Origin of the sequence: Synechococcus lacustris Maggiore-St4-Slac (assembly GCF_024345595.1) — a bacterium.
Classification (GTDB): domain Bacteria; phylum Cyanobacteriota; class Cyanobacteriia; order PCC-6307; family Cyanobiaceae; genus Synechococcus_D; species Synechococcus_D lacustris.
Window position 1 is genome coordinate 166,885 of record NZ_JAGQBK010000001.1, and the last position, 54,147, is coordinate 221,031.

The 54,147-nt window shown below is 53.2% G+C and carries 63 protein-coding genes, 1 tRNA gene and 1 other RNA gene (2 of these 65 cut by a window edge); 24 read left to right on the forward strand and 41 right to left on the reverse strand.

The features are described 5' to 3' along the window. Window positions 1–1,769, reverse strand: the 5' portion of a protein-coding gene (gene carB, locus KBY68_RS00895) for a carbamoyl-phosphate synthase large subunit (protein ID WP_255095662.1). Its footprint begins 1,528 nt before the window's first position; 1,769 of the gene's 3,297 nt are visible here — the first part of the coding sequence; it begins with the start codon at window positions 1,767–1,769; its stop codon lies off the left edge, out of view. A 121-nt stretch (window positions 1,770–1,890) separates the two neighbouring features. On the opposite strand from carB, the gene KBY68_RS00900 reads away from it, so the two are divergent. The 5 genes from KBY68_RS00900 to KBY68_RS00920 all read left to right on the forward strand — a co-directional run bounded on the left by KBY68_RS00900 (window position 1,891) and on the right by KBY68_RS00920 (window position 4,465). Continuing rightward, window positions 1,891–2,526 carry a DUF3318 domain-containing protein gene (locus tag KBY68_RS00900; protein ID WP_106499431.1) on the forward strand — a complete coding sequence of 212 codons (636 nt, stop codon included), beginning with the start codon at window positions 1,891–1,893 and terminating at the stop codon, window positions 2,524–2,526. Continuing rightward, window positions 2,519–2,872, forward strand: coding sequence for a ribosome silencing factor (gene rsfS, locus KBY68_RS00905; RefSeq protein ID WP_106499432.1), 354 nt, complete (start codon window positions 2,519–2,521; stop codon window positions 2,870–2,872). The genes KBY68_RS00900 and rsfS overlap by 8 nt, the downstream gene beginning before the upstream one ends. A 3-nt stretch (window positions 2,873–2,875) precedes the next feature. Then, a complete protein-coding gene (locus KBY68_RS00910; RefSeq protein WP_255095553.1) occupies window positions 2,876–3,367 on the forward strand; it encodes a CGLD27 family protein in 492 nt (163 codons plus the stop codon). 24 nt (window positions 3,368–3,391) lie between these two features. Then, on the forward strand, window positions 3,392–4,357 hold the full coding sequence (locus KBY68_RS00915) for an asparaginase (protein WP_255095554.1): 966 nt from the start codon (window positions 3,392–3,394) through the stop codon (window positions 4,355–4,357). A gap of 31 nt (window positions 4,358–4,388) precedes the next feature. Next, window positions 4,389–4,465, forward strand: a tRNA-Met gene (locus KBY68_RS00920). A gap of 121 nt (window positions 4,466–4,586) precedes the next feature. Here KBY68_RS00920 and KBY68_RS00925 read toward each other — a convergent pair. From KBY68_RS00925 to KBY68_RS00995, 15 genes are all read right to left on the reverse strand, one after another. Further along, window positions 4,587–4,823, reverse strand: a complete 237-nt coding sequence (locus KBY68_RS00925; protein ID WP_241537031.1) for a DUF2811 domain-containing protein — start codon at window positions 4,821–4,823, stop codon at window positions 4,587–4,589. Window positions 4,824–5,267: 444 nt separating this feature from the next. After that, window positions 5,268–6,374, reverse strand: a complete 1,107-nt coding sequence (locus KBY68_RS00930) for a Gfo/Idh/MocA family protein (protein ID WP_255095555.1) — start codon at window positions 6,372–6,374, stop codon at window positions 5,268–5,270. After that, on the reverse strand, window positions 6,371–6,796 hold the full coding sequence (locus KBY68_RS00935; RefSeq protein WP_255095556.1) for a hypothetical protein: 426 nt from the start codon (window positions 6,794–6,796) through the stop codon (window positions 6,371–6,373). The genes KBY68_RS00930 and KBY68_RS00935 overlap by 4 nt, the downstream gene beginning before the upstream one ends. Continuing rightward, window positions 6,793–7,671: an acetyl-CoA carboxylase, carboxyltransferase subunit beta gene (gene accD / locus KBY68_RS00940; protein ID WP_255095557.1), complete on the reverse strand. Its 879-nt coding sequence runs from the start codon at window positions 7,669–7,671 to the stop codon at window positions 6,793–6,795. The genes KBY68_RS00935 and accD overlap by 4 nt, the downstream gene beginning before the upstream one ends. A gap of 24 nt (window positions 7,672–7,695) precedes the next feature. Next, entirely contained in the window at window positions 7,696–8,505 is an 810-nt protein-coding gene (locus tag KBY68_RS00945) for a prepilin peptidase (RefSeq protein ID WP_255095558.1), read from the reverse strand. Next, complete coding sequence (locus KBY68_RS00950) at window positions 8,502–8,717, reverse strand: hypothetical protein (RefSeq protein WP_106499451.1); 216 nt, start codon at window positions 8,715–8,717, stop codon at window positions 8,502–8,504. Before KBY68_RS00950 ends, KBY68_RS00945 begins: the two co-directional genes overlap by 4 nt. An 80-nt stretch (window positions 8,718–8,797) precedes the next feature. Next, a complete protein-coding gene (locus tag KBY68_RS00955) occupies window positions 8,798–9,700 on the reverse strand; it encodes a phosphoribulokinase (RefSeq protein WP_255095559.1) in 903 nt (300 codons plus the stop codon). A gap of 61 nt (window positions 9,701–9,761) precedes the next feature. Then, window positions 9,762–10,841: a 3-isopropylmalate dehydrogenase gene (gene leuB / locus KBY68_RS00960; RefSeq protein ID WP_255095560.1), complete on the reverse strand. Its 1,080-nt coding sequence runs from the start codon at window positions 10,839–10,841 to the stop codon at window positions 9,762–9,764. A 39-nt stretch (window positions 10,842–10,880) separates the two neighbouring features. After that, complete coding sequence (gene lpxD, locus KBY68_RS00965; protein ID WP_255095561.1) at window positions 10,881–11,912, reverse strand: UDP-3-O-(3-hydroxymyristoyl)glucosamine N-acyltransferase; 1,032 nt, start codon at window positions 11,910–11,912, stop codon at window positions 10,881–10,883. Window positions 11,913–11,959: 47 nt separating this feature from the next. Further along, entirely contained in the window at window positions 11,960–13,066 is a 1,107-nt protein-coding gene (gene proB, locus KBY68_RS00970; RefSeq protein ID WP_255095562.1) for a glutamate 5-kinase, read from the reverse strand. A 10-nt stretch (window positions 13,067–13,076) separates the two neighbouring features. Continuing rightward, window positions 13,077–13,607 carry a YqeG family HAD IIIA-type phosphatase gene (locus KBY68_RS00975; protein ID WP_255095563.1) on the reverse strand — a complete coding sequence of 177 codons (531 nt, stop codon included), beginning with the start codon at window positions 13,605–13,607 and terminating at the stop codon, window positions 13,077–13,079. Further along, window positions 13,604–14,164, reverse strand: a complete 561-nt coding sequence (locus KBY68_RS00980) for a DUF3727 domain-containing protein (RefSeq protein ID WP_106499453.1) — start codon at window positions 14,162–14,164, stop codon at window positions 13,604–13,606. Before KBY68_RS00980 ends, KBY68_RS00975 begins: the two co-directional genes overlap by 4 nt. A 19-nt stretch (window positions 14,165–14,183) precedes the next feature. Continuing rightward, complete coding sequence (gene ruvX, locus KBY68_RS00985) at window positions 14,184–14,666, reverse strand: Holliday junction resolvase RuvX (RefSeq protein ID WP_255095564.1); 483 nt, start codon at window positions 14,664–14,666, stop codon at window positions 14,184–14,186. Beyond that, window positions 14,657–15,685: a hypothetical protein gene (locus KBY68_RS00990; RefSeq protein WP_255095565.1), complete on the reverse strand. Its 1,029-nt coding sequence runs from the start codon at window positions 15,683–15,685 to the stop codon at window positions 14,657–14,659. The genes ruvX and KBY68_RS00990 overlap by 10 nt, the downstream gene beginning before the upstream one ends. Before the next feature lie 47 nt (window positions 15,686–15,732). After that, window positions 15,733–16,905 carry a coenzyme F420-0:L-glutamate ligase gene (locus KBY68_RS00995; RefSeq protein WP_255095566.1) on the reverse strand — a complete coding sequence of 391 codons (1,173 nt, stop codon included), beginning with the start codon at window positions 16,903–16,905 and terminating at the stop codon, window positions 15,733–15,735. A 133-nt stretch (window positions 16,906–17,038) separates the two neighbouring features. Between KBY68_RS00995 and KBY68_RS01000 the strand changes: the two genes are divergently transcribed. Both KBY68_RS01000 and KBY68_RS01005 read left to right on the forward strand, forming a co-directional pair. Further along, a complete protein-coding gene (locus KBY68_RS01000; RefSeq protein ID WP_255095567.1) occupies window positions 17,039–17,428 on the forward strand; it encodes a Nif11-like leader peptide family natural product precursor in 390 nt (129 codons plus the stop codon). A 30-nt stretch (window positions 17,429–17,458) separates the two neighbouring features. Next, window positions 17,459–17,716 carry a Nif11-like leader peptide family natural product precursor gene (locus KBY68_RS01005; RefSeq protein WP_255095568.1) on the forward strand — a complete coding sequence of 86 codons (258 nt, stop codon included), beginning with the start codon at window positions 17,459–17,461 and terminating at the stop codon, window positions 17,714–17,716. Between the two features lie 24 nt (window positions 17,717–17,740). Here KBY68_RS01005 and KBY68_RS01010 read toward each other — a convergent pair whose 3' ends face one another. From KBY68_RS01010 to hisA, 4 genes are read right to left on the reverse strand one after another with little or no spacing between them, the layout of a single operon-like run. Next, a complete protein-coding gene (locus KBY68_RS01010; protein ID WP_255095569.1) occupies window positions 17,741–18,301 on the reverse strand; it encodes a thylakoid membrane photosystem I accumulation factor in 561 nt (186 codons plus the stop codon). After that, window positions 18,298–19,980, reverse strand: coding sequence for a DUF3685 domain-containing protein (locus KBY68_RS01015; RefSeq protein ID WP_255095570.1), 1,683 nt, complete (start codon window positions 19,978–19,980; stop codon window positions 18,298–18,300). The genes KBY68_RS01010 and KBY68_RS01015 overlap by 4 nt, the downstream gene beginning before the upstream one ends. Further along, entirely contained in the window at window positions 19,977–20,405 is a 429-nt protein-coding gene (locus tag KBY68_RS01020) for a Fur family transcriptional regulator (RefSeq protein ID WP_106500753.1), read from the reverse strand. Before KBY68_RS01020 ends, KBY68_RS01015 begins: the two co-directional genes overlap by 4 nt. Before the next feature lie 17 nt (window positions 20,406–20,422). After that, window positions 20,423–21,196 (reverse strand): 1-(5-phosphoribosyl)-5-[(5-phosphoribosylamino)methylideneamino]imidazole-4-carboxamide isomerase, encoded by a 774-nt coding sequence (hisA, locus tag KBY68_RS01025; protein ID WP_255095663.1) that lies wholly within the window; start codon window positions 21,194–21,196, stop codon window positions 20,423–20,425. A 64-nt stretch (window positions 21,197–21,260) separates the two neighbouring features. On the opposite strand from hisA, the gene KBY68_RS01030 reads away from it, so the two are divergent. After that, entirely contained in the window at window positions 21,261–22,181 is a 921-nt protein-coding gene (locus KBY68_RS01030) for an NAD-dependent epimerase/dehydratase family protein (protein WP_255095571.1), read from the forward strand. Here the strand turns inward: KBY68_RS01030 and KBY68_RS01035 are convergent. Next, complete coding sequence (locus tag KBY68_RS01035) at window positions 22,167–22,706, reverse strand: CDP-alcohol phosphatidyltransferase family protein (protein WP_255095572.1); 540 nt, start codon at window positions 22,704–22,706, stop codon at window positions 22,167–22,169. The genes KBY68_RS01030 and KBY68_RS01035 overlap by 15 nt on opposite strands. Window positions 22,707–22,741: 35 nt before the next feature. On the opposite strand from KBY68_RS01035, the gene KBY68_RS01040 reads away from it, so the two are divergent. After that, window positions 22,742–23,209, forward strand: coding sequence for a CBS domain-containing protein (locus KBY68_RS01040; RefSeq protein ID WP_106500751.1), 468 nt, complete (start codon window positions 22,742–22,744; stop codon window positions 23,207–23,209). Between the two features lie 8 nt (window positions 23,210–23,217). Here the strand turns inward: KBY68_RS01040 and KBY68_RS01045 are convergent, their stop codons facing one another. Both KBY68_RS01045 and nadA read right to left on the reverse strand, forming a co-directional pair. Continuing rightward, entirely contained in the window at window positions 23,218–24,750 is a 1,533-nt protein-coding gene (locus tag KBY68_RS01045) for a hypothetical protein (protein WP_255095573.1), read from the reverse strand. Window positions 24,751–24,819: 69 nt separating this feature from the next. Next, on the reverse strand, window positions 24,820–25,764 hold the full coding sequence (gene nadA, locus KBY68_RS01050; RefSeq protein ID WP_255095574.1) for a quinolinate synthase NadA: 945 nt from the start codon (window positions 25,762–25,764) through the stop codon (window positions 24,820–24,822). Window positions 25,765–25,787: 23 nt separating this feature from the next. On the opposite strand from nadA, the gene KBY68_RS01055 reads away from it, so the two are divergent. From KBY68_RS01055 to KBY68_RS01065, 3 genes are all read left to right on the forward strand, one after another. Further along, the gene (locus KBY68_RS01055) at window positions 25,788–26,675 is read left to right on the forward strand and encodes a TIGR04168 family protein (protein WP_255095575.1); all 888 of its coding nucleotides are present in this window, start codon (window positions 25,788–25,790) and stop codon (window positions 26,673–26,675) included. Further along, on the forward strand, window positions 26,669–27,739 hold the full coding sequence (locus KBY68_RS01060; protein WP_255095576.1) for a hypothetical protein: 1,071 nt from the start codon (window positions 26,669–26,671) through the stop codon (window positions 27,737–27,739). Before KBY68_RS01055 ends, KBY68_RS01060 begins: the two co-directional genes overlap by 7 nt. Window positions 27,740–27,989: 250 nt before the next feature. Further along, a complete protein-coding gene (locus tag KBY68_RS01065; RefSeq protein WP_390634967.1) occupies window positions 27,990–28,715 on the forward strand; it encodes an endolysin in 726 nt (241 codons plus the stop codon). On the opposite strand, the gene KBY68_RS01070 is transcribed toward KBY68_RS01065, so the two are convergent. Next, window positions 28,712–29,464 carry a TPM domain-containing protein gene (locus KBY68_RS01070; protein ID WP_241536969.1) on the reverse strand — a complete coding sequence of 251 codons (753 nt, stop codon included), beginning with the start codon at window positions 29,462–29,464 and terminating at the stop codon, window positions 28,712–28,714. The two genes, KBY68_RS01065 and KBY68_RS01070, sit on opposite strands and share 4 nt — an antisense overlap. Window positions 29,465–29,554: 90 nt before the next feature. On the opposite strand from KBY68_RS01070, the gene KBY68_RS01075 reads away from it, so the two are divergent. Next, window positions 29,555–30,706 carry an SAM-dependent methyltransferase gene (locus KBY68_RS01075; protein ID WP_255095578.1) on the forward strand — a complete coding sequence of 384 codons (1,152 nt, stop codon included), beginning with the start codon at window positions 29,555–29,557 and terminating at the stop codon, window positions 30,704–30,706. Here KBY68_RS01075 and aroB read toward each other — a convergent pair. Then, window positions 30,696–31,811, reverse strand: a complete 1,116-nt coding sequence (gene aroB / locus KBY68_RS01080; RefSeq protein WP_255095664.1) for a 3-dehydroquinate synthase — start codon at window positions 31,809–31,811, stop codon at window positions 30,696–30,698. The genes KBY68_RS01075 and aroB overlap by 11 nt on opposite strands. Window positions 31,812–31,883: 72 nt before the next feature. Between aroB and KBY68_RS01085 the strand changes: the two genes are divergently transcribed. From KBY68_RS01085 to ssrS, 3 genes are all read left to right on the forward strand, one after another. Then, a complete protein-coding gene (locus tag KBY68_RS01085) occupies window positions 31,884–32,768 on the forward strand; it encodes a carbohydrate ABC transporter permease (protein ID WP_255095579.1) in 885 nt (294 codons plus the stop codon). Between the two features lie 12 nt (window positions 32,769–32,780). After that, complete coding sequence (locus KBY68_RS01090; protein ID WP_255095580.1) at window positions 32,781–33,932, forward strand: 5-(carboxyamino)imidazole ribonucleotide synthase; 1,152 nt, start codon at window positions 32,781–32,783, stop codon at window positions 33,930–33,932. A 16-nt stretch (window positions 33,933–33,948) separates the two neighbouring features. Further along, window positions 33,949–34,132: non-coding RNA, 6S RNA (ssrS, locus tag KBY68_RS01095), on the forward strand. 34 nt (window positions 34,133–34,166) lie between these two features. On the opposite strand, the gene KBY68_RS01100 is transcribed toward ssrS, so the two are convergent. Beyond that, complete coding sequence (locus tag KBY68_RS01100; protein ID WP_106498990.1) at window positions 34,167–34,442, reverse strand: DUF2103 domain-containing protein; 276 nt, start codon at window positions 34,440–34,442, stop codon at window positions 34,167–34,169. A 9-nt stretch (window positions 34,443–34,451) separates the two neighbouring features. Further along, window positions 34,452–34,736 (reverse strand): ATP-dependent Clp protease adapter ClpS, encoded by a 285-nt coding sequence (gene clpS / locus KBY68_RS01105; RefSeq protein WP_255095665.1) that lies wholly within the window; start codon window positions 34,734–34,736, stop codon window positions 34,452–34,454. 77 nt (window positions 34,737–34,813) lie between these two features. Between clpS and petN the strand changes: the two genes are divergently transcribed. After that, window positions 34,814–34,915, forward strand: coding sequence for a cytochrome b6-f complex subunit PetN (gene petN / locus KBY68_RS01110; RefSeq protein WP_106499011.1), 102 nt, complete (start codon window positions 34,814–34,816; stop codon window positions 34,913–34,915). 124 nt (window positions 34,916–35,039) lie between these two features. Further along, the gene (locus KBY68_RS01115; RefSeq protein WP_255095671.1) at window positions 35,040–36,311 is read left to right on the forward strand and encodes a hypothetical protein; all 1,272 of its coding nucleotides are present in this window, start codon (window positions 35,040–35,042) and stop codon (window positions 36,309–36,311) included. On the opposite strand, the gene psb29 is transcribed toward KBY68_RS01115, so the two are convergent. Beyond that, window positions 36,278–36,943 carry a photosystem II biogenesis protein Psp29 gene (psb29, locus tag KBY68_RS01120; protein ID WP_255095581.1) on the reverse strand — a complete coding sequence of 222 codons (666 nt, stop codon included), beginning with the start codon at window positions 36,941–36,943 and terminating at the stop codon, window positions 36,278–36,280. The genes KBY68_RS01115 and psb29 overlap by 34 nt on opposite strands. A gap of 103 nt (window positions 36,944–37,046) precedes the next feature. Between psb29 and clpP the strand changes: the two genes are divergently transcribed. Next, window positions 37,047–37,637: an ATP-dependent Clp endopeptidase proteolytic subunit ClpP gene (gene clpP, locus KBY68_RS01125; protein WP_255095582.1), complete on the forward strand. Its 591-nt coding sequence runs from the start codon at window positions 37,047–37,049 to the stop codon at window positions 37,635–37,637. A 48-nt stretch (window positions 37,638–37,685) separates the two neighbouring features. Here clpP and KBY68_RS01130 read toward each other — a convergent pair whose 3' ends face one another. The 5 genes from KBY68_RS01130 to pyk form a co-directional block, all read right to left on the reverse strand. Beyond that, window positions 37,686–37,946: a DUF7219 family protein gene (locus tag KBY68_RS01130; RefSeq protein WP_255095583.1), complete on the reverse strand. Its 261-nt coding sequence runs from the start codon at window positions 37,944–37,946 to the stop codon at window positions 37,686–37,688. A gap of 43 nt (window positions 37,947–37,989) precedes the next feature. After that, on the reverse strand, window positions 37,990–39,909 hold the full coding sequence (gene ftsH / locus KBY68_RS01135) for an ATP-dependent zinc metalloprotease FtsH (RefSeq protein WP_255095584.1): 1,920 nt from the start codon (window positions 39,907–39,909) through the stop codon (window positions 37,990–37,992). 79 nt (window positions 39,910–39,988) lie between these two features. Next, on the reverse strand, window positions 39,989–40,408 hold the full coding sequence (locus tag KBY68_RS01140) for an NUDIX hydrolase (protein ID WP_255095585.1): 420 nt from the start codon (window positions 40,406–40,408) through the stop codon (window positions 39,989–39,991). After that, window positions 40,405–41,634, reverse strand: a complete 1,230-nt coding sequence (locus tag KBY68_RS01145; protein WP_255095586.1) for an ABC transporter permease — start codon at window positions 41,632–41,634, stop codon at window positions 40,405–40,407. The genes KBY68_RS01140 and KBY68_RS01145 overlap by 4 nt, the downstream gene beginning before the upstream one ends. A gap of 6 nt (window positions 41,635–41,640) precedes the next feature. Beyond that, window positions 41,641–43,425, reverse strand: a complete 1,785-nt coding sequence (gene pyk, locus KBY68_RS01150) for a pyruvate kinase (RefSeq protein WP_255095587.1) — start codon at window positions 43,423–43,425, stop codon at window positions 41,641–41,643. Window positions 43,426–43,470: 45 nt separating this feature from the next. Here pyk and KBY68_RS01155 point away from each other — a divergent pair, with 45 nt between their 5' ends. Both KBY68_RS01155 and KBY68_RS01160 read left to right on the forward strand, forming a co-directional pair. Continuing rightward, window positions 43,471–43,800 carry a nucleoside triphosphate pyrophosphohydrolase family protein gene (locus KBY68_RS01155; RefSeq protein WP_255095588.1) on the forward strand — a complete coding sequence of 110 codons (330 nt, stop codon included), beginning with the start codon at window positions 43,471–43,473 and terminating at the stop codon, window positions 43,798–43,800. Then, window positions 43,800–44,264 carry a hypothetical protein gene (locus tag KBY68_RS01160; protein WP_106498979.1) on the forward strand — a complete coding sequence of 155 codons (465 nt, stop codon included), beginning with the start codon at window positions 43,800–43,802 and terminating at the stop codon, window positions 44,262–44,264. Before KBY68_RS01155 ends, KBY68_RS01160 begins: the two co-directional genes overlap by 1 nt. Window positions 44,265–44,269: 5 nt before the next feature. Here KBY68_RS01160 and KBY68_RS01165 read toward each other — a convergent pair whose 3' ends face one another. The 3 genes from KBY68_RS01165 to ilvA all read right to left on the reverse strand — a co-directional run bounded on the left by KBY68_RS01165 (window position 44,270) and on the right by ilvA (window position 46,731). Next, window positions 44,270–44,575: a YggT family protein gene (locus KBY68_RS01165; RefSeq protein ID WP_106498978.1), complete on the reverse strand. Its 306-nt coding sequence runs from the start codon at window positions 44,573–44,575 to the stop codon at window positions 44,270–44,272. 23 nt (window positions 44,576–44,598) lie between these two features. Then, window positions 44,599–45,090: an SMC-Scp complex subunit ScpB gene (gene scpB, locus KBY68_RS01170; RefSeq protein ID WP_106498977.1), complete on the reverse strand. Its 492-nt coding sequence runs from the start codon at window positions 45,088–45,090 to the stop codon at window positions 44,599–44,601. Between the two features lie 120 nt (window positions 45,091–45,210). Next, window positions 45,211–46,731, reverse strand: coding sequence for a threonine ammonia-lyase, biosynthetic (gene ilvA / locus KBY68_RS01175; RefSeq protein ID WP_255095589.1), 1,521 nt, complete (start codon window positions 46,729–46,731; stop codon window positions 45,211–45,213). Window positions 46,732–46,807: 76 nt separating this feature from the next. On the opposite strand from ilvA, the gene dxs reads away from it, so the two are divergent. Then, a complete protein-coding gene (gene dxs / locus KBY68_RS01180; RefSeq protein ID WP_255095590.1) occupies window positions 46,808–48,727 on the forward strand; it encodes a 1-deoxy-D-xylulose-5-phosphate synthase in 1,920 nt (639 codons plus the stop codon). Further along, complete coding sequence (locus tag KBY68_RS01185; protein ID WP_255095591.1) at window positions 48,728–49,945, forward strand: NAD(P)/FAD-dependent oxidoreductase; 1,218 nt, start codon at window positions 48,728–48,730, stop codon at window positions 49,943–49,945. It abuts the gene before it with no gap. A gap of 10 nt (window positions 49,946–49,955) precedes the next feature. Here KBY68_RS01185 and psaK read toward each other — a convergent pair whose 3' ends face one another. Genes psaK through KBY68_RS01200 form a run of 3 tightly spaced genes read right to left on the reverse strand, consistent with a single transcriptional unit; the run spans window position 49,956 to window position 50,877 of the window. Continuing rightward, window positions 49,956–50,231, reverse strand: coding sequence for a photosystem I reaction center subunit PsaK (gene psaK, locus KBY68_RS01190; protein ID WP_106498973.1), 276 nt, complete (start codon window positions 50,229–50,231; stop codon window positions 49,956–49,958). Then, window positions 50,228–50,575, reverse strand: coding sequence for a DUF3593 domain-containing protein (locus KBY68_RS01195; RefSeq protein ID WP_106498972.1), 348 nt, complete (start codon window positions 50,573–50,575; stop codon window positions 50,228–50,230). Before KBY68_RS01195 ends, psaK begins: the two co-directional genes overlap by 4 nt. Further along, window positions 50,572–50,877 carry a DUF2499 domain-containing protein gene (locus KBY68_RS01200; RefSeq protein WP_106498971.1) on the reverse strand — a complete coding sequence of 102 codons (306 nt, stop codon included), beginning with the start codon at window positions 50,875–50,877 and terminating at the stop codon, window positions 50,572–50,574. Before KBY68_RS01200 ends, KBY68_RS01195 begins: the two co-directional genes overlap by 4 nt. Before the next feature lie 16 nt (window positions 50,878–50,893). Here KBY68_RS01200 and csaB point away from each other — a divergent pair, with 16 nt between their 5' ends. Next, the gene (gene csaB, locus KBY68_RS01205) at window positions 50,894–52,006 is read left to right on the forward strand and encodes a polysaccharide pyruvyl transferase CsaB (RefSeq protein ID WP_255095592.1); all 1,113 of its coding nucleotides are present in this window, start codon (window positions 50,894–50,896) and stop codon (window positions 52,004–52,006) included. 77 nt (window positions 52,007–52,083) lie between these two features. Here csaB and rpmB read toward each other — a convergent pair whose 3' ends face one another. Continuing rightward, window positions 52,084–52,320: a 50S ribosomal protein L28 gene (gene rpmB, locus KBY68_RS01210; protein WP_106498970.1), complete on the reverse strand. Its 237-nt coding sequence runs from the start codon at window positions 52,318–52,320 to the stop codon at window positions 52,084–52,086. A 58-nt stretch (window positions 52,321–52,378) separates the two neighbouring features. Next, on the reverse strand, window positions 52,379–54,147 hold the 3' portion of the coding sequence (gene htpG / locus KBY68_RS01215; protein ID WP_255095666.1) for a molecular chaperone HtpG. The gene runs 157 nt beyond the window's last position; only the last 1,769 of its 1,926 coding nucleotides appear in the window; the start codon falls outside the window, past its right edge; it ends in the stop codon at window positions 52,379–52,381.

A 54,147-nucleotide genomic window follows, 5' to 3' on the forward strand; every position in this document is an offset into this window, starting at 1 on the left:
CCCTGGCCGATTCGATTTGGGCCACCGCCCAGTATTAAAACCTTGCTGCGGTTTTCAGGTTTCACCTCACTAGTGGGGCTTAAATACTCAAGGTTGCCACTACTATTTAGCTTTTCTAAGCGTCTTTCGTAGGTGGAGTAGTGATAGGGGGTGCTGGATGCAAATTCAGCGGCGCAGGTGTCAACTGTTTTGAACAACACATCAACCCCAAGGGATTGGCGGTAATCGCGAACGGCTAGCTCGTTGCTGGCTGTGGCATGGGCTATTTGATGGTCGCTGTAGCCCAGTTGTTTAAGTTCAAGCAATGCTTCTGCATCAAGAGCTTCCAGGCTTTTGCCCCACAACAAGCGCTTTTCACTAACTAAAAGAGCTTCAAGTTTGGCAAGAAACCAGGGATCTATGCCGCTCAGTTGATGTAATTCGGCCACGCTGCGGCCTTGGCTTAAACCTGTGCGCAGGTGGAAAATACGCTCTGGGGTTGGGGTGCGCAGGTTGCGATCCAGTTCAGCGGCGCTTTGCTCTGCTTCTGGTTGATCACAGCCCCAGCCGCTGTGGCCGGTTTCAAGGGAGCGCAGGGCCTTTTGGAAGGATTCCTCAAAACAACGGCCAATCGCCATGGCCTCCCCCACCGATTTCATTGAAGTGGTGAGCACTGGGGAACTACCGCTAAATTTTTCAAAGGCAAAACGCGGCACCTTTGTTACCACGTAGTCGATGGTGGGCTCAAAACAGGCCGGTGTTTTTTCTGTGATGTCGTTAATAATTTCGTCTAGCCGGTAACCCACGGCGAGGCGTGCGGCGATTTTGGCAATCGGAAAGCCCGTTGCCTTGCTGGCAAGGGCCGAGCTTCGGCTAACCCTGGGATTCATTTCAATAACAACAACATCACCATTGATTGGATTTATGGCGAATTGGATGTTGCTGCCGCCAGTATCAACTCCAATTTCGCGAATAATCGCAATTGATTGATCCCTAAGCCTTTGATATTCCCTATCCGTGAGGGTTTGTGCCGGGGCCACGGTAATCGAATCGCCCGTGTGTACCCCCATCGGGTCGAGGTTTTCAATGCTGCAAACAATCACCACGTTGTCGGCGCTATCGCGCATTACCTCAAGTTCAAATTCCTTCCAGCCCAAAAGCGATTGCTCAATCAAGATTTGCGATACGGGGCTCGCTTCTAAACCGCTTTTGCAGATGGCTAAAAATTCCTCTGGGTTGTAGGCAATGCCGCCGCCGGCTCCCCCCAAAGTGAATCCGGGCCTAATGATCCGTGGATAGCCGCCGATGCTCTCGCCAACGGCCTCCGCTTCCTTGAGGTTTGTTGCAATGCCTGAGGGACAAACGGCCACACCGATGCGCTGCATCGCCTGTTTGAACAAATTGCGGTCTTCGGCCTTGTGGATCGCCTCCAGATTTGCGCCGATTAACTCCACTCCAAATTTGGCCAAGGTGCCGTTTTCGGCCAGGGCCACGGCCAGGTTCAAGGCCGTTTGGCCGCCCATGGTGGGCAAAAGCGCATCGGGCCGTTCCCTCTCGATTACCTGGCTCACAACCTCAGGGGTGAGCGGTTCGATGTAAGTGCGATCCGCCATGTCGGGATCGGTCATGATCGAAGCGGGGTTGGAATTCACCAGCACCACTTCAAAACCCTCTGCCCGCAGCGCTTTACAGGCTTGGGTGCCCGAATAATCAAATTCGCAGGCTTGGCCGATCACGATCGGCCCGGAGCCCAGTAGCAGGATGCGACGCAAATCCGTGCGACGGGGCATGGGCGGTGATTTCAGCCAAACCTTCACAGCTTCTCACCTCCTGGGCAAACCGCACCAGCAATGGGTGCGCAAGGGTGGCTACCCTGGGGGTTGTATCCGACGTTGACCAACGTCCGTGTCCATGAGTGAGCTCCAGCGCCTGAAAGGGCTGCTGCCGCCAGAAATGCAGAGTTGGGTGTTTGTGGAAGCAGCTGCTTCTGCCGATCCGCCCCTCATCAGCCTGGAAGAAATTGGAAGGGATGAGGTGGAAATCCAGCTGCATTTAGATAAATGGGATGAATTAGCCCTCGACCATCGCAACCTGCTTTTTTGGCACGAGGTGGGTCGCATCCAAAACGATGCAATCCCCCGCGATGGTTGGGAGATGGCTGCCCTTGCCATTGGCCTGGGCGGCGCCATTGGTGAGCTTTGGGTGCAAGACGGTTTGTTGCTCGTTCTTGCCGTTGGTTTGTCGGGATTTGCCGGCTATCGGCTTTATCTAAAAAATAATTCTGAAAAGCGCCTGCAAGATGCCATCGCAGCCGACGAAAGGGCCATAGGCCTCGCCACCCGTTTTGGCTACACCCTGCCCAATGCCTACAAAAGTTTGGGTGGAGCCCTAAAAGAGCGCATTGAGCAAACCCGTAAGAAGCGCCAGCGCAGTTTCTTTGAAGACCGCCTTGAGGCGTTGCGTAAAAGTGCGGGTAAGGCACGGGCCGACATGGCCCAGCAGCAGGGCAGTAGCCGTTCCGTAACCAGTGAGAACGTTTATGGATAGCGAAGGCCTAGCGCGCTTGGCAGCTGAAGCTGCCGACGATCGCAAGGCGGTAGACATCCGTTTGCTGCGGGTTGAAGACGTAACTACCCTCACCGATTGGTTTGTGGTTTGCAGCGGCCTTTCCGATGTGCAAGTGAGAGCGATTGCCCGTTCCGTTGAGGATCGCCTTGAGGCTGATTGTGAGCGGCTTCCCCTGCGCAGGGAGGGCGTTACCCAAGGGCGTTGGGTGCTGCTTGATTACGGCGATCTGATCGTTCAGGTGCTCACCCCCCAGGAGCGCAGTTACTACGATCTAGAGGCCTTTTGGGGCCATGGTGAAACCATCCACTTCAGCCATACCCCCTGATAAATGGCGATGAGCGTATGTCCTGTGCCGCCAGAGCAACGTCCGCTTCAGGAATATCAGCAGCTCTCTGATTCCTGGTTTTTTAGGTGGCCTCTGCACTCCTTCAAGGGGTTGATTGTTGCCTTGGCAGGCGGCTGGTTGCTGCTTCTTCCCTTGGCTGTTTTAGTTGCCAGCGGCAGCGTGCCCTTGCGCCATAACCCAGCGCAAATGGTTTTAGTGGCCGCCGTTGCTGCCCTGCTACTGCCGTTACTGCTGCTCTTGCGCCAGTGGCTTGGCTGGTGCTACGTGCAGCGCCGTTTGCTTAGCGAAAAAATTTCCTATGAAGAATCCGGCTGGTACGACGGCCAGGAATGGGAAAAACCCTTGGATTGGCGTCAGCAGGATCTTTTGGTGGCCCAACATCAAGTAAAGCCAATCCTGGCGCGGCTTATCCGCGCCACGCTGATGGTTGCGGCATTGCTGTTGTTTGGCTCCAGCATCTGCCAGGCTTTCTGAGCCTTAACTGCAGCGCCGATCTTTATGGCTTCATCCCTGGGCCTCAGTGGAACTAGTCGCCAGGGGCCCCCCGCCTTGGAGGTGGTGCTTTTGCGCAACGGCATGGCCGAATCCTTCCATCGGGTTCATGCGGTGGTAACGGATCAGCGGGGCCGGCTTTTGATGCGGGCTGGCGATCCCCAGCAGCTCAGTTTTATTCGTTCCAGTTTGAAGCCATTTCAGGCCCAGGTTTTTGTTTCCAGTGGAGCCTTTGATGGCCAGGGGGGCTCAGAACGGGCCATGGCGATTGCCTGCTCATCCCATGACGGCACCTTGGCCCAGGCCCGCGAGGCGTTTCAGGTGCTCTGGCGAGCAGACGTAGATGTGAGTTTTTTGCGTTGCCCTTGCCCCAAGGGGAGGGAAAGTGCTCTGCAGCACAACTGCTCTGGAAAGCATGCTGCTTTCCTTGCCAGCTGCAAGCGCATGGGTTGGCCTTTGGAGGGTTACCTAAATCGCAACCATCCCCTGCAACAGGAGGTGCTCAATCGGGTGGCGGAACTGCTGGGCATACCGGCAGCTGAATTGGTTTCTGCCTGCGACGATTGCGGTGCCCCCACCCTGCAACTGCCCCTCTGCCAGATGGCTTTGCTCTATGCCCACCTGGGTGGCGGTCAGCTGCCAACGCTTGAAAGATTGGCAAGGGCAATGCAGGCCCACCCTGAGTTAGTGGCCGGCGAAGGTCGATTTGATACGGAATTGATGCGCCGCAGCTTGGGTTTATTGGTTAGCAAGGGGGGGGCAGAGGGCATCCAGTGCCTTGCCCGCATGGGCGAAGGCCTGGGTTTGGCAATCAAAGTTGAAGATGGCTCCAGCCGGGCTAAATGGGCGGTGGCCCTGCAATTGTTAAAACAATTGGAATGGTTAACCCCTTCGGCCCAAGAGGAGTTGGAGGAGCAATTCTTGATACCCATGGCGGGGCAAAGGCTCGAGGTACGTGGCGAATTGCGTTAGGTGATGGTTTATTATTAAGGCTTGGTGATGCCGCGGGGTAGAGCAGCCTGGTAGCTCGTCGGGCTCATAACCCGAAGGTCGGGAGTTCAAATCTCCCCCCCGCCACCAAATCAACCAAATTAGAAGCCACCCACTCTTAATTAAGAGTGGGTGGCTTTTTAGTTACGGGTTTCAAATTTAATTTTTAATTTTTATATTTTTAATTTTTTGAGTGTTAATTAGAAATCAGTTAGCGGCTAAAAATACCGTTTAGGTAATGCTGGGCAACGGCCTTATCGGTGCTGCCATTTTGAAATAGGAAGCTGGCAACGGCTGAACTAACCAACTGATATTGATCCCATTGGGGATGCTCCTTGAGGAAGTGGCGCATGCTTTGAAAAAGCGCTTCAGGTACCTCCGCTTCCATGCTCACCACTTCGATGCTGCTCTCGTTGCTTTCAAGCTTTGTTTCTCTACCGTTTGCCAACCTTAGAACCTCCCTTGCCTATGCATAAAGCCATAGAAGTGGCTGATGCGTCAAAGTTTGAGCTTTGGGCGGTTTGGCACCATCTAATCGCTGAGATTGCCTGCGGAAGCTCAGCGGCAGAGCTAAATGCTGAAGCGATTTAATTCCCCTGAACAACTTCGCGATAGAAGTCAAGCTTTGAAGGTGCTTCCCGATACTTTCCACAGGTTGAGGCCATCGGCCATGTCCTCCAGCGGATCAGCAAAGGAAATAGCCATGTTTCTGGGGAAAAACCAGGTATAAGCTGGGGAAAACCTAGGTTAGCTGGGGATAAACTTGCACTATTAGCAGAGCTAATCATTTAAAGTCTTTTTGGTCTAGGCGTAAGACTTAGACGGATGTGACCTGGGAAACATCCAAATGTTTTCCAAATTGCTTCAAATTTTGAGCTAGTTGGGTTTTTGCTCAGCGGCGGATCCAAATGCGAGAGCCGCCTTGATTGCTTTGTTGGCAGGCATCCATGGCCACTTGGCTTTGCAGGCCCTCCAGAAGCCCTGGAATCATGGGCCTGCCTTCACGGATGGCTGCAGCCCACCAGCCCAGCAAGCGTTCAGTTGGTGCAATCCTTCCGTCTTCCCAGGTGCGGCCGAAGGCCAGGTTTGAATCAGGCTTGATTGGCATCAACGGCTCCCCTGTTTTTGCGCCCTGCAGGCCAAAGCCATGCACGTAGTCGTTTTGATTGGCACTGCCTAGAACAAGTGTTCCTTCTGAACCATAAAGTTCTAGCCAGCAACCCCTGCCCTGTTTTGCGATTGAGGAAAGGGCTATTTGAGCAGGCATAGCTCGATCGCCATTGCTCCAATTGGGTTTTAGTTGCATTTGGATCAGGGCCGTATCGGCGGCATCAACCTGGCCATAACCCAACCCATCAGCTTTGGGCCGCTCCCCGATCGCCACCGATAGCTGCGCCTGCAGCTCCAGGATCGGTCCCACTAGCCATTCCATCAAATCAAGGGCATGGCTGCCGAGGGCCCCCATAACCCCACCCCCCTGATCCTGCTGGGCATACCAATTCCAGGGGCGCATCGGATCGCTGCGGCTAGCCATCAACCAGTCGAAGCGCAGCAGCCAGGGATCACCAAGCCAACCGCTTGCGAGAAGTTGGGCAAGTTGTTGGAAGGCCGGCACAGCGCGGTATTCAAAATTCACAGCACAACAACAGCCATGCGCCATGGCCAGTTGTTCAAGCCGTTGCGCTTCAGTGGCATTTAAAGCTATGGGTTTTTCCAGTAGCAGATGCTTACCAGCCAAAAGCGCTTGCTCTGCTAACTGAAACCTCACCGCCGGTGGTGTTGCCAAAACAACCGCCTCAACCTGGGGCTGGGCTAGTAAGGCCGCAAAATCAGAGCTTCCCCATAGGTTTGCGCGGCTGCATGTTTTCTGTAGGCGCTGTTCGCGGGGATGCCAAAGGGCCACAGGTGCCATTGAGGCACTGGCCTGCAGGGCCGGTAGGTGTACTTTCTCGCCAAAACCAAGGCCTGCAATTGCCACCCCAATTTTTGCTTTTGTCATGCTTTGCCTTGCTCCAATAAACCCTCACCCCTGGCTGCTGCGCAGCTTTGCTGCAGCACTTCAGCAATCAAATCCTCAGAGCCCACCAATTGCCATTGGGCCCTGGGGCGGGGCAGTCCGTTCACTTGAAGGTCTTTGTAGAGCTGTTCATCACAATCAAGGGCCATCACATACAAGGCCCCTGTTTGGCTTTTGCCGGATTGATCAGGGTTTGCACTAAAGCGACTCAGCACGGTTAGCTCGCCTTTGCGATTGCGCCTCAAGCTGCCTTTATCCCACCATTGGCGCCCTTCTGCCGTGGGGGTTACCTCCTGCCAGTCCACTGGTCCTGCAAAAGCTATGGCGGGGTGAAAACCGATAAGCCAAATCGTTAGCGCTGAAGCACAAAGGAAAGTAGCGATTGCGTTTAGGTATTGCTTCATCCCACTAGTGCGGCAGCTTTTTGGCCATGGATGGCAAGCAGGCTTGCAAGGGTGCTGCGCAATTTGGGTCTGGGCACAATTGCATCCACAAAACCGTGGTCCTGAATGTATTCAGCCGTTTGAAAATCATCCGGTAACTTTTCCCTCAAGGTTTGCTCAATCACGCGGCGGCCTGCAAAACCGATGAGTGCTTTTGGTTCGGCAAGGATTAGATCGCCCAACATTGCAAAACTTGCAGTTACTCCACCGGTGGTTGGATGGGTGAGCAGTGGGATATAGAGCAGCTCTTGGTTGCGATGGCGCTCTAAGGCACCCGACACTTTGGCCATTTGCATCAAACTCAGCATTCCCTCCTGCATCCGGGCGCCACCGCTGGCGCACACCACAAATACGGGCAGCCGTTCGGCCGTGGCAGTTTCAATTAATCGAGTGAGTTTTTCACCCACCACCGAACCCATGCTTCCGCCCATGAAGCGGAAGTCCATTACTGCCACCGCTAAGGCAAACCCCTCAACGCTGCCGCTGCCGCAAACCACGGCGTCGCGCATGCCGGTGCTCTGTTGGCTGTCTCGTAAACGATCTGCATAGGCCCTGCGATCTTTAAATGCCAGGGGATCGGTTGGGCTCAGCTGGGAATCAATCTCAGTGAAACTGCCTGGATCCAACAACAACCGCAAGCGCTCTTCGCTATCGATCCTGTGGTGGTAGCCGCAAGCTAAACAAACACTGCAGTTGGCAATCAAGTCCTTGCGGTAAACCACTTCGCCGCATTCAGGGCATTTGCTCCAAAGGCCATCACCTTCGTCATTTTCAGGTGCTGCCCGCAGCACTGGGGCAGTTTTACGTCGATCTGCAAACCAGTCGAGAAGCGACACAGCAGGCCCGTTAACACCTATCTATTAAAGGATCCTGAAGGGCGGGTTGATCACAAAGCCCCAGATTTGGTTGCAGGCAAGCCAGCTGAGCAGGCCACCAACAGCAAGAAATGGTCCAAAGGGAAAGGGTTGCCGGGCAGCGAGTTTGCCGCTTAAGCGCCCCAAAAGCCCAAAAACCGCCCCCAGCAGCACAGCTAGGCCAACCGCTACCCCAAGGCCTTTGAGGCCAAGCCATGCCCCGAGCAGGGCGGCGAGCTTTGCATCACCCAGCCCCAAGGCAGGGGTGCCCATCAACTTTTCAGCAGTGGCGCTCACCCCTTCAAAGGCCAATAAACCAATTGCGGCCGCCAGGCAGTGAAATAGCAGCAGCTCAGCTCCCTTGCCCTGTAGGTAGCCCAATATGAATGTGCAAACCAAGCCACTAATCACGCCCCAACGGCAGAGCGATTCCGGTAGGCGCAGCGTTTTGATATCAATTAATGCCAATGGCAACAGCCAAGTAAGCAGCAATCCACCCGCCAATAAATTCAGCACTATCCCTGGATTACCGATGCGGCCCACCCCAGGGAGGGCTAAAAGCACCCAAAATCCAGCTGTTAAAAGTTCAACCGCCGGATAGCTGGGGCTGATGGAGCTATAGCAAAAACCGCAGCGTCCCTTCAATAAAAGCCAGCTAACTACAGGAATATTTTGATGCCATTGCAATGATTTACCGCAGCGCGGGCAATGGCTGCCAGGCCATAGAAGCGATTCAGCCCTTGGTAAGCGCCAAACCACAACATTTATAAAACTGCCCACACATAGCCCCAGCAATGCAGCTAACGCAAAGATCATCTGCGGCTGCGGCTTTTGCCCAGGGGTTTATTGCGCAACAGTTCCAATGGCACAAATTGTTCCTGGGGCAGTAAAACTGGCGCTTCAAAAATTAAGCGAGCAGATTTACCGCCATTAACCACCACAACCCCCAATGGTTCTGGACAGCCATTGCGCTCCAAATTGCGTTCTAAGTTCTGCAAATACAAACGCCTTGCAATTTGCAGAATCATCCCTAATTGCTCAGGAGGACAGCGCCACATTGCAGGATCACATTGTCCCGAAGCACCATCGATGGCAAAGGAGGGAAGGGTCAAATGCGCTGGCGTTTTTCTTCAATCATGCGATGAATAATAGGGGTAAGGATTAATTCCATGGCAAAACCCATCTTGCCGCCGTTTACCACGATCGATGTGGGGCTAGACATAAATGAGTCGTGGATCATATCGAGCAAATAGGTGAAATCCACATCCCATTTGTCCCTGGCGCCCTTGCGGAAGTGAATGATTACAAAGCTTTCGTCGGGGGTGGGAATATTGCGGCAGATAAAAGGATTGGAGGTATCTACCGTTGGCACCCGCTGGAAATTTATGTCGGTAAGGCTGAACTGGGGGCAGATGTGATTTATGTAGTCGGGCATGCGACGCAGAATTGTGTCAACGATCGCCTCTGCTGAATAGCCCCGTTCGGCATTATCACGGTGAATTTTTTGGATCCATTCCAAGTTGGTGATCGGCACCACACCCACCAAAAGATCGGCTAGGGCAGCAACGTCGTAACCATCACCCACCACACCACCATGCAAGCCCTCATAGAAGAGCAGATCTGTGGAGCCTGGGATTGGTTCCCATGGGGTGAATTGACCTGGATCTAATGATGTGCCAAGGCGGGCGTTGTGTTCCGCTGCTTCTTCAGGGCTGTGCAAGTAATAGCGCTTCTCTCCGCCACCGCTTTGGCCGTAATTACGGAAAAGCTCTTCTAATTTTTCAAACAGGTTGGCTTCAGGGCCAAAGTGGGAAAAATTTTCTCCTGCCGCCAAGGCCTTGGCCATGGCCTCCTTCATGGGAGCCCGCTCAAAACGGTGGTAGCTATCACCCTCCACCACTGCAGGGGTGATGCCCTCGCGAGCAAATATGTGCTCAAAGGCCCTTTTTACGGTGCTGGTGCCCGCGCCGGAGGAACCGGTAACCGCAACGATGGGATGAAGCTTGGACATCAGCAGTGCAGTACTAGCTCGGGAGATTTTGTCAGAGCATCGGCCAAATCCAACCAGTTGATTAAGCAAGGGCCCTTAACAATTCTTCCCCCATGGCGCTGCAAGCGAGTTTTGTGCAGCCATCTGCCATCAGATCTCCCGTGCGAAAGCCCTGCTCAAGAACTGCTGAAACCGCATTTTCTAAGGCCAAGGCGGCCGCATCTTGCTTGAGTCCAATGCGCAACATCATTGCCGCTGAAAGCACCATGGCCAAGGGATTAGCCAAGTCTTGCCCTGCGATATCAGGGGCTGAGCCATGCACAGGTTCAAATAAACCAGGCCCTGAACTACCAAGGGAGGCAGAGGGCAACATGCCAATGGAGCCCGTGAGCATCGCCGCTTCATCGCTGAGGATGTCGCCAAAAAGATTGCTGGTTAACAGCACATCAAACTGGCGCGGTTGCCGCACCAATTGCATAGCGGCGTTGTCCACATACATGTGGCTCAAGTTCACATCTGGGTAGGCGCCAGCCATTTCATTCACCCGATCGCGCCAGAGTTGGCTCACATCCAGCACATTTGCCTTATCCACAGAACAAAGAACCCCACGCCTTTGGCGGGCCAGATCAAAGGCCACCTTGGCGATGCGATCCACTTCAGAGCTGCTGTAGGTCATGGTGTTGAAGCCCCGCTCCTCGCCGTTTTCGAGCTGCACCCTGCCCTTTGGTTGGCCGAAATAAATGCCACCTGTTAGTTCCCTCACCACCAAAAGATCAACTCCGCTGATCACTTCCGGCCGCAAACTGCTGGCGTCAATTAGGGCGGGAACTATGGCAACTGGCCGCAGGTTTGCAAATAAATCCAAGCCCGCCCTTAGGGCCAGCAAGCCTGATTCCGGCCTCTGCTGCCGGGGCAGGTTGTCGTATTTGGGCGCACCGATGGCGGCTAGCAGCACCGCATCACTGGCCTTACAGGCCGCCAGGGTGCTGGCGGGTAAAGGTTCACCAAATTTCTCAATGGCGTCACCACCCACAGGTTGGTGATCAAAATCCAACTGAAAGTTGAATTGTTGCGCCACCCGCCCCAAAAGCTTTACGGCTATTGCTGTGATTTCAGGCCCGATGCCATCGCCGGCTAGGAGGGTGATTCGATAGCTAGCCATGGCTGCTTTGCTGTTGGTTGTTAGCTCGAACCTATCGCGTCAGTTTGTTTGATTTAGTTGGCGCAGGCTGCGGGCCATCTCGGGCAACTTGCTAAACACAGCTGAACAACGCAGCCAGAGGCGGTTTGGTATGGCTGGATAACCACTAACCACCTCACCAGCGGCCACCTCCCCATGGATGCCGGATTTTGAGGATGCAATAGCGCCATCGCCGATAACAGCACGATTGGCTACCCCCACCTGACCAGCCAGGATCACGCCATTGCCGAGCTTTGCTCCGCCAGCAATGCCCACCTGGGCTGCAAGGGCACAATTTTTGCCCATGCTTACGCCGTGGCCCACCTGCACCAGGTTGTCGATCTTGCTGCCAGCACCAATGCGTGTTTCCCCCACTGATGGCCTATCAATGGTGGAACCACAGCCGATCTCTACGCCATTTTCAAGCACCACAAGGCCCGTTTGGGGCATTTTGCGCCAGCCATCTGCGGTGGGTACGAAGCCAAATCCCTCGCTGCCGATCACCGCATGGGAATGCACCACACAGGCCTCAGCCAGCCTGCTGCCGGGATGAAGCACAGCTTGGGCATGCAATTCACAGCCAGCACCTATTTCCACATCTGGATAAATCACAACAGCTGGATGGATGATGCAATCGGCGCCGATTTTGCAGTTTGCACCTATCACCACATGGGCGCCCACATGGATACCAGCGGCTAATTCCGCAGTGGGATCTATCACCGCAGTGGGATGAATTCCAGCAGCTAATTGCCGCTTGGGGTAGAGCTGCTCAAGCGATTCAGCAAATCCAAGCCTTGGATTTTTAAGCGCCACCCATGCGATACCCCGCTCTGTTGCTTTGCCATGGAGTTCGGAATCTGGCGGCAGGATTAAAGCTGACGCCTGGGTTTCAGCTAAGGCGGCAAGCAGGGCATTGCCGGGTTCAAGGAAACTGAGTTCCCCTGCTAGCGCTTGGTTGAGAGCAGCGGCCCCATTTAATTCGGGATCATTGGCCAAATTGAAGGGTTGGTTTTCAGCCCCGGATAGGTGCTGTAGCAATGTGCTGAATTGCATGGCAGGCCAATAACTCAGGGCTTGGCCGGGATCGTAGGGCTACTGGCTCACACCGCGGTTATCACGAGTTGGTTGCGGTGAATAACCGCCTCTGGCAGCTGAGGATCCAGCTGTTGCACCATTTGGGATTTCAAGCCAAGGCAGCGCTTTAATTCGCCACTGGCATAGGCGCTGAGGCCAATACCCAGCTTCCTGCCATCCATGGCCAAAATCAGAATTGGGGCCTGTCGATCAAAATTGCCCTCAATAGCAACCACGCCCACTGGTAGAAGCGAGGCCCCCTGGTTTAGGAGGGCCAGTTCGGCCCCCTTATCAACCCTCACGCTGCCCTCAGGCACTGGGGCATGGGCTAACCAGCGCTTGCGATCGGGAATAGGAGAAGGGCTTGGTATGAATCGGGTGCCATGGCAAACACCCGCAAGCAATTCAGCAAGAACGTTTGGATCGCGGCCATCGGCCAGTTTCACTTGGATGCCACTGGCTGTGGCAATGCGAGCAGCGGCCAATTTTGTTGTGATGCCTCCGGTTCCCCATTGGCCGCCACCTGAGGCAACGCTTTGCAAGGCATCAAGTTCAGCGAGATTTTGCACCTCACTTATTGGTGTTGCCCCTTGGTTTTGACGTGGATCAGCGGAATAGAGGCGATCAACATCCGTGAGCAAAATCAATTCATCCGCCTGAAGGGCAACAGCCACGAGGGCTGAGAGGGTGTCGTTATCGCCAAAACGCAATTCCTCAGTTGCCAACGTGTCGTTTTCATTAATTATTGGCAGCACATTCCAAATCAAAAGTTGCTTGAGCGTGCGGCTGGCGCTTTGAAAGCGCCGGTTGGAGGCCAGATCGCTGCGGGTGAGCAAAACCTGGGCCACCGTTTGCCCATGGCAGCGAAAGGCATCTGCATAGAGGCCCATCAGTTGCCCTTGGCCGATGGCCGCAGCGGCCTGTAATTCCTCCACCAATTGCGGCCGTTTGCCTAGGCCAAGCTCCTGGCAACCAAGCCCAACAGCCCCGCTGGTAACCAGAGCCACTCCGTTGCCTTTTGAACGCTCGGCACTCAAACTGGCGGCCAAACTGGCTATGAATTGAGTAGTGCTGCTGCCGTTGTTGCCCCTCAACAGGCTGGTGCCCACTTTTACAACTAATACTCGACTCATTTTTGCGGTTTCATTTTTGGGGCAGCCCTTGCTCCATGCGGGCCCCTAGCCAGCGGGCCATAGTGCGTTCGGAGCGCTGCAGAGCATCTTTAGTGCTTGGTTTGCCATCGCTGCCAACGGGATGCACGAGCACGGTGAATAAACCAAGGCGATTACCGGCAAGCACATCGGTAAATACACGATCACCAATTAGTGCAACCTGGGCCGCTGGTAATTGCAATTGGTTGAGCACAAGGCGCAATGGGCCACGCCTAGGTTTGCCAGCTCCGGCCGTAAAAGGCAATGAAAAAGCATTGGCGATTGCTTCAATCCTGCGGCGATTTGGGTTGTTACTAAACAGATGCAGGCGCCATTGAGTGCGAGCTTTTTGGAGCCAGGTCAACACATCAGCTGGAATTTCCTGGCTGTGTTGAGGCAGCAGTGTGCAATCCACATCAAGCACTAGGGCCTTGATGTTTAGATCGGCAAACACTTCTAAGGGCAGATCAGCAAGACTGCCCTTGGCTACCCAATTTGGCTCTAACAGGTGGCGCAGGTTCAATCCTGAGACTCCCGCTCCTCCAATTCCGCTTCAATGCGCGGCTGCACCCGTTCAAATTCCTCGCCTTCCACCAGCAGGGCATGGTCGTTTTCCATCCGAGCAACCACAAAGAAGGGATCTAGGGGTATGTAAAGGCCATATTCCTCATCGGCCACCATGAAACTAACTAACAACTCATAGGTTTCTGCATCGTCATCATCGCTGTCATTCTCTTCATCTTCTTCATCAAAATCCTCAGGATCTGGTTCTTCCAATTCCCCGGAAACTGTGAGTGTTACAGCGGAGCGCACCAATGTGAGTTCATGTTCTTGAAGCACCACTTCAGCGGTTGAGAGAATTGGCTCGCTTGCATCTAAGCCCTCTAGGAGTTCAGGCTCTTCATCGTCGCTGAGGCGAAACAGGCAAACCGGGGTGTCAACTGGTGTTAGCAAGGCATAGTCGTGGCCATCAAGGGGGATCAGTTGCTCAAGGAAACAGAGCAACTCCTTACCTTTGCCATCGCGCACCACGATTGTGGGCACATCACCGGATCCGGAAAGAGAGGAGGATTCGCCCATCGATTCTGTGCTGACCCCTTCAGGATCCCTCAGGGTTAGCTGCTCTGCCCTGGTTAATGGCCGCCGCATAGACCGGTTCAGGTCCTTCCCGTAACCACTGTTCCAGCAATAGGGCAGCTACGGCGCTGTCTAGTTGGCCGCTGCGGTTGCCATGGAGATTGTGCTTTTCCGCTGCATACCAGCTGCTGCAGTGTTCATCTACCCAGGCTATGGGCAGCTCTAGGGCGTTAGCTAGTTGGATGCCATAGCGCCTGCAATATTGCGCTTGAACAGTGCTTTTTTGAGCTTGATCCAGGGGCATCCCCACGATTAGAGCTTCGCAGCGGCGCTGCTGCACCAGCGGTTTAAGTAGCAACAGGTCTTTGGCAAAACTGCCGCGGGCCAATGGCGCTAGGGGCAAAATTGTTAGGCCCAGGGGATCGCAACCGGCAAGGCCAATCCTGCGTTTGCCCACATCCACCGCAAGCACTGATCGGGGCTTTGGTGGCAGCCTTAACGCCAACGCATCGCCTCAGGAACTGGCCTTTGGCCTGGTTGCCACTGACCCACCAACCTTTCCAAGGTGCGGCTTGCTAGGCCGGGGTTCGGGCTGATTTCATGGCGACGCCAGAGGCTACGGGCAAATACCAACTCCTCTTGCAGTTCGATGGCGCCTTGTTGTGCAAGCCAAGTGAGTCCAGCGCTATTGCCTAGATCGCAGCGAACCAAAACCGGCAGCTTTTTCGTTGCTGCTGCCGCCAGTAGGTGGCCGAGCACATTGCCTAGCAAATGCCCCCAGCCTGGGTGAAGGCTTAATTCAATTTCGGTAGGACCCCGATGGCGCCGCCTCAGCAGCCTCGCCCCTGCCACCGCTTGGTGGCGTTGGGGATCAATAAGTACAAGTGATTCCGCTTGGGAATCGTCTAGGAGGTCTTCACTGCGCAGATCTTGCAACTGGCGCAGGGGGCTAGGTGTGGCAACCAATTCGAGCTGGAGCAATAAAACAGCGCTGGCACGGGTTAAGGGTTGCAGCAGTAAGGGCTCGGGTAATGCAGCAGCAATTTCAAGTTTGCTTAGGGAATTTAATAGCCAAACCCGTTGGTGTTGCAGGATTTGAAAGCCCTGTTCCCGAAGGGCCGCCAATGTTTGTTCTGCGTTGCTAGCGGCCCTTGCCACCCATGCCATTGCCCCGGGTGCTTGATCCATCGCTGCCTTTAATAGGCTGCCGGCAACATCAAGGCGGGAAGCGGTTTCACCCCAACTTTCCAAAACCTCTAAGCGCCAACAGCTACCTCTGCGGTTGCAGGGTTCAGCGAGTAGTAAGCCAACGATGTTGCTCTTTTGAGTTAGGGCTACAAGGGCGAGGGGGGCCGGTGAACTCTTCGGTGATAGCCATGGTTTAAAAGCAACGATTGGCCTTAGCAGGGCCAGTTTTTGCAGCTGAATAGCTAGATATTCCAGTTCTGGTCTTTGCAGCTGGGATAGGTGCTTGAACTGCAGGGGCTCAACCTGCAGGTTTTGATGCTGCAGTTGGGACCCCATGGCAAATTCGATCCAATGCCATTGTTCGCCACTGTATCCAGGCGAAATCAGGATCGGGGCCTTACCACCACAAGAGGAGTGCGTTCATTGGCATTTCCAGCTGGATTTGGCCTAAGGGCCCGCTCTAATAAATCGAGATCGCAGCCAGAGCTGGCGGCTAACACTTTCACCCTGCCAAGGTCGTTCACATCAACAACGGCAACGCCATGCCCCATGCTTGCTGCCATTAAGTCCACCACCGCCTTTGGATTATCTGGGCCCAGCACAATCGTTTGGTCGTAGGGGGGGGTGGAGCCAGTTACATCGTCGATTAAACGAGCTTGCGGGCCAGCAAGCCGATAAAAACCACCCTTGATACCCACAACTTTTAACAGCGCCCCAAGCAGCCAAGCCATCAATACCCTTGCTGGGCCCACCAGGTCGATCAGGCTTTGCAAACCGCAGGCTGTGGCAAGGCTGCTGGTGGGATGAAAAACACGGCATAACAACCTGGCTAGGGCAGATGGCTCCACTTGGGAGGGGTGATGGTATCTGCCTTGAATAACAGCAAGTGGACTTTCGGCAATCGTGAGAATGTCGCCGGGTTTTAAAATCGCTGAGGCGTATTTATGCAGCACCTCTTCAAGGTTGTCGAGCACCCCCAGTAGGTGGGTAGGTACTGCAAGTACTGAACAGTTTTCGCCTTCCCGCCACTTTGCGGCTTCGGGATCTAGGGGGGCAGGGTGCTTAAGGGGCACTAATACCCCTTGGCGACGCTTCAAACGGCCAAAAGGTCCGTAATTAACCCAATGAATATCTACCCATAGGGAATCGAGGCGTTGCTCGAGATCTTCTCCCTCGATGCAAATAGACACCCTGGCTTGGGTCTTTTTAAGGCCTTTAACTATGTAGGCAAACCAGTAATTGTCTGGGCGACTATCTTCATCGCCGTGAAGCGGCATCACCTCTGTGCTGATTTTTAAATCTTTGAGGCTGTTGCTGCCAAGCAAGCAGGGCTTAGCCCGCAACTCCGGCACAAACACCTCCATCTGGGCATGGGGATTGCCTATGCAAACAAGGCCGTCGATTCTGTAGCAGGAGGGATTTCTTGCGAGGTTCCAAGGGCCGAAACTTAGTTCCAGTGGTGATTTAGGCCGCAGCCGATGGCGAGCCTCCAGCCATAGCAGCAGCAGGCCAAGGCCTAGGGCGAGTAGCAAGGGAAGCGATTGCAGAAACTTCATGGCAGGCAGATTAAGCCCCCACCCATGGGCTGGATGATTGTGTATGAAACGGATAGCTAATTTGAAAGTTGCAAAATGACGCCTTAATCTAAAGAAAATTTGTGCTACACCTGTTAAGCAAATCACCCCAGCCATGGCCGATCAAACAGTTGCTCAGTTCGTTGCAAAACTGGGCGAAAACGAGGCCCTAAGGGAACGGCTTGAATCAGCAAACCTGGCTGAGCTGCTAGCAATTGCAAAAGAGCATGATCTGAAATTTGGCCATGCCGATGAGCTCTATGCCCATGCCAAACACGCCATGGAATTGTGGGGAACTGCGCCAGGGGGTGGGCAGCCCCTAGGTAACCCAGATCCTGTGGTTTCAAGCTTTTTAGAAAAGGCAAAGGTTGATCCCAGCCTTCAAAAAACCCTTGAAACTGCAGATTTAGAGGAGTTACTAGCCATAGCTAAAACCCATGAACTGGATTTTGGTCATGCAGACGACATTTACGCCAGCGCAAAATCCGAACTGGAAATTTGGTAAACTTATTCAAAATTGTTACCTTGTTAAATCATGAGCCAGGCAAATCTTGACCTCTTTCTGGCTGAAGCCCGCAAGAGCCAAAGCCTTTCAGAGCAGGTTCGAGCTGCCCGCAGCCATGAAGAGTTGATCAAGCTTGCTGGAAGCCATGGCCATGAACTCACTAAGGCCACCGTTGTGCGCCATCATTTGCACCGGCTCGCTGGTAGAAGTGATTCTGAATTGGAAAGCCTTGGTGACCATGTTTTTAACGATGATTTTGGCGACGTATTCCTAGGTAAATTTATTTAAGAATAAATAGCTAAAAACTTTAAGCTAAGAACCGTATTCAGTGTTGTATTCATTGAAGCTTTTACTGCTTCTTGAGCCTTGAGTGGCTGGCCTACCTGTGGCTAGAGCAAGGGCTGTTTCAATTTCTTTTTCATCCATATTGCCTTGGCCGTTATACAAAATCTTGGCGTTTGCATCGAGCACAAGGATTTGTGGGATGCTGCCGCTCCAGTAGTGGTTTGGCGAATCAACCGGAGCATTTGGATTTACTTCATAGGGATCACTTGTGAGGGCAATTATTTCCACATCCCTAGCCCATCTACCCTGGAGATCTGAAAGTAGGGGGGCAAAACGTTTACTAGCGCTGCTGTCGTCTAGGTAGAAGGCCAAAAGAATCGAACGTTTCTCTTTAATGGCCGCTTCGAGGCTTATGTTTGGCGGTACCAACGCACCGTTGCCAGCATAAAGCGCAAAAATATTACCGTCGTAACTGTTGGTATCACGATCAGCCCGGGTTTGATCAGGGGTTAGTAAAAATATTAGCCCGAATAAAAAGCAGCTAAAAATAAGATTTAATAGCCTGGATGGCAGGGAAACTTGTTTCAAGATTTTTCAGCACTGAGGTTTGAGTTTTGCATACCCTTGCCGAGCCCTTGCATGATACCTCGCCCGATTAAACCGATGGCACGACCAAGAACCCTAGTGAGCAGCAACACCATTAAGGAACCAAAACGATTGATTAGAATCTCCAGCTGAGGTGCCAATGCGTCCCTAGTTTCCAGCATAATGGTTATCGCTTGTTGCCACCATAAAAGGTTTTTAAGTTCATTATCCCGTGGTTCAATCAAAACTTGGCTAACGAACTTACCAGAACGGAGGCTATAAAATACCCTCTTGCTTTCATATATTGAAACGGGGCGAACAAATAAATTTTGCCAACGCTCTAAAGAATTTATTTTATTTCGCAATCGGTCTAATTCACGGGTAGGCAATAGTTCTAGGGGCAGCATTGTGCGGCGTAGCTCAGGCCAATTGCTGCAAGCTTCTAACACTTCCTTGGCAATGCGCTCACCATTACGCAATAACCAATTGCTAACTAATGTTTGCAGGTGTAACAAAGCAAATGGTTGATCTGCTGCCATTAGCTTTCCATCTATAAGTAATGGTTTGCCTTCAATTAATGCAATCAAGATTGGATATAAGGAACAGAGTTCAGGTTCCTCTCCATCAAGATTTGCTGAACCGATAAGTGTTTCGGCTAAGGGGAGCAAGCTGCCTTCCCTGGGTAGCTGGGTGTAGGCACCCACCAATTTCATTAGTGCCCTCTGGCGCAGTAGGGATTGCTGTTGAACCCATGGATCTGTTGCCGGTTGGTCGCCAGAGGGGATTGTTGTTAGAGCTAAGCAGTTTTGCGTAGATAATTTTTCTAGCAATTGTTTGAATTCGTGCAGCAGGCTTTCAAAAAGGTTTAAGCGCCGCTCGGGGAGGAGGGCCTCCAGGGCCAACAGATAACCTGTTTCAAAATTGGAGCAGGAGCCAAATTCTTTAGCTAGCTCGATTTGTAATTGATTTAAAATATCATTGCCGCCACGTTTGGGTAAATATATTTGCAAGCGTTCCTGTTTGGGCTTCGGCTTGAATTGATGAATAGGGCTTGCTGAGCCCCAAATTGTATGAAGTAATTTTCGAGCCATATTTAATTCACGCAATCTTCCTGCTGTTACAAGTCTTTGCAGTCCCCCTTGGGGAAATATCTCAAGCCTATGGTTTAGGGCATTAACTTCTGCGTTGATTTGATCCAAACCGCTCAGTAAAAACCATTGCTTTATACCCAGATTGGAGGGTTTTGCTGAGGAGGGTTGCACAGCTTCTGAAATCCTAAAAACCCTGCCTCCATTTGTAATTAGTTCAATCGCTTCATTTATCTCAGTGAGGCTGGGCTGTTCAAGCAATCCATCAAGCGGTAGTTGCAGTAATAAATCACGCTTAAAAAAAGCACTGTTATTTATTATCAGTAACAGGGCTGCCTCTGGCTCCCTGGTTTTTAATTGATTCAACTCCCAACTTAGGGTTTCAGTTGTTGTTCCTTCTTGCAGCAGCCAGCAGATCAACTGGTATTTAAGCTTGTTCTTGTTTGATATATTATCTTTTACTGCTTCTGTGGATCTAGATGAGAGATCTAGTCGCCAGTTTGGCTGATCTCTTTTGAGTTGTTCTGTTAAGGCTTGGGCTTGCCATTTTTCGCCAATAATAAGGATGGCTTTGTTAGCTATTAATTGGCTCATTTTGATTTTGCTCTTCCCTGCAACAGCAGGCTGTAGCTTTCGATTTTAAAACCGGTGTTTGCTTCGATCGCATTTAGGAGCTCCGCAGGCAATTCGATATCCAGATCGTGGATGCTGCCACTCTCAAGGCAGGTGAGGTGGCTGTGGGGATCTGAGCGGTGGCCATAGAGCCGGCCCTGGGCTTTCTCAAGGCACTCAATTACGCCATGGGCCCTGAGGGATTCAAGATTTTGATAAACGGATGTGTGACCAATGCGCCTTCCATTTGCATTCAGCTGCTCAAATATTTCCCTGGCACTCAAATGATCACCGCTGCGCCAGAGGATTTCTAAAACTAGTTTGCGCTGCCGGCTAAGCCGCAAACCTTGGCTGCGGCAACTTTGATATGCACCTTCTAGGTTTGTTGGATTCGGTTGCCTTGCCATAACTCCATGATATGGGCTTAGCAAGGCCTTTCAATCGCTGCGTTTATCGGCAGGTCTTGGAGGCGAGCTTCTCCAATGGCTAATTGGGCTTCTTTTAAGTTCACACTGCCGTTGTAGAGCGCCCTCCCCACAATTACGCCAACTACCCCTTCCAATTCCAAAGGCAACAAACTCATTAGATCCAACAATTCACCTATGCCGCCGGAGGCAATAATCGGAGTGCTGCTGGCTTGGGCCATGGCCCGCAGAAATTCAAGATTTGGTCCGGCAAGGGTGCCATCGGTGGCGATGTCTGTGCATATCAAGGCAGCTAAACCAATGCCATCAAATTTTTTTGCTAATTCCGTTGCTGGCAGCTCGCTTGCGGTTGTCCAGCCGCGGGTTGCCACCAAACCGTTTCTGGCATCGATCCCCACCACTATTTTTTGGGTATAGCGCTGGGCTAGCTCAAAAACAAGTTCAGGTTGCTCAACTGCAACGGTGCCCAGTATTACCCGATCTAGGCCGCAGGCCAGTAGTTGTTCTGCTCTTTCGATGCTGCGCACACCACCGCCAAGTTGCACCGGAATTTCCAGCGCCGCTGTGATTCGCTGCACTAGGGGGTGATTGGTGGCTTCGCCGCTGCGGGCGCCATCTAGGTCTACCAAGTGAAGCAATTTCGCCCCCTGTTCTTGCCAGGCGAGGGCTTGGCTGATTGGATCGGCACTGAAGTGGGTAACCAAGTTGTAGTCGCCTTGATGCAGGCGCACGCATTGGCCATCAAGAAGGTCGATTGCTGGAATTATTTGCATGGCATGCATTTTGGTTTCACCATTCTCGCCAGGGGAGGATGGCAACAGTTCAGCAAGGCTAAAAATGCGCATTCTGGTTATGGGCGGCACCCGTTTTGTTGGTAAACCCTTGGTGCAGCTGTTGATGGCCGCCGGCCATCAACTAAGCCTGTTCACCCGCGGCCGCCAGCCCGTGCCCGAAGGGGTGGAGCATTTCAGTGGTGATCGCTCTGAAGCCAGCCACCTTGCTCCCCTTAAGGGTCGCAAATTTGATGTGATTATCGATAGCTCTGGCCGCAATCTGGTGGATACCCAGGCGGTGTTGGCCTGCACCTCGGCCCCATCCCATCGCTTGGTTTACGTGAGCTCCGCTGGTGTTTATGCAGCTAGTGAGCTTTGGCCTTTGGATGAAAACTCCCCCTTGGATCCAGCCAGCCGCCATGGCGGTAAAGCCCACACCGAAAATTGGTTGCGGCAAGAGGGCATTCCTTTTACCAGTTTTAGGCCCACCTACATCTACGGGCCCGGCAACTACAACCCAGTTGAGAGTTGGTTTTTCGACCGCATCTGTGGGAATTTGCCCGTGCCACTGCCAGGTGATGGTTCCACCATTACCCAATTGGGCCATGTGGATGATTTAGCCCTTGCCATGGCCCGCTGCCTTGAGGTGGATGCAGCCACAAACCGGATCTACAACTGCACTGGCAGAAAAGGCGTCACTTTCAAGGGCTTGGTGGCTGCGGCCGCAAGGGCCTGCGGCCGCGATCCCGATAGCGTGGAGTTGCGCAGTTTTGATCCATCAAACCTTGATCCCAAGGCCAGAAAGGCCTTCCCCCTGCGCCTAAATCATTTCCTAGTTGATGTGCAAAGGGTTGAACGGGAATTGGCTTGGAGTCAGCGCTTTGATTTGGAAGCCGGCTTGGCTGATAGCTACCAAAACGACTACAGCAAAAGGCCCCCAGCTCAACTTGATAGCAGTGTTGATGCTCCCCTATGGGGAGCTTGAAGCCTTTAGGTAACCAAGGGCTGAATTAACGGCAAGCACCAAGGAAGGCCAAAACAAGCACCAGCCCACCCCATGGATGGAGTTGACCAATTGGGTTGAAGCCCATGCTGTGGGCCAAAGCATCAATAGCAGGGAACAAAAAAGCAACATCGTTTTGGCCTTCCCCAACCATGAAGCGGCGCCACCGTCTGCTTGCCCCTGGCGCCAGCCGGTAATCAAAAGTTCACGGCCCAACAGCAGCCATAGGGCCCACAGGGGCAATTTTTGTTGCTCCGCGAGCCAAAGCAATGGTGCCAGCAACAAAATTTTGTCGCTGAGGGGATCCAACTGGGCCCCCCAGCTGCTGCCGCCCCCAGCCCGGCGAGCCAGCCAGCCATCGGCCCAATCGCTTAGGCCGCCAAGCAGTAAAAGTACCCAAGCAAGGCTCTGCTTGCCTTCAGCTAAGGCAAAAATCAGCGGTAACCCCAGCAGTGCCCTGGCAAGGGTTAGGGCATCGGCAAGCCGGCGAAGGAACACGGGGGTCATTGCCCTGCAGAATGCCTCAAAGAGAACGGTTTTCCATGGTGATGCAGCGCTTGGTATCGGAGGTGATGACTTCTCCTTTGTTCACTGTGCAGGCTGATACCCCATTGCAGGAAGCTGTTGCCCTGCTCAACCAACATCACATCAGCGCCTTGCCGGTGGTGGGTGCCAAGGGAGAGCTGCTGGGGGAGCTCAGCGAACAGGATCTCATGGTTCGTGAAAGTGGATTTGAAGCTGGTCCCTATGTGCTTTTGCTCGACAGTGTGATTTATCTAAAAAATCCACTCCAATGGGATAAGGAAGTGCATCAAGTTTTGGGTAATTTTGTGGAGGATTTAATCAATCGCCACCCCCATACCTGTGCTCTGGATTTACCACTGCCCCAGGCTGCCAAGCTGCTGCACAACGGCAAAACCCAACGGTTGTTTGTGTTAAACCCAGAAGGAATGCCCGTTGGGGTGTTAACCCGCGGCGATGTGGTGCGCGCCCTTGCTGAAGCTATCTAAAAATTGATTTATTGCAGCGCCGGTGGGTTGGCGGGTGGTAGCACTGGCGGTGCTGGCGCGAGCCGATTGTCACTGCCGGCTGTGATTGAAAGGGCAGGGTCGTATACGGCTTGTTTGTCTGCAGGCGCTGAACCCGTTCCATAGGTTTCTGGTGCGGGTAGGTCTGGTGCCATCGGGGCTGGGATTACGGGGTCACCTAAACCCACCCCAGAGCCTGGTAATTCAGGGGCCCGTGGCGGTGTTGCTGCATTGAGCGCAAGGGCTGGATCAGCGGTGATTGGTGGCTCCCGCATTGGAGCGCCACTGGCGGGGCGAGTGGCGGTTTGGGTTTTAGAGGGCGACCAAAATAGGCGTGCAATCGGCACCACACCCTTTTCCATCAAGCGGTTTAAACCTGCCATGGCCCTATCCATTACCTGGCCACCCAATTTGAAGCTGCAATCCAAGGGATTGCCGCAACCGGAGCCCCTACCCATGGGACTGAGGTTTGCAAGGAGATTGCCTTGTAAATGAAATGCCCTTGGCTCGAGTTTGAGCATGTATGGCACATGCACAAAACTTGTGGCGCCGCCGCTTATCCAGTTGGCATCTTCTTCGCTAAAACCTTTCACCCCAGGAATAATGAAACGGCTTTTGGAAGCGTGGTCGGGCATGTAGGCAGCAACTAAGCCCCTGCTGCGGGAGAGCTCCTTGGTTTGCTCAAGGGTTAGCCCATCTCTACTCATGAACACTTCAAGCCTGCCATCACCGCGCAAGCCAATCACCATGCGCACCCGGGGGAGGAAGTAGCGAATCTGCTGACCCATGCTCACGCTGTAGGCCCCCTTGTATTCCCTTGGCGGCGATTGGATGTCGTTGTAGAGGGAGTGCAAACCACCAATAAAGGTTTCGTATTCCCCAGCCCTGGCATCTGTTAATTCACCAAAGCCAAAATCAACCCTGCCCTGGTGGGTTATCCCCATGAAAGCGCGCTGTTTAGCGGCACTGCGGTTTCGGCCACGCCAGATCTGGTTACCCAGTTTTATGTCCCCAAGGGGAACTGTTACCTCCTGGCCTGGATCGTTGTAGCGCTCATACATGGGCCCACTCACAAAAGCGAGCGCCTTGGTGTCGCTGTAGGCCTCCTGCTCCCGATCCCAACCTTCCAGCATGCCGAAACTCACCTTGCGCGGATCAAAATTGAGGGCAAAAACCTCTTGATCTGGCAGGTATTGGAAGCTTTCGTTGCTGGCATTCATGCCCACAAGCGATCCCTGGGCAGCGGGCGTTGTGGTGCGACGGTTGCTATTTGGGGCAATTGCCACAAGAAAAGTAAGAGCTGCCAGGGGTAAGCCAATGGCACTCCATCCCACCCAGCTGAGGCGACGTTTTAAGGAAGCAGTTTTTAGTTCACTTCTGGGGCGACGACCAGACTTGATACTGGTTTTTGGCCGTTGTTTATTGCTGGAAGCCCTTGCAACCTGCTGGCCCGCCTGGCGCCGCTTAGGAGCTGGGACAACTGGTTCAACAAGCCCAGTGCTGCCCCTTCGGCGATTGCCCATTACTTAAAGCAAATCCTTTTGCCGCCATTAAAGCAATTAAAAGGCACTACACCAGCATTGCAGGACACTTTATTTGCTTAGCTCCAGCATCTTTTTGATTGGTGCCAGGGCTTTGAGGCGTAAATCCTCCTCGATCTTGATGCTTGGGCTGAGATTTATTAGGCAGTTTTCTAACTTTTCTAGGCTATTTAGGCGCATATAAGGGCAGGCATTACAACTGCAGCCATCTAGGCCGGGCACCTCATGGAAAACCTTTTCAGGCATTGCTTTGCGCATTTGATGCAGGATGCCCGGTTCAGTGAGAACAATGAATTCCGGGGCTGAACTCGTTTGGCTGTGGGCCAACAATTTGCTGGTGGAGCCGATGAAATCAGCTAAATCCAGCAGGTGGTTTTGGCATTCGGGATGGGCGATCACCTCGGCTTCTGAATGGGCTGCCTTCAGCTTTAAAACCGCCTCTTCGCTGAATGTTTCATGCACTACGCAGCTGCCTGGCCAAAGCACAAGCTCACGATCTGTTTGTTTCTCTACCCATCGGCCTAAATTTTGATCTGGTGCAAACACGATTCCCCTGCCTTTGGGAACCGATTCCACCATTGCTACGGCATTGCTACTGGTACAAATCAGGTCGCTCTGGGCCTTGATTGCTGCCGAGCAGTTTATGTAGCTAATCACCACATGATTTGGGTATTGGGCCCGAAATTGGCCAAATTGTTCAGGGGTGCAGCCATCAGCAAGGGAGCAGCCTGCATTTAGGTCGGGCAGCAACACTGTTTTATCGGGGCTGAGAATTTTTGCCGTTTCAGCCATGAAGTGCACACCGCAAAAAACAATCACATCTGCAGTGGTGGCAGCAGCTTTGCGGGAGAGCTCTAGGGAGTCGCCAATGAAATCAGCCACATCTTGGATTTCTCCCTCTTGGTAGTAGTGGGCAAGGATCACAGCATTGCGCTGCTGCTTTAAGGCCGCAATTCGCTCTATTTGCTCGCTGATGGGGCTGCTGCTTACGAACACGCGAGAGGCTGCCGAGGGAGGATGTGTGCAGCCTAGAAAGTTACAAGGGAGTAGTTGTGCTGCAACTGGCCATAGCCGGAGATCTCCATGGCCAGTGGGACCACCATGACGATGGGGTGTTGGCCAAACTTGCCCCTGATGCCCTTCTGGTGGTGGGCGATCTGGCAGACGGTGATGTGCGCCTGCCATTGCGTTTACGCAAATTGAGCCTGCCTGTGGCCTGTGTTCTCGGCAACCACGATGCAGCCAAAGACAGTTCAGGCCGCACCTTGGGACGCATGGAGCAAGCCCTTGGTGCCTTGCATTGCGGTTGGAGTTTGCGACTGCTGAACCCGCCTGGTTTGGCGGTGGTGGGCGGCCGCCCCGGCAGTGCGGGTGGGGGATTTCATCTCTCTCAAGCCGTTAAATCCCACTGGGGAATGATGAATCTTTTTGATTCAGCTGATCGCATCACCAAAGCGGCCTTAAGCGCGCCCATTGAATTTCCCCTTGTGCTGCTCTCCCATGCAGGACCAAGTGGTTTAGGTAGTGCTGCCGCTGATCCCTGCGGTAAGGATTGGAAGCCCCCTGCCTGTGATTGGGGCGATCAAGACCTGCAGGAAGCAATCTTGCGCATTCGCAAGCAGCGGCCAATTCCCTTGGTGGTTTTTGGTCACATGCACCATCGCTTGCGGCGGGGGGCCGGCAATCGCCGCACTTTGCATCGCGATCGCCAGGGAACCATTTATCTGAATGCAGCCTGTGTTCCACGCCACCGCCAATGCGATGAGAACGGTCCGCTGCGGCATTTCAGTTGGGTTGAATTAAGTGATGAGGGGGAGGTTTTACTTGCTTCTCACCGTTGGTACAAAGCCGATGGCAGCCTTTTTGAAGAACATTGCCTCCCCTTGGTGGGCATCGGCTCATGTTGATCATTGCCTGCATTAGTGGTCATGGCTTTGGCCATGGTTCCAGGGTTGCCGCCCTCTTGGGCGCTCTGCATCGGCTTGAACCCCAATGCCGTTTTCTGCTTTCAACGCCGCTGCCCGAGTCATTTCTAAAGCAGGCATTTGCGGCCATTCCCCATCAACAGCGCAACTGTTGCTGGGATGTTGGTGTAGTTCAGGCAGATGCCCTTGGCAGCGATCCCGCCGCAACCCTGCAGGCCCTTGAGGCATTGGAGCCCTTGCTTGCAAACCAAGTTGAACTGGAGGCGCAAGCCATTTCAGCCATGCTTTTACCAGGTGAAAAAGCTGTGGTGCTTGCCGATGTGGCCCCTGCGGCGGTGCTGTTAGCGGAGCGTTTGGCTTTGCCCTTGGTGTGGCAAGCGAATTTTGGCTGGGATGCGATTTATCAAGAGTTGGGGGGTGAGCTAGTTGCTTGGGCAAAACGCTGCAATGGCCTTTATCGGCGCGGCACAGCCCTATTGGAGTGTCCTTTTTGCCTTGAAATGGATTGGGAATTGCCTAGGTGCCAAATCGGTTTGAGTGCTGGAGTGCCAAGGCTTAGCCCGGATGAACTGCGCCTAAGCATCGGTTGGGATTTTGCCAAGCAGAAAACGGCAATGCTCAGTTTTGGGGGAATGGGTTTTCCCTTGGATAGGAAGTTGCTGCAGCGCTGGCCCGATTGGGGGTTTTTTGTGGCTGAGCCCGAATTAGCGCTGGCACCTAATGCCAAGTTGTTGCCCCATGATCTGCGCCCCCTTGATTTGCTGCCGATTTGCGGTGTGGTGATTACAAAACCTGGCTACAGCACTTTTTGCGAGGCTTTGGGCCAGGGGATTGGCGTTATCGCGGTTGAGCGGCAGGGTTTTGCAGAGGCAGAGGTGTTGTTGGAGGGGCTTCGAAACCATGGATGGCACCGTTGCTTGAGCCGTGGAAGCTTTCTTAAGGGGGAATGGCAGCTGGATGAGCCCCTAATTCCCCCAGCCAAGGGGCCCTTAGCCCCAGGCGGTGAAATTGAGGCGGCCCGCTATCTGCTTAAGTTTTTAACTTAAAAAATATGTGCAAAATCGATACGCCTCACGGCAAACATCAATCCTCATCGGCTTTTATCGATTTTCATAGATAAGAAAGTTTTGCAAATAATTAGCATTAGTTTCTCCACAGAAACCACTTGGTTTGTATAAACGAATACGCGAATTTCCCCTGTCAATGGTTAGTGGACGATTTATTATCTGGCCAGCGTATATTATTGTTGGTCTAATTCCTAGCCATATTCACCCAGTCCGTTTCTGAAAAGAACTCGTGAGCGGCAAAAAAAATTTATTTCTAGTTTTTCTAGCTTCTTCTCTTTTGGCTCCTTGGGGTGCCAAGGCTGTGTCGGCAGCAGAGATGAAGCTGAAAACTGAGCAGCCTGCAGAAATTGCTCAGTTCTCCCTGCCCCGTTTGCAGCTGCCTGGTTTCCCAAGCCCTCAGCGCTTTTTCGCGATCACAGCCGAACGCCGCGCTCTGCTCAACACGATTCGTTATGCAGAAGGCACCTGGAAGGAAGGGGCAGACCTGGGCTATCGAGTTATGTTCGGTGGCAGCTTAATGAATTCCCTCGATAGCCATCCGGATCGGGTTAATTACACCCGTGGCTACGCCAGTGCCGCCGCAGGTGCCTACCAATTCATGCCTGCCACCTGGTCGCTGGTGGTGCGCGCCATGGGGCTAGCTGGCTTCAACCCCCAGGTTCAAGACCAGGCGGCATTGTTCTTAATCCAAAAGCGGGGCGCCTTGCATCTGGCTGATCAGGGCATTCTCAGCGCTGAATTGGCAGCCAAGTTGGCCCCGGAATGGGCTTCCTTCCCCACCCTCAGGGGAGCTAGTTACTACGGACAGCCGGTTAAGCGCCTAACCGAACTGCAACGCTTCTATGAAGCCAACCTTGCCCGCCTGCAGGGGCGTGTGCCGCTGGCAAAAACAGTGCCCCTGGAAAACCAAAATTGCACCGATAGCAACTTGGATTGTGCCTTGAAAAGTTTCTAGCTTGCTTTTGTGGTTCCTGGTTTAGGCAATGTTTTAAGCGCAATTAAATAGGCCGTGAGGGCACTGCCAATAAAGCCAGCGCAGTTGCTAACGAGCGGCACAAAATCGGAGGTTCGAGTAAGAATTGGTGCAAGGCCAAATAATGCAAACAGCAGCAGCCAGAGTGGCGCCATCAGCAGCAGCCAGGTCCAGGCGATAATTGTTCCTTCTTTCCTTGGGTAGGCGGCAAAGCCAGCCACCAGTCCGCCAAGCACAGATGTGGCAAAGGTTAGTAGCCATTGCTCCTCAGGTAAACCGGGAACTACTTGGCAGCCACCCCTGTTTAAACAAAGCTCCACCGCCGCTAGGGAATCAACGATTGCCCCATCCTCGCCGTGGTCTTTCACGTAATACTGATTGCCAAAACGGGTTTGTAGTTCCACCCAGTAGGTGCGGGGCATTAATGCAAATAATGCTTCACCAACATTGAAATTAAGCAGATTGCCGCCGCGGGGATCTGCCACCAATAAAAGGCTGCGCTCATCTAACTCCCAATATTCCTTAACCGCCAAGCCAGGGGTGCGATCGTATTGGGTTAATACCCTCAATTTCCAACCGCTATCCACTTCAAATTGATCAAGTTCGCTCTCTAACTGCTGGCGTTGCTGATCTGTGAGCGCCTTGGCAAGATCGATTACGGGTGTGGGGTGATCAGGCAGTAGATCGGCGTTGTTGTAGGCCATGGCTGGATCCACTGGCATAAAAGCCATTAGGCAGCACACCATCAGCCCCAGCAACCATCTACAAGCCACAGGATCAAAACGCAGTAGAACGCATTGTCATCGATACCAGGCAAAGCTGTGGCAGTTGATTCGCGTGAAGGGCTCCAGCAGCTTCTCGTTGAACAAGGCGGCAGCGCCTCGTTTTCGCTGGTGATGGATTGGCTTCTAAATAATCCAGAACACGGTTTTTATGGCAGCGGGCGCTGTTGCTTTGGCAGCCGCGGCGATTTTGTTACGGCTCCATACCTGGGTTCAGCCCTTGCTGATCACCTGCTGAAGCAACTGCTGCCTTGTTTTGATTTGTTAGCTGAGCAACCTGGAACCCTCAGCCTGATCGAGTGGGGCCCCGGTGATGGCTTATTCGCGCAGCAGCTTGCCCAGGGTTTTGTGGCTGCTAATCCCCCCTGGTTGCCCCGCTTGGAGATCCTTTTGCTGGAGTTGAACGCTCCCTTGCGCCAGCGCCAGCAGCAAACCCTGCAAAATTGCCCCATTCGATGCCATTGGCCAGAGCTCCAGCAGCTGCAGCAAACCCCTAGGCGAGCTGTTGTTGTAGCCCATGAACTGCTGGATGCCCTGCCCGTAGATCGATTTGTGCTGCATCAAGGCAGATGGCATGGCCTTGAGGTGGGGCTAAATGCAGAAGCTGATTTTGAATGGCAACGCGGTGCTGTTTTGCAGCCCAAAATCCAAAGCCAATTGGCAAGCCTCGGCTTGGCCATGGATGGGGGGGGGAGGCCTGAAGGCTGGTGCAGTGAGTGGTGCTCGAGCCTTGAGCCCTGGTTGGAGCTGGTGCGGCAAAGCATCGATGAGGGTTGGCTTTTAGCAATTGATTACGGCCACCCCGCCCAGCGCTACTACTCCCCCCATCGAGATGGGGGCACCTTGCTTGCCTACCGGGGTCAGCTAGCTAGCCCCGAATTATTGGCAGAACCTGGCAGTTGGGATATCACCGCCCATGTGTGCACCACTTTGTTGGAACAACTTGCCCCCGGCAGTGGCTGGAATTGGCTGGGCTCGGTGCTGCAAGGGGAGGCCCTTTTGCGTTTAGGCCTTGGAACTTGCTGGGCTGAGCTATCTGCCCCAGGTGCTGAAAGCCTCTCCTGGCGCTTGGCACGCCGGGAGGAATACCAACGGCTAACCGACCCATATCAATTGGGCGGCTTCTGGTGGTTGCAACTTGGCACCCCTGGCTTGCCAAGCATGGAGGAGTTGGTGGCTTCTAGGAGCTGATGCTTTGAAGTGCCATCAAAGCCATTTCAAGGGGCACATCGTTGCGAATTTCAACGGCTCCAATTGAATTAGGTAACACGAATCTCACCCTGCCAGCACTAACTTTTTTATCGCGAAGCAGGCAATTACGCACATCCTCGTTATCAAAGCGTGGTGCTTGAAGGGGCAAACCACAGCGTTCGATCAAACTGCGTTGACGTTCTTGGTCTGCGGCGGTCCATAAATCAAGTTGAAGGCTTAATTCACCAGCGGCAAGCATTCCCAAGGCCACCGCCTCTCCGTGCAGAAATTTTTCATAGCCAGTGAGGGTTTCAACCACATGGCCAAGGGTGTGGCCGTAATTAAGGATTGCCCGCAGATTGCCCTCCCGCTCATCGGCAGCTACCACCCGTGCTTTTGCCGAAGCCGACCTTTTTAAAATCAGCAGCAATAAATTTTCCCCAATGGCATCAAGATCAGCCAGATCTTGATGTTGTTCAAGGGCTTCAAATAACACTGGATCGCCAATTACTCCGTATTTAATAACTTCCGCTAAACCTGCCCGCACCTCACGCTCCGGCAGGGTGCGGAGCGTGTTGGGATCGATCAACACCAGTTTTGGTTGGTGGAAAGCGCCAATCAGATTTTTGCCACCGGGGTGGTTTACCCCGGTTTTGCCGCCAATGGCAGCATCCACCATCGCCAGCAGAGTTGTGGGCACCTGCACAACGGCAATACCCCGCAGCCATGTGGCTGCAGCAAATCCAGCCATATCACCGATCACACCACCGCCAAGGGCAACGATCAAGGAGCTGCGTTCCAATTGATATTGATAGGCCTTGTTATGGATTTCAGTGATGGAGCCAAGCGTTTTTTGATCTTCTCCGCTTGGCAAAAGCATTAGCTCTGCCAAAAATCCTTCGCTATTGAGGCTCTTTAGCAATTGCTCCCCATAGAAATCAGCAACGGCAGGCTGGCTCACCACCAGGATGCGGCAGCCCAAACCAAAACCCAGCTTGCTTAGTTCTTGGCCCAGCTGATCAATTCCAGCTGCACCGATCTGGATGCTGTAGGAGTTTGCGCCGAGATCAACCAAAACCTTGCCAAGGGTTGCTTCAGCTTCCATGGGGCGCCACTCCTGCAATGCTGAATGTATGGCCCTTTTGGCCCAGAATGGCTGGGCTTAAGGGATTGATGCTTGAAGAGATCGCCTCTACTTCCTTGGTTGTTTGTGGCACCAGCCCTTGCAGTGGTGTTGCTAACGGTACTGGTGCCAGCGCTGATGGCGTTAGTGATGAGTTTTACCCGCACGGGCCTTGATTTGGATGCACCGCTGCAATTGATCGGCTTGGCCAATTTGCGGCGGTTGAGCACAGACCCACTTTTTTTAAAGGTGCTCAGCACAACCTTTCTCTATCTGTTGGGGGTGGTTCCGCCAATGGTTGCTGGTTCGCTTGGTTTGGCGGTGCTGCTAAATCGTGCCCTGCCTGGGATCCACTGGTTACGGGGAGCTTTTTACACACCGGTTTTGGTATCTGTTGTGGTGGCAGCTATCGCTTTTCGCTGGATATATGCAGAAAACGGATTGTTGAATGGCTGGGCTGGATACTTGCTTGGCAATAATTACAAAGCAATTGGTTTTTTAAGTGATCCAAAGCTTGCCCTGATAGCTGTGATGTTTGTAACCCTATGGAAGGGTATTGGCTATTACATGGTTATTTTCTTGGCGGGTTTGCAGGGTATTTCTAAGGATCTATATGAAGCAGCAGAACTAGATGGCAGCCGCGGTTGGCGCCAACATCTGGATATAACTTTGCCCTTGATGAGGCCCTATGTTGCCCTGGTAGCAGTTATTTCCTCCATCGCAGCAACGAAGGTATTTGAGGAGGTTTTTCTCTTAACCCAAGGGGGGCCCGCGGATTCCACCCGCACGGTTGTTTATTACGTATACGACTTGGCATTTCAGGAATTAGACATCAGCTATGCCTGCGCTGCTGGCTTGGCTCTTTTTCTGGTTGTTTTGCTGCTCAGCTTGTTGCAACAGGGCTTAAAGGGCAGTGGCTTGCCTAAATTGCAGGATTGAGCTGCACTGATTTTGGAGCCAATTGGGATAGTTGGTAGCGGTCAACTGGCGGGCATGCTTGCAGAGGCGGCCCATGCCATGGATTTGGAACTGCATTTGCAGGCCACAGACCCGGGAGATGCTGCCGTTGCATTGGCGGCGGCGTCGGTTTTTGGACCATCTGAAAGCGCTGCTGCCACTGCTCAATTGGCCTCTAGCTGCAGGCGCATCGCTTTTGAAAATGAGTGGGTTGATATCGAGTCGCTGCAGGCTTTGGAGGAAAAGGGGATTGAATTTCAACCATCTGCCCAGGTGTTAGCTGAAGTGGTTAACAAACGCCACCAACGCAATTTGTTAAATCGGCTCAATATGCCAAGCCCCCGCTGGTGTGAATTAGAAGCTGTGGTGAGTTCTGGCGGGAAGCTGCCAAACCATCTTGATTTTCCCTTGATGGCTAAGGCCACCTGTGGTGGTTACGACGGACGTGGCACTGAAAAGTTACTTAATCGTGCTGCTTTTGAGGCATTGCTGATGCGGGTGGATCGCCGCCTGTGGATTGTGGAGGAGATGGTGAACTATGAAAAGGAATTGGCCATTTTGGTTGCCCGCAATCAAGCAGGCCAAATCAGTGTTTTCCCCTTAGTTGAAACCCATCAACAACACCAACAGTGCGAATGGGTTCTGGCCCCAGCTGAGGTGAACCATGGGGTTGAAGCAAGGGCCCGTTCCATGGCGGTTTCGATTGTTACCGCTTTGAACTATGTGGGGTTGTTAGCGATTGAATTTTTCCTTTCCCCCCAGGGGTTGCTGGTGAATGAGTTGGCCCCCCGCAGCCACAATTCAGGCCATTACACGATTGAAGCCTGTGGCACCAGTCAGTTTTGCCAACAACTAAATGTGCTCGCCGATCGCCAACTCGGTTCTTCAGCCCTTGTGGTTCCCGGTGCCTTGATGGTGAACTTGCTTGGCTTTGAGGAATCCAACAGCACCTATCAAGAGCAGCGAAATTTGTTGCAGGCCCTGCCCCAAGCGCACCTGCATTGGTATGGCAAGCGCTTATCTAGGCCGGGCAGAAAGCTGGGTCATGTAACCCTGCTGCTCCATAGCCTTGATGCTGGTTTGCGCCGTAGGGAAGCGATGGAATTATTGGCCGCGGTGAGGCAGATCTGGCCCAACCCGGCCTGAAAGCCTTAGATTCACCCCCGAACTGCTGCGTTGGTGTTTGCCCTTTCCAGTGTTCTGATCTGACTCCCTTTTCGACATGGGAGTGGTGTCGCGAAGGTGACGTATACCGGCCCTGTAGCCGGAAATGAAACCCCGCTTTCCTCTCCCTTCTGGTTCTTCCAGGTCGAAGACTGAGGGCTCCACGGCCTGGCGGTTCACCCCTTTTACTAATAATGAATTTTTTTAAAAATTAGTTTATCTATTTAGTTGTTCTAGGCGTTGCTGCAGTTCACTTTTACTCATTTGGGTAACAATAAAAACCTCCTGGGCGCTGCTACCCCTGCGGGCTAATACCTTGTGACCACCTTTTAAGCCACAGGAAACCCTTAATTTCAATCCCTCGCAACGGCCTTTCACGCGGCAGATAACCGCCGGGGTGATTGTGTCTATGGCGGGATCATTCGCCAAAATTTTCAGGAGGGGAATCAAGCCATCCAGATAGGTGCTGTGGGTGATAACGAGTCGGCCCACAAAAATTCCCTAGGCCTGCTCGAGGGGGGCCATGGTTAAGCCCTCCGCACCGAGTTGCATGTGATACAGCTCCGCCTGTTCCATCGGCCCAACCCACACCACTGCCCTACCGGCGCTATCTATTTCTTGGGCTAGGGCCCAGGCTTGATCGGGCCCCATCGCTGGGATGTATTTCACAAGACAATCAACAACGTGTTGAAAAGTATTTATTTCATCATTCAGTACAACAACTTTATAGGTGGGATAGGGGGCTCGTTCCAGTAAAACGCTGCTTTGGGGGCTGCTATAGGCCAATGCCGCTACAAGCAAAGCTCCATTCTGCTCCGTTGCGCGGCCCTTTAGGTAGAGTTGATTTAACTGAAAAATCCTCCGTGCTGATCACCCTGGGATGGGCTGCCCTAGCAGCAACCTTCACCTTCTCGATCGCCATGGTGGTTTGGGGTCGTAATGGTGATGGTTCAATCAATTTCTAGAAACCCTTTTGGGTGCAATGCTTGATTTACCGATCGATCTAACCTTCAACTCGGTTTTGGCTGCAGTTGCAGCCCTGCTGCTTATTTTTGTTAGTGGGGGTGTTGTTTACCTTTCTGCAATGGAATGGAAAGACAAACGGCGTCGTTCGGCAGCAACTACCTCCGCAGCTGCTCGCCGATCTGGCAAAAATTGAGGGCCAGTTTTGGTGTTGCCCTATTGCCTTTTGTAGGCGCTTTTACCCTTCTGCTATCAGCTCCAAAACCCCAGCAGGGGAACTTAAATCCTCTTTTAAGCCAAGCATCTTTAGCCCAGAGCTTGCCTATTCAAGCTCTGCAGCCGCCACCACAACTATGGAAAGAGCGGCTCTCAGAGGGCCTAGCTAAAAAACTATGGCGGAACGGCAGTGGTTCCTGGCTACAGATATGGGGCCCCCACGGCGACGCGGCGCCTTTATTGCTTGTGCGGGCAGGTAAAGAAGCCGATGCTGTGCCCTTAAGTTTGCGTTGGGGGCCCTATCGGGTGGTTGCAGCAGACGCCTTGGGTTTTCAGAGCTTGAAGCAATTGTTGGAGAAGCCAAGGGGACTGCGCCATAGCCCCCGCTGCGCGGCCTTAGATGGGGTAAACCCGGGCATCTTTTGGAGTGGTTCGGGCCTAGTGGCAATCGCCGCTAATTGGTCTCCATTACTAGTGCCTCTCCAGCAGGGTTGCCTGCAGCTCGAAGGTAGGCGCTGGTGGGGCCAAACCAGGGATGGGGATGCTGTTTTGCGGTCTACCAAGTTGGTTGAACAAGGAGCTGAGCCCACTTGGCCCCAAAGCCCAGCGCCATTGCTCTTACAGGGCGATGCTTTGGCGCCCCTTTTGGCTCCCCTATTGGCTCCTCTCTTGGATGGCACAGCTGAAAAGAGCCTGTTGCAAAGCCCTTTTCAGCTGCAGTTGCAATTCAATCCTGCCAAAAACCCCTATCAAGCCAGCATTTGGATTGCCCTGCGCCCCAAAAATAATGCTGTTCGTGCTAATTACCAACAGCTTTTAAGCCGCTTGGAAAACAACCTGCCCACAGAAATGCGCTTAGAAAATAAAAATAATGTGAGCCTTTTGCTCAATTCCAAGGGCTGGGTGCAGGCCGGCTGGCGCTGGCTTGCCACTGGCGAGTTGCTGGTGGTTTTAGGGGCCGCCCCCACCGATCCCCTGCCGAAAGCAATGGCAAAGCCTCGGATCAGCCAAACAGCTGGCCTAAAACTTGTGGCAGTTCCCCGCCTTTTAGATCAACGGGGCTTGCTGCCTGAGCAGTTCCCCGTGGTGCTTAAGCGATCAACGCTGCTTAGGGGCCAGTGGCGGCCTGGAGTGGCTGGGGGCGCAGCTCAGGTAACTGGTGATTCACTGCTGCTTGATTGACGTTCCCGGCGGCGTTTAACGGCAGCAACGGTTTCTTCCATCATTTCCACCGCCTGCGCCATTTTTTCTAAGTTGCTGGCATATAGGCCCATGTCTTTATCCAGTTTTTCCTGTTGCAAGCCCATCTGTTCGCCAACACTGGTGGCCCTTTTGCGCAGCGCCTCTGGCTCTTGATCATCGCCACCGCTCAATTCTTGAATTAATGCCATCAGGCCCACGGCATGGAGACGCGAGTAATGAAAATCGCTGCGGTTTGCCCCTTGCAACACAAGTTTTAGGGGCTCTGGTGCCCCTTCCCCACGGCTTGCTAGCCAATTGCTTATCTCCTGCTCACCATGGGCTGAAATACCAGCTTTTAGGGCGGCGGCTTGCTGCCGCAGGCCTTCATTGCTTAGGCCAGTGGCGGAGCAGAGCGCTTCGAAAAGGTTTTCCCGCTGACCTTCCGGTTGAAATCCCTTGGTGAAACTGTCGAAAACCTGGGTAAGGCCCAGGGAGAACAAAGCATCTGGCTCGAAACCCTGCTGATGGGAAAGCAGATGCAACTCCACTAGGAGCTCATCCACCAGCCGGCGGTAGAGGCCAGGAATCACCCTGGGATATGCGGCAAAGAAGCGCCTTTTGCTGTCTGCCACGGTTTGGCAATCACCCACTGGATTCCCCTCTGTTATGGGCGACCATAGCGCTCGACAGCCATGGCACCGTTAGTAGTATCTGAAGAACCGTTTGATAATTGCCATGATCCCCATCGTTATTGAGGATTCGGGACGGGGTGAGCGCGCCTTCGATATCTATTCGCGGCTGCTGCGTGAGCGGATTATTTTTTTAGGGGAGCCCGTCACCTCTGATTCTGCCAATAGAATCGTTGCGCAATTGTTGTTTTTGGAAGCGGAAGATCCTGAAAAAGATATATTTTTATATATTAACTCACCGGGGGGTTCTGTTTACGACGGCCTTGGAATATTCGACACTATGCAACATGTAAAACCAGATGTGCAAACCGTATGTGTTGGCTTGGCCGCCAGCATGGGCGCCTTTTTGTTAGCCGCTGGGGCAGCTGGCAAGCGCAGCAGCCTGCAGCATTCGCGAATCATGATTCATCAACCCCTTGGGGGCGCCCAGGGCCAAGCTTCTGATATCAGAATCCAAGCAAACGAGATACTATTTCTTAAAAAACGCCTTAATGAAGAATTGGCCAGTCGTACTGGTCAACCGCTGGAAAGAGTTCAAAAAGATACTGATCGTGATTTCTTTATGTCACCCGTTGAAGCTGTTAATTATGGCTTGATTGATAAAGTTATCGATCAACGCCCCATTCACGTGGTCTGATTAAGTGTGATTACTTGATTAAGCCAAATTAGGTTAAATAAAATTAAACTAATTGATTAATTTTTTGTGGCTGTCCCGCAGCTGGCTCCAGATTTGTTTTATTTCGGCGTAGGCCACTTCCTGACTTACTTTGCCATTCCCTTGTAGGGCAACAATTAGGCCAACTCGTTCTGCAAATTGCTCAAGATTCTGGTGAAAAGCTAATCTTTCAGGCGTCCAATCTTCGCCTCTGTAGTTACTGAATGCCTCCAGGGGGGAATGGGTTCCTTCCTCCCCCTCAGGGATAGGATTGTTTAAGGGGGAACCCATCTGAGTCATTAAATTAAGCCATAAGCTTAGTTATTATGCACCCTTAGGGGCTGGCAGGCAGTAGCGGCGAGAACCTTTCCTTTTCAGGAATAGCAGCAAATGTACTCACAACCTCCCTAAACTTATCGCCATCAAGGCTTTCACTCTCGATTAAAAGTTCCACTAAACAATCCATACAGGGACGCTGCTGCTCTAGAAGCGCCAAGGTGTCTTGATAGCACTTATCAACAATCAATCTCACCTGACCATCGATGCGATTGGTGATGGAGTCGGATACATCGCTGCGCGTCATTAGGTCGCGGCCAACAAAAACCTCTTGATTGCCCGCTTCAAGGGACATCGGACCCAGTTCGCTCATGCCAAATCGGGTAACCATTTGGCGTGCCATCCCGGCCACCTGCTGAATATCACCAGCTGCTCCAGTGGTTACTTCGGCATGGCCAAAAACAATTGCCTCTGCAGCACGGCCCCCCAGGGCACCCATGATGCGTGCCCTTAGTTGGGCACGGCTAACCAGCATTTGCTCCTCATCTGGGGAGAACCAGGTGAGGCCCTGGGCTTGTCCCCTGGGAATGAGGGTTACTTTCTGAACGGGATCATGGTGTTGAACCAGGGTTCCCACTAGGGCATGACCCACTTCGTGATATGCGATCAAACGCTTGCTGCGGCCATCGGTAAGGGGTGTACCTTCCATGCCGGCAATTACACGATCTACGGCGTCGTCGATCTCAGCCAAACCGGTGGCAGTTTTGCGGCGCCGCGCTGTGAGGATTGCAGCTTCATTAAGTAGGTTGGCGAGATCAGCACCGGTGAAGCCAGGGGTGCGCCTAGCGATCATTTCAAGGCTCACATCTTCCGCCAAGGTTTTATTGCGTGAATGCACCTTTAAAATGGAAAGCCTGCCCTTGATGTCAGGGGCATCCACACTCACCTGACGATCGAATCTACCCGGACGCATCAGGGCGGAGTCAAGAACATCAGCCCTGTTTGTTGCAGCAATAATTATCACTCCGTTATTACCTTCAAATCCGTCCATTTCAGTGAGCAGCTGGTTAAGGGTTTGCTCCCTTTCGTCGTTGCCGCCACCGATACCAGCGCCCCTTTGACGGCCTACAGCATCTATTTCATCGATAAAAATCAAACAAGGGGCATTCTCCTTAGCCCGCTTAAACAGGTCCCTTACTCGGCTTGCACCCACACCAACAAACATCTCAACAAATTCTGAGCCGGCCAGGGAAAAGAAGGGCACACCAGCTTCGCCGGCGATGGCTTTTGCCAGGAGGGTTTTACCGGTTCCAGGGGGGCCTACAAGGAGCACACCCCTTGGAATAGTTGCACCAACGGCAGTAAATCTTTCCGGCTGTTTGAGAAAGGTAACTACTTCCTGGAGATCTTCCTTTGCTTCTTCAACTCCCGCCACATCATCAAATTTAACTCCGGTTTCAGCCTCCATTAAAAAGCGGGCTTTTGTTTTGCCGAATTGCATGGCCTGGCCAGGGCCCCCAGGCATATTTGAGGAGCGGCGAGCCAATAAAACCAAAGAGCCAATGAGTAAAAGAGGAAATAACAAATTGCCTAAAACACCTAGAACAGGCGGAGCACTGCGGGGGGGATGGATATCAAAACTGATCCCTTCTTCTTTTAATTTATTAACCAGTTCTGGTGCTAATCCAGGCAAATCAACCCGTAAACGTTGAACACGGTTGTCGATATCTGGATCAACGGCTTCTACAACCGCACTGCGGCCACCATCAAAAATATCTACAGAAGTTACCCTTCCAGCATCCACATAATCGAGGAAGCGGCCGTAGGTCATGCGGGCTACGGCACTGTTGCGGGGTGCCAAATTTGGTTGATTAACAACCCGTGCCGGGCCACCGTTAGCAATTACCTGCCAGAGCAGAAATAAACCTAAGGAGATAGGTAACGCCCAAAGCAGAACGGTGCGCCAACGGTTGTTCATGGATGGTTTTGCAGCCGCTGGCCAAAATTGTTTCGTAATTGTAAAGACCCTGAGAAGCCAGCGGGGCTCCCCCAGCGCTTTATTGCTTCAAAAGTTCAGTTACTGCCCATTGCAGCGATGGGGCAAAGGGTCGGATTTCAGCATTTTTTGGGCTTAAAACCTCACCACTGCGCAGTTCTTCCAAGCTGGCTAAAACCATGTCTTGACCCTCCAGGAGCGTTAGCTCCGTTAAGGGCACCCCAAGGGAACCACGGAAGAAATGGGCCACCCTTTGGGGGCTGCTTTGCACAAACCAGGGTTCTAGCTGGGTGGAGGTCCAGTTGATTTCCTCCAATAGCTCCCTTTGCACGGCTTCCATGGCTGTTTCCCCTGGCTCCAGATGACCGCCAAAGAGGGCCCAGGTGCCCGGATACACGATTCCGGCAACGTCGTCCCTTAACTGCAGTAGCCATTTGCCCTGGCGCTCGAGCATGGCAAGGGCAACCTCTGGTGGATTCACAGGCGGCGCAGGGCAACAATTGGATCTAATTGGGCGGCCCGCCTTGCAGGCACCACCCCAAAAAAGAGGCCAATGGAGCCAGATAGGGCAACGGTGCTAGCAACGCTGGCCAGGCCGATGGCCGCTGGCAGGGGCGTTAAGGCCGCTACCGCCAGAACTGCCCCGAGCCCTATCAGGCTGCCCACCAACCCCCCCAAGCTCGACACCACGAGGGCTTCCACAAGAAATTGCAGCAACACATCGTTGCTGCGGGCACCTACGGCCTTGCGAAGGCCGATCTCTTGGGTGCGTTCACTTACAGATACCAACATGATGTTCATGATGCCAATACCTCCCACCAGAAGTGAAATCGCGCCTATGGCGCCAAGCATCAAGGTGAGGCCCCCGGTGATTGTTCCCACAATTGAAAGGGCATCTTTTTGGGAGCGCACAGCAAAGTCGTCTTCCCTGAGGATTTTGTGGCGCAGGCGCAGCAGATTACTGATCTGAAATTTGGCGGCACTCACCGATTTTTCATCTTTTGCTTCCACGCTCACAAAACTGAGGGAGGTGCCAAAGGTGGGATCTCTGCCACTCAGCCGACTCACCATGGTGCTGAGGGGCACGTAGGCGGCATCATCTTGGTTTTGGCCAAGAAAAGCTCCTTTTGAAGCCATGATCCCCACCACCTGGAACGACTGATTGCGGATGCGTATCTCCTTGCCGATTGGATAGCCCCCTGGCAGTAGGCGCGCCGCCAAGTCGGGGCCCAGCACCGCCACATTGCGGGCGCCTTGGAGGTCGGCATCACTAAAAAAACGACCCTGGGCCATATCAAAACGTCGCACCGCTAAAAATTCGGGGGTGATCCCGGAAACCGTTGCAGTGGCGCTTAAATCCCTTGCCCTTACCGTTTCGCTCAGGGTGATTTGGGGTGCCACACGGCCCACGCTTGGCACTTGCTCAAGGATGGCGTTGGCATCTTCTAAAACCAAGGTTTTGGGCGTTTCAATGCCGCGTCTACGGGTGTCGTTGTTGCCAGGCACCACAAACAACACATTTGCCCCAAGGGTGCTTAGTTGACCCTCTGCCAAGTTTTGAGCCCCCTTTCCAACCCCCACAAGGGTGATTACAGAGGCATTGCCAATCACGATGCCAAGCATTGTTAATGCTGAGCGCAAGCGATTCGAACTCAGGGCCCCAAGGGCCATGCCAATGGTGTCTTTTATGGGTAAACGGGCACTCATGGCCGATTAGCCAATGTTGTCGGCGCTGCTGTGGTCGTGCACATGGGTACCCCGGTGAACCACCCCATGGCGTATGTCAAGCGTAACTACCTCACCTTGGCGCACATCACTGGTTACCTGTGCAACGCCCACAATCACGGGAATACCCAACCGTTGGCCGATAACAGCGGCGTGGCTTTGACTGCCGTCTTCCTCTGTGATCACCCCGCCGGCGCGGCGAATCGCCTCCAGGTATGAAGCGGTGGTGTGGGACACCACCAAAATCTCACCGGGCTCGATGCCAGCTGCCTCCTCAGGGTTTTGGGCCAAGCGCACCTTGCCGCTAACGGAAGCATTACCAAAACCGGTACCCCTGCCCAACACCGCAGAAACGATCCCAACTTTCACCAAATCAGTGGAACCACTCACGCCACTGAGGGTGCCGGCGGTTTGCACCACCAGGTCGCCCTCCTCTAGCAATCCCTGTTCTTGGGCAACACCCATGGCAATGCTGAAGGTGCGGCTGGTGGAACTTTGGGTGCTGATCACCAATGGATTAACGCCCCAAACCAGTTGCAGCTGACGGGCCACCTTCACATCGCTGGTAACAGCAAGGATGGGCGTGGAGGGGCGGAACTTACTCACATTTCTTGCCGTTGCACCACTTTTGGTTAAGGGCAGGATCGCGGCTGCATCCAGTTGATTTGCGATGGTGCTCACCGCTTGGCTGATTGCATTGGGAATCGTGCTGGCCAGCTGGGTATCCGGTTGGCGGTTTGGATAATTTTGCTCGATGCGCCTGGCGATGCGAGCCATGGTTTCCACCGCCTCCACCGGGTATTGGCCCACGGCGGTTTCGTTTGAAAGCATCACAGCATCGGTGCCATCGAGAATCGCATTGGCCACATCACTTACCTCGGCCCTGGTGGGCCTGGCGTTTGTGGCCATGCTGTCGAGCATTTGGGTGGCGGTGATTATCGGGATGCCCAACGAATTGGCCTTGCGGATTAATTCCTTTTGCAGCAGTGGCACCTCCTCTGCTGCCATCTCCACGCCGAGGTCACCGCGGGCAACCATTACCCCATGGCAGAGGGGCAGGATTGAATCGATTTGATCAATCGCTTCAAATTTTTCTATTTTTGCGATCACTGGGGTTCTATGGCCAAGGCTGCGAATCAACTCGCGAATCTCCTCCATATCTGATGGATTGCGCACAAAGCTCAGGGCAACCCAATCCACCCCCAGCTGTAAGCCAAAGGCGAGGTCGTTGCGATCTTTAGCGGTTAGTGCCCGCACGGAAAGCAACACATCGGGGAAATTAACCCCCTTGTTATTGGAGAGCACCCCCCCCACGGTTACTTTGCAATGGAGGGTTTGTTCCTGTTGATCGATCCAATCAACCAGCATTTCCACCTTGCCGTCGTCCATCAGGATTCGACTGCCGGGTGGCACTTCAACCGCCAATTTGTCGTAGGTAACGGTGGCGATGTGTTGATCGCAGGCCACATCCCTTGCCGTTAGGGCAAAAGGGTCGCCTTTAGCCAGGGTTATGGGGCCAGCGTTAAACCTACCGAGACGAATTTTGGGTCCTTGTAAATCTTGAAGAATGCCCACATGCATTCCCAATTTGTGGGCTACCTGACGAATTGTGGCTGCCCGCTGGGCATGTTCAGAGTGGTCGCCGTGGGAAAAATTGAGTCGAAAGGTGGTGGCGCCCGCAAGAATTAACTCGCGAATCATTTCCGGCGATTCGGTGGCGGGCCCGATGGTGGCGACAATCTTGGTGCGTCGCTGCAGGTCGGGCTTTGGCATGAACCGGGCTTGAGACGCAGCGGAAGCTATCACCCTACAGATCAAATGGAACTCAATTCCTATCAGCTCCTTGCCCGGCGAACGGCCCTCTACCCCCACCGAGGCAACAACATCCTTTATCCCACCTTGGGCCTGTGCGGTGAAGCCGGAGAAGTGGCAGACAAGGTAAAAAAGGTGTTACGTGATGGCGCCGGTGAGTTCAATAGCGAGCAAAAGCAGGCAATCGCCATGGAATTGGGCGATGTGCTCTGGTATGTGTCCCAATTGGCTGATGAGTTGGGTTTTGGCCTTGAGGCCATAGCCGAGGCAAATTTAGAAAAACTGCAAAGCCGCGCTGCCCGTAACGTGATCTCCGGCAGTGGTGATCAACGTTGATGGCTTCTTTACTGGGTTTACTTCTGGCAATTCTGTTGTTTTGGGCGCCCCCTGCTCTGGCAGCGGTTTTGCAGGTGTTGGAGGTAAAACTTGAACCCTGCCCCCAGGCCGATGTGGGTGCCCAACCGGAATTTCGCAGGCCCCTAGGGGCCAGCTGCTATGCCCTCAGCGGCGAGGTGCTGAACAGTGGAGCTAAACCGGTGGTTGATACCGATGTATTTGCCCAAATACTTGATGCCAGCGGAGAACCGGTTTTGCAAAATCGCACCAGGGTTGGCTCCATCGGTGATGTGCAGCCAGGCCGTTCTGCCTTTGCCCTAAGGCTTTCGGTGCCTGCTGGCACCCCTGGCCCCCTTCAGGTGAGCCACGCCAAGGCCAAGGGCTTTAGCGCGCCCGTAAGGGCTAGGGCGGGTGTTAACGATGAACGTTTACCGCTTGAGCTGGAATTGAACTTGGAAGAATAAAAAAATTACTGAAAAGAGCTGAATGATGGTGCGGTGCTCATCGCCAACTGGCTCAGCAGGCCACCACCAATCTGCAGGGCAAAAAAGGCCACCAAAGCTGATAGATCAAGGCCGCCCAGGGGGGGGATAAGCCCGCGAAAAACATTCAGGTATGGGTCGGTTATCGAGCTCAAGGTTGAGAGCAATGGATTGCTCCAATCGAGGTTGGGGAACCAGCTCAGCAGCACCCGCACCACCAAAACAAATGTGTAAATACTGAGGGTTTGGGCAAGCACCTGCAGAAAGGAGCTGAGGAGGAGGCTGCTGTCCATGGGATTAGGCGAATGGTTTAAATCTATCCAGCCTCACCGCCAGCGCTGCTTTTTACGCTGAAAGTGCGATGGAATTTTTCCGTGAGGCTTATCCAGAAAGAGCGGCCATCGCTTTGGCGCCTTCTTTCAATGAAACCCTGCTCCACCAGCTCTTTGATGTGGTCGTAGGCGCCGCTGCCCCGCAGGTCTACCAGCTCCGATTGCAGGATGCGTTTTTTTAGGGCAACGGTGGCAAGGGTGCGCAGGCTGGCCGTGCTGAGGTCTACGGGAACCAATTCCTGCACTAGATCACTGAGGTCGGCCCGTAATTGCAAACTGAAGCCAGCACTTTCCTGGCGGATTTCCAAGGCGGTGTCGCGATGGGCGTAGTCGGCCATCAAGGTAATCAGGGCAAGTTCCACCTCTTCAGGGGGGGAATGCACAAGCTCACTGAGTTGATGCAAGCTGAGGCAGCGGCCCTTCAAATAGAGCACTGCCTCAAGTTGGGCCGGTAGGGAAAGGTTTGGATTTGCCACGGTTCACTTTAGCCATGCTCAAGTTAGAATGTTCAAATTAGAAATGTTTACACTTGCAATAATCACACCAGAAATAATCACATCAGAGGATATTCACCAGAGGAAATTCACCAGAAGTAATCACACCAGAAATAATTGATAGGCCGGATTCTTGGTTTCATCTGCCCAAGGCACCTTGAGCTGCCTAAGGAATTGCTGCCAATCACTTGATTGCTGCTTAGGAACCTGCACGCCCAGCACGATTCTTCCCACATCAGAGCCTTGATTGCGGTAGTGAAAAATCGAGATATTCCAACAGGGGTTTAATTCTTCAACAAAAGCCATCAAGGCACCTGGCCTCTCGGGAAATTCAAAGCGATAGAGCAATTCCTCCAGGTTGTTATCGCCAGATCCTTGGGGTAGGCGTCCGCCCACCATGTGGCGCAAGTGCAACTTTGCTAATTCATTGCCTGAAAGGTTCACGCAGGGAAAGCCCGCATTGATCAGCTTTTCAGCTAGGGCGGCAGCATCAGCTTTATTAATAATTTGTACACCGATAAAAATTTGAGCCTTCACCCCAGCAGCTAAGCGATAGCTAAATTCGGTGAGGTTGTGGGTGCCAAGCAAACGGCAAAATTGCCGCAAACTTCCGGCCCCCTCGGGAATTTCAACGGCAAACATCGCCTCCCGTTCTTCACCCAATTCGGCCCGTTCAGCTACAAAACGCAGCCTTTCAAAATTCATATTTGCGCCGCAGGCCACGGCCACCAATTGCTGACCCTTCGGGCGGCCTACGGCATCGGCCTTAAGCCCAGCTATGGCGAGGGCTCCGGCCGGCTCAAGAATTGAGCGGGTGTCTTCAAAAACATCTTTAATTGCCGCGCAGATGGCATCGCTATCCACCGTTACCATCCGATCCACCACCTGCTGGGCGAGCCGAAAGGTTTCCTGTCCCACTTGTTTTACGGCTACCCCATCGGCAAATAAACCCACCTGGTCAAGGCACACCCGCTTGCCGGCGGCAAGGGATTGGGTCATGGCATCGGCATCCACAGGTTCCACGCCGATGATCTCCACATCTGGCCACAGTGATTTCACGTAGGCGCCAACGCCGGCGATCAAGCCACCACCGCCAACTGCAAGGTAGATGGCATGGGGGGGCTCAGGGCACTGACGCAATATCTCCAGGCCGATGGTGCCCTGGCCAGCGATCACATCTGGATCATCAAAGGGGTGGATAAAACAAAGCTTGCGCTCGGCTTCCAATTCGCGGGCCCGTTCATGGGCTTCGTCGTAGGTATCACCGTGGAGCAACACCTCAGCACCCAGCCTTTGCACCGCTTCCACCTTTGTTCGCGGCGTTGTGAGGGGCATCACGATCAAAGCTTTGCAGCCAAGTTTTTGGGCCGCCAGGGCCACCCCCTGGGCGTGGTTGCCGGCACTTGCTGCGATCACCCCCTGCTCACGTTGCTTTTGGCTCAGTTGCACCATCTTGTTGAAGGCGCCGCGCAATTTGAATGAAAAAACCGGTTGCAGGTCTTCCCTTTTGAGTAAAACCCTTTGCCCAAGCCTTGCCGACAAGGTGGGTGCTGGCTCTAGGGGGGTAACAAGGGCTACGTCGTAGACCCTCGCCCTCAGGATTCGTTGTAGGTAACCCTGCATTGCGCCTCATTTCACACCTATATCTTCAGCCTTGGTGTGGGGGGCCTAGATTTAGTTACCACAGAAACGCGGCGGAATGCACCTCAGTGAGCTGAGTCATCCGAATCAATTGCACGGCCTAACCCTGCTGGAATTGGAGGCAATTGCCCGCCAGATCCGTGAAAAGCACCTGGAAACTGTTTCAACCAGCGGTGGTCATCTGGGCCCTGGCCTTGGGGTTGTTGAACTAACCCTGGCCCTCTATCAAACCCTCGACCTCGACCACGACCGGGTTGTTTGGGATGTGGGTCATCAGGCCTATCCCCACAAATTGATAACCGGCCGCTACGGCCAATTCCACACCCTTAGGCAACAGGGGGGAGTGGCTGGCTACTTAAAACGTTCTGAGAGCCGCTTTGATCATTTTGGCGCTGGCCATGCTTCCACAAGCATCTCCGCTGCCCTTGGCATGGCCCTGGCCAGGGATCGCCAGGGCCTAAGCCATAAATGCGTTGCCGTAATCGGTGATGGCGCCTTAACCGGTGGGATGGCCCTAGAGGCGATAAACCATGCGGGGCATTTGCCCCACACCAAATTCATGGTGGTGTTAAACGACAACGACATGTCGATATCACCACCGGTGGGGGCACTTTCCACCTATCTAAACCGGATGCGTTTAAGCCCACCGGTGCAATTTCTTAGTGGCAGTGCTGAGGAAGCTGTAAAAAGTTTGCCTTTTATGCACGGACAATTGCCATCGGAGTTGAGTCGTTTAAAGGAGGGAATGAAACGCCTAGCCGTGCCGAAAGTTGGGGCGGTATTCGAAGAGTTGGGATTCACCTATATGGGACCAGTTGATGGCCACGACATGGCTGCAATGATGCGCACTTTTCAGGCAGCCCACCGCTGCGATGGGCCTGTTTTAGTACATGTAGTTACCACCAAAGGCAAGGGATATCCCTATGCGGAAGCTGATCAAGTTGGTTATCACGCCCAATCTGCCTTTGATTTATCCACCGGAAAATCTTTTCCAGCAAAGCGACCAAAACCACCGAGCTACAGCAAAGTGTTTGGTCAAACCCTTGTGAAACTCTGCGAGCAAAACGGCAATATTGTTGGCATAACAGCAGCGATGGCAACCGGTACCGGATTAGATCTGCTTCAAAAAGCACTACCGCAGCAATACATAGATGTTGGTATTGCTGAACAACATGCAGTAACCCTTGCAGCCGGCATGGCAGCCGACGGATTAAGGCCAGTTGCTGCCATCTACAGCACCTTTTTGCAAAGGGCTTACGACCAACTAATTCATGATGTTGGCATTCAAAATCTTCCCGTTTGTTTTGTGATGGATCGGGCAGGCATCGTGGGAGCCGATGGTCCCACCCACCAGGGTCAATACGACATTTCTTACCTGCGCTGTATTCCGAATTTCACGGTGATGGCCCCGAAGGATGAGGCGGAATTGCAGCGGATGCTTGTTACTTGTATTGCCCATCCAGGACCCACAGCCCTTCGCATACCAAGGGGCGAGGGAGAAGGCGTTCCCTTGCTGGAGGAAGGCTGGGAGCCCTTAGAAATTGGCAGGGCTGAACAATTGGCTGAAGGTGATGATCTGCTGATCGTTGCCTATGGGGCCATGGTGGCGCCCGCCATGGCAACAGCCGGATTGCTCCAGGAGCAGGGGATAAGGGCTGCGGTTGTTAACGCCCGTTTCCTGAGGCCCCTTGATGAAAGTTTGCTTGTGCCCATGGCCCGCCGCATCGGCAGGGTAGTAACGATGGAGGAGGGGTGTCTGGCGGGGGGCTTTGGCGCTGCCGTGCTCGAGGCCCTTCAGGATCACGATGTGTTGGTACCGGTTTTACGCATTGGAATCCCCGACCAACTGGTAGACCACGCCAGTCCGGATCAATCCAAGCAGTCCCTTGGCCTCACACCAACCCAAATGGCCCAAAGGATTTCCGATAAATTTGGCGTTGCCCTAAACCATCAATACCGCGAAGCTCAACCGGTGTGAGTGGAGACTTTTGAGGTTTTAGTTGCTGGTGCTGGCCCAGCGGGGGGGGAGTTGGCCCGCTGTTTGGCCCAGGCCGGAGTGTCTGTTTGTTTAGTTGATCGTTTGGCTGATATGCGGCAGGCGGCATTTAGCAGCGCTGCCCTGCCCCTTGCCAGTGTTAGCCGTTTTGGTTTGCCTGCGGAGGTTTTGGCAGCTAGCTGGCACGGTTGGCAGCTGCTCGGACCGAATGCTATTTGGCATCAATGGCAGCAACAGCATGCCCTGGGGGCGGTGTTGGATTTTGGCGCCCTGCGCCACTGGTTAACGGTTCAGGTTCAGGCCCTTGGTGGTGAAGTGCGGCTCGCCAGCAGCGTTGTTGCAGTGGAAACCAATTCAAACAGGAATCAATTAATTACCAAATTGAGGGATCCCCATGGAAAAATCACAAAGGTGAAATCCAATTGGGTGGTTGATGCCACAGGCCAAAGCCGTTGCTTGATTGGTGAAACCAGCAACCTTGTTAAAGACCACCTACTGCTCGGAATCGGGCTTGAGTGGTTGTTAAAGGTAGATATGGGCCGTTGGCAGCACTGGAGTAAGAAACTCAGCTTTGCGCTTGGCAGTAGCTGGGTTCCCAATGGTTATGGCTGGGTATTTCCGATGCAGCCTGGCCTGTTGAAGGTGGGTGTGTGTCGTTTGCCTCCTCCTTGGCAAAGCAAGCAGCTAGGTGGCCTTGCCCTTGGCCTATTGCAAAAGCAACTCCTCAAGGAGCTGGATTTGGGGGGAGCAACGGTTATTAATCGCCATGGCGGGGTGATCCGCAGCCGGGTGCAGCGGAGTGATTGCCATGGCCGTGGGCGGTTGCTTGCCCTTGGTGATGCAGTTAGCACCGCAAATTTGTTGGGTGGAGAGGGCATACGCCATGCCATGGAGAGCGCCAGGGTTCTATTGCCCTTGTTGCTCGATGCCCTTGCCAATCCAGGCGATGAAAAAGCAAATCAAGGCTTGATTAAAACCTATAAAAAAAAGCTCCAGGGGCAATTGGGAACCCGCTGGAGCTTGAGTGGACGCCTTGCTAAACGCACTTGGTGGGGCCTGGATAACAAGGCGGCAGATCAACGCATGGAGCGGTTGCTGCAGGGGCTAAACCATTGCAGCGCTGCGGATTTATCGGAACTGCTTTTTAACTACCGCTTTGAACGCTTTGGCCTGAGGGCTCTTCCCTATTTATTTGGCTAGGGGCTGGTGTTCAAAGAACACCAGAAGCTGCAAGGCCTTGAATTGCACCGATTCCGATGATGTGGCCAAGGCTGGTGGTGGCCAAAAGGGCGCCGTGGCCAAAGCCGCCAAAGAAACTGTTGTTTGGTAGAGCCAAACCCTCGTTTGGATATTTGATGGTTGCTTTGCCAATGGCGATGGCAATTACGTTGCAGAGGATCATCACTAAACCCACCTTGGGGGTCCAAGTAACCACTGCGGGGGTGAGTGCCAGTACTGGGCTGATCAGGGTTGGAATAACAGTCATTTTTTAGGGGGCCTTGGTGCGGCTAGTTGATCATCTTGCCCTGGGGCGGATTGTGCCGCAGGCCGTAAGACTTGTTCACTGCCGAAACCTAAAAGCAACACCAAATTGCTAAGGCTCAGGAATGCTTCTGCGCCGCCATGGAGCCAATCCACGTTGGCCAATTCCTGCCCATAGCGGTTAAGGGCAATGGTTGCTGCGCCAATGGTGATCGCCACAAATAAAAGTGTTAATGCAAAGCCCCAAAGGGCGAGAGGCGGAAAACGGCCACTGCGTTTTGCCCACCAAAGGAAAAGAAGGTATGGCAGCAGGGATGCTGCAAATAAAGGTGCTGCTGGATCGTTCATGGCAGCTGCGGTTTGGCCGAACGGGCAATTAACCAGGCGGCAGCCGCTAAGCAGCAGTTGCCCAGCAGGGTGAGGCTTGCTTGCAGGGTTACTAACCAGTGCAAGTCAATGCTGTTATCAAAAAGGTGCCAGGTGCAGGCGCAAAGGGCACTAGCTAAGGCGGGCACCATGGCAAGGGCAAGCCAGCGCCATTCAGGCTCATGCTTTCTTTCTCCCCAGGCAACCACAGCAGCCATTGCAAGTAGCCACTCCAGCACCGAGCTGAGGTGAATAACCCAGGTGTGAAAGGAAAGGATGTGCATTGCTGGCAATTTAGTAATGCCATGGCTCACACTGACAGGGGCATGGACGATCGCTGTGGTTCCCTCCCCAAACAAATTGCTGATCTGCGGTTATTACGGCGAACACAATCTTGGGGATGATGCTCTACTCCAGGCGCTTTTGGCCCAGGTGGGTGCTGGTTGCAATGTTGTTGTTACCGCAGCGGATCAGGTTCAAGTAGCTAAACGATTTGGTGTTCAAACCTGCAATCGCCGCAGCCTAAGCAGCACTCTTAGGGCATTGGCCCGTTGCGAGCTATTGATTTTTGGTGGTGGCAGTTTGCTGCAAGACAGCACAAGTTTTAAAAGTTTGATCTTCTATGCAGCCCTGATAATCGCGGCCCGGTTGCAGGGCAAAGCGGTTTTACTTTGGGGCCAGGGGCTGGGGCCCTTGAAGCGCTGGCCCAGTAGGCAATTGGTGCGTTTTCTCCTGGCAATTGTGCAGGCTGCCAGTTGGCGTGATCCAGGCTCCGCCGGATTGGCCCGCCAATTGGGCCGCAGCCCCATGGCCCCCGACCCCATTGGTGCTGATCCCGTGTGGTGCCTAGCCAAAGGCCATTGGCGCGGCCGTGGCGGACCAATAATTTTGGCTTGGCGGCCCACAGCATTGCTGCAAAACCACCAGTGGCGGGTTTTGCTTGAGGCCGTAGCCCAATTGGCCGAGCAAAACCATCGCCAGGTGTTGTGGATGCCTTTCCATGCCCATCAAGACCGGGGTTTATGGCAACAGCTCTATGCAAGGGGGCTGATGCCGGAATCCCTATGGAGATGCTCAAGGGAACTTTGCCTTGAACGGCCTGAAGAGGCCATGGCAGAGGCATCCCTGGCTGGGTTGGTGTTGGCAATGCGTTTGCACGCTCTGATCCTTGCCGCCTTAACTGGAGCACCCTGCACTGCCCTCAGCTACGACCCAAAGGTGGCAGCAGCAGCAGCAGGTTTGGGGTGCCCTTGCCTTGATTTGGCAGAGGTGCCTAACAATTCAGAAACTATTTATTCCAGCTGGAATAAACAACTGGATAAACCGCTATTGGGCGATCAAATAAATATTCAAATTAATAGCTCAGCAGTACATGGAATAATGCTAAAAAAGCAACTCAAACCAAGTTATTAATAATTAAAAAATTACCAAAAATTAAATTAGTAAAACAAGTTATCAAAAATTAAATCATTAAAAATCAACTTGTAAAATCAAACCTTGGCGAGGTTTACGCCCAGTTCCTTTGCAAAAGCACCTAAGCCCTTCTTTTGAACAGTGCGCAGGGCCCTGGTGGAAAGCCGAATTTTTACCCAGCGGTTCCCTTCAGCCCACCAGAGCCTGCGGTATTGCAGGTTCACCTGCTGCAGCTTTTTGGTGCGCACATGGGAGTGGCTAACGGCCATGCCGTTGTTGGCCCGTTGACCGGTTAGCTGGCACACCCGAGACATCTACTGAATTCCAAATAAGAACTAGCCCACTAGCTTAGCAAAGGAGCGGGGCATTGATTCAGAGGCCCCGCTCCATCAGCTGCCCCATCAGATCGCAACTGCGTTGTTGAAAACCAGCCAGCTGATTTGGCTCGAGGCCACCCACGGCCAACCTGGCCATCTCATAGAGGTGGCGGCTCAGCTGTTCCGCTAACACCTGGCTTGGGGAATTGGCCCCAGGGCTGGTTGTGAGCACCGCTCCAGATGAAAGCTTCAGCAATCCATCCACAAGGCGGTGACGACGGTTTACGAGCAGCACGTGGTGGTCTGGTAGGCCTGGCAGCCTCTGTTCCATCAGGGCTCCCATGTCGTTTAGGCGGCGCATCTGCTCCGGCAGAAGAATTAAGGCTGCCGGTGCGTTTTCGCCCTTAAGGCTCTGCACCTGAATGGTGATTTTGTCGTTTGATAGCGACTGCTTGAATAGATCGCGCAATTTTTCGCTTGCTTCTTTGCCATCGGCATCGGCAAGGCTTGGTTCCTGCTCTTGAAGGCTTGAATCCAGCTCGGAATCAACCCGCTGAAATTTCAATTCACCATGGCGCATTTCAAGCCAAGGAATGAATTGAGCATCAATTAATGAATCAGCCAACAAAACTTCAGTCCCCTGGCCCTGCCAGAGGGCAAGGGCGCCGGCCTGGGCGGCTTCGTCGTTGCAATAGAGAACCCGTTCCTTGTGATTTGCATCGGTGCGGGATGTGTAGCCGCTAAGGGTGGTGAAACTCTTTTCAGCGAATCGGATTGGATCTGGCTCTGGAGCGTCGCCCTGCTCATCGGAATTATCTGTCTTTAAGGTGGTGCCAAATAAAATTATTTCTGCAATTTGATCAGCAAACTTATCATCTTCCATGGCACCAATTTTAATAAATGGAGCCACTGAATCCCATATTTCGGCATATCTGCTTGGATTATTTCGTTTTAATTCCTTGAGACGATCACCAACTTTTTTAGCAACAAAACCACCAATTGAGCGCACCTTGCGATCGGTTTGTAAGGCTGATCTGCTTACGTTTAAGGGGATGTCTGGTGAATCGAGCACCCCGCGTAAAGGCAGCAGGTAGCGGGGAACAACCTCCTTAATTGAATCGCTTACAAATACTTGGTTGCAGTAAAGCCTAATTTCGCCCTTGTCCCAGTCCCCTCGGCCAGCGAGCTGGGGAAAATATAATATTCCTTGTAAATTGTATGGGTAATCGGTATTTAAATGCACCCATAGCAAGGGGTCGCCTTGAAAAGGATAAAGATAGCGATATAAATTAAGGTAGTCTTCGTCTTTTAAGTCCCTTGGGCTTTGTCTCCAGGGCGCCTCACGCTTGTTTACTGTTTCCCCATCGAGCTGAACTGCAACCGGCATGAAATCACAATAAGTTGTTATTAGATTGCGTATTCTTGCTGGCTCAATATATTCGAGTTCCTCATCTTGGAGATGTAAAATTATATCGGTGCCCGGTTCAGCCCTCTCGCCAGCTTCAAGGCTGAAGTTTGGCGAACCATCACAGCTCCAGCGCACTGCTTCTGAACCATCTTTTGCGCTGAGGCTGAGCAACTCCACCTGTTTTGCAACCATGAAGCTGGAGTAGAAGCCAAGGCCAAAGTGGCCGATAATTGCATCGCTCTCCCGTTTGTATTTCTCTAGAAATTCCTCTGCGCTGGAGAAGGCAACTTGATTTATGTAGCGCTTCACCTCATCGGCTGTCATGCCGATGCCGTTGTCGCTGATGGTGAGGGTATTGGCTTCCCTATCTATTCGTATTTGAATGCAACCTTCAGGTCCTTCGCTGCAATCTCCAG

Coding starts and splice junctions, on each gene's coding strand:
- KBY68_RS00900 (WP_106499431.1), top strand. CDS start 1,891: ATGAGTGAGCTCCAGCGCCTGAAAGGGCTGCTGCCGCCAGAAATGCAG.
- rsfS (WP_106499432.1), top strand. CDS start 2,519: ATGGATAGCGAAGGCCTAGCGCGCTTGGCAGCTGAAGCTGCCGACGAT.
- KBY68_RS00910 (WP_255095553.1), top strand. CDS start 2,876: ATGGCGATGAGCGTATGTCCTGTGCCGCCAGAGCAACGTCCGCTTCAG.
- KBY68_RS00915 (WP_255095554.1), top strand. CDS start 3,392: ATGGCTTCATCCCTGGGCCTCAGTGGAACTAGTCGCCAGGGGCCCCCC.
- KBY68_RS00930 (WP_255095555.1), bottom strand. CDS start 6,374: ATGACAAAAGCAAAAATTGGGGTGGCAATTGCAGGCCTTGGTTTTGGC.
- KBY68_RS00935 (WP_255095556.1), bottom strand. CDS start 6,796: ATGAAGCAATACCTAAACGCAATCGCTACTTTCCTTTGTGCTTCAGCG.
- KBY68_RS00945 (WP_255095558.1), bottom strand. CDS start 8,505: ATGATCTTTGCGTTAGCTGCATTGCTGGGGCTATGTGTGGGCAGTTTT.
- KBY68_RS00950 (WP_106499451.1), bottom strand. CDS start 8,717: ATGATTCTGCAAATTGCAAGGCGTTTGTATTTGCAGAACTTAGAACGC.
- KBY68_RS00955 (WP_255095559.1), bottom strand. CDS start 9,700: ATGTCCAAGCTTCATCCCATCGTTGCGGTTACCGGTTCCTCCGGCGCG.
- leuB (WP_255095560.1), bottom strand. CDS start 10,841: ATGGCTAGCTATCGAATCACCCTCCTAGCCGGCGATGGCATCGGGCCT.
- lpxD (WP_255095561.1), bottom strand. CDS start 11,912: ATGCAATTCAGCACATTGCTACAGCACCTATCCGGGGCTGAAAACCAA.
- proB (WP_255095562.1), bottom strand. CDS start 13,066: ATGAGTCGAGTATTAGTTGTAAAAGTGGGCACCAGCCTGTTGAGGGGC.
- KBY68_RS00980 (WP_106499453.1), bottom strand. CDS start 14,164: ATGGGCGAATCCTCCTCTCTTTCCGGATCCGGTGATGTGCCCACAATC.
- KBY68_RS00990 (WP_255095565.1), bottom strand. CDS start 15,685: ATGGGGTCCCAACTGCAGCATCAAAACCTGCAGGTTGAGCCCCTGCAG.
- KBY68_RS00995 (WP_255095566.1), bottom strand. CDS start 16,905: ATGAAGTTTCTGCAATCGCTTCCCTTGCTACTCGCCCTAGGCCTTGGC.
- KBY68_RS01000 (WP_255095567.1), top strand. CDS start 17,039: ATGGCCGATCAAACAGTTGCTCAGTTCGTTGCAAAACTGGGCGAAAAC.
- KBY68_RS01005 (WP_255095568.1), top strand. CDS start 17,459: ATGAGCCAGGCAAATCTTGACCTCTTTCTGGCTGAAGCCCGCAAGAGC.
- KBY68_RS01015 (WP_255095570.1), bottom strand. CDS start 19,980: ATGAGCCAATTAATAGCTAACAAAGCCATCCTTATTATTGGCGAAAAA.
- KBY68_RS01020 (WP_106500753.1), bottom strand. CDS start 20,405: ATGGCAAGGCAACCGAATCCAACAAACCTAGAAGGTGCATATCAAAGT.
- hisA (WP_255095663.1), bottom strand. CDS start 21,196: ATGCAAATAATTCCAGCAATCGACCTTCTTGATGGCCAATGCGTGCGC.
- KBY68_RS01030 (WP_255095571.1), top strand. CDS start 21,261: ATGCGCATTCTGGTTATGGGCGGCACCCGTTTTGTTGGTAAACCCTTG.
- KBY68_RS01035 (WP_255095572.1), bottom strand. CDS start 22,706: ATGACCCCCGTGTTCCTTCGCCGGCTTGCCGATGCCCTAACCCTTGCC.
- KBY68_RS01040 (WP_106500751.1), top strand. CDS start 22,742: ATGGTGATGCAGCGCTTGGTATCGGAGGTGATGACTTCTCCTTTGTTC.
- KBY68_RS01045 (WP_255095573.1), bottom strand. CDS start 24,750: ATGGGCAATCGCCGAAGGGGCAGCACTGGGCTTGTTGAACCAGTTGTC.
- KBY68_RS01060 (WP_255095576.1), top strand. CDS start 26,669: ATGTTGATCATTGCCTGCATTAGTGGTCATGGCTTTGGCCATGGTTCC.
- KBY68_RS01070 (WP_241536969.1), bottom strand. CDS start 29,464: ATGGCTTTTATGCCAGTGGATCCAGCCATGGCCTACAACAACGCCGAT.
- aroB (WP_255095664.1), bottom strand. CDS start 31,811: ATGGAAGCTGAAGCAACCCTTGGCAAGGTTTTGGTTGATCTCGGCGCA.
- KBY68_RS01115 (WP_255095671.1), top strand. CDS start 35,040: ATGGAAAGACAAACGGCGTCGTTCGGCAGCAACTACCTCCGCAGCTGC.
- clpP (WP_255095582.1), top strand. CDS start 37,047: ATGATCCCCATCGTTATTGAGGATTCGGGACGGGGTGAGCGCGCCTTC.
- KBY68_RS01130 (WP_255095583.1), bottom strand. CDS start 37,946: ATGGGTTCCCCCTTAAACAATCCTATCCCTGAGGGGGAGGAAGGAACC.
- ftsH (WP_255095584.1), bottom strand. CDS start 39,909: ATGAACAACCGTTGGCGCACCGTTCTGCTTTGGGCGTTACCTATCTCC.
- KBY68_RS01145 (WP_255095586.1), bottom strand. CDS start 41,634: ATGAGTGCCCGTTTACCCATAAAAGACACCATTGGCATGGCCCTTGGG.
- pyk (WP_255095587.1), bottom strand. CDS start 43,425: ATGCCAAAGCCCGACCTGCAGCGACGCACCAAGATTGTCGCCACCATC.
- KBY68_RS01155 (WP_255095588.1), top strand. CDS start 43,471: ATGGAACTCAATTCCTATCAGCTCCTTGCCCGGCGAACGGCCCTCTAC.
- KBY68_RS01160 (WP_106498979.1), top strand. CDS start 43,800: ATGGCTTCTTTACTGGGTTTACTTCTGGCAATTCTGTTGTTTTGGGCG.
- KBY68_RS01165 (WP_106498978.1), bottom strand. CDS start 44,575: ATGGACAGCAGCCTCCTCCTCAGCTCCTTTCTGCAGGTGCTTGCCCAA.
- ilvA (WP_255095589.1), bottom strand. CDS start 46,731: ATGCAGGGTTACCTACAACGAATCCTGAGGGCGAGGGTCTACGACGTA.
- dxs (WP_255095590.1), top strand. CDS start 46,808: ATGCACCTCAGTGAGCTGAGTCATCCGAATCAATTGCACGGCCTAACC.
- psaK (WP_106498973.1), bottom strand. CDS start 50,231: ATGACTGTTATTCCAACCCTGATCAGCCCAGTACTGGCACTCACCCCC.
- KBY68_RS01195 (WP_106498972.1), bottom strand. CDS start 50,575: ATGAACGATCCAGCAGCACCTTTATTTGCAGCATCCCTGCTGCCATAC.
- KBY68_RS01200 (WP_106498971.1), bottom strand. CDS start 50,877: ATGCACATCCTTTCCTTTCACACCTGGGTTATTCACCTCAGCTCGGTG.
- csaB (WP_255095592.1), top strand. CDS start 50,894: ATGCCATGGCTCACACTGACAGGGGCATGGACGATCGCTGTGGTTCCC.
- rpmB (WP_106498970.1), bottom strand. CDS start 52,320: ATGTCTCGGGTGTGCCAGCTAACCGGTCAACGGGCCAACAACGGCATG.